Origin of the sequence: Phycisphaera sp., assembly GCA_025916675.1 — a bacterium.
GTDB lineage: Bacteria > Planctomycetota > Phycisphaerae > Phycisphaerales > UBA1924 > JAHCJI01.
The window spans coordinates 980,416-1,038,086 of record CP098402.1 but is presented as its reverse complement, the minus strand read 5'-3'; the positions used below and the strand labels follow the sequence as shown (position 1 = coordinate 1,038,086).

Annotated in this window: 50 protein-coding genes, 2 tRNA genes and 1 pseudogene (2 of these 53 only partly in view); 35 read left to right on the top strand and 18 right to left on the bottom strand. The window is 67.1% G+C overall.

What is annotated here, in order from left to right; all coding sequences use genetic code 11:
• The 5 genes from NCW75_04445 to NCW75_04425 form a co-directional block, all read right to left on the bottom strand.
• Positions 1 to 327, bottom strand: partial view of a PH domain-containing protein gene (locus NCW75_04445; GenBank protein UYV13536.1) — the 5' portion only. 306 nt of this gene lie to the left of the window's left edge; the window shows 327 of its 633 coding nt (coding positions 1-327); the start codon lies at positions 325 to 327; its stop codon lies beyond the left edge, outside the window.
• Between the two features lie 30 nt (positions 328 to 357).
• Positions 358 to 1,281 carry a hypothetical protein gene (locus tag NCW75_04440; GenBank protein UYV13535.1) on the bottom strand — a complete coding sequence of 308 codons (924 nt, stop codon included), beginning with the start codon at positions 1,279 to 1,281 and terminating at the stop codon, positions 358 to 360.
• Between the two features lie 100 nt (positions 1,282 to 1,381).
• The gene (locus NCW75_04435) at positions 1,382 to 2,998 is read right to left on the bottom strand and encodes a hypothetical protein (GenBank protein ID UYV13534.1); all 1,617 of its coding nucleotides are present in this window, start codon (positions 2,996 to 2,998) and stop codon (positions 1,382 to 1,384) included.
• Positions 2,999 to 3,227: 229 nt separating this feature from the next.
• Positions 3,228 to 4,274 (bottom strand): phenylalanine--tRNA ligase subunit alpha, encoded by a 1,047-nt coding sequence (gene pheS, locus NCW75_04430; GenBank protein ID UYV13533.1) that lies wholly within the window; start codon positions 4,272 to 4,274, stop codon positions 3,228 to 3,230.
• 203 nt (positions 4,275 to 4,477) lie between these two features.
• The gene (locus NCW75_04425; protein UYV13532.1) at positions 4,478 to 4,711 is read right to left on the bottom strand and encodes a hypothetical protein; all 234 of its coding nucleotides are present in this window, start codon (positions 4,709 to 4,711) and stop codon (positions 4,478 to 4,480) included.
• On the opposite strand from NCW75_04425, the gene NCW75_04420 reads away from it, so the two are divergent.
• Together NCW75_04420 and NCW75_04415 are read left to right on the top strand one after the other, a co-directional pair.
• Positions 4,710 to 5,237 (top strand): hypothetical protein, encoded by a 528-nt coding sequence (locus tag NCW75_04420; GenBank protein ID UYV13531.1) that lies wholly within the window; start codon positions 4,710 to 4,712, stop codon positions 5,235 to 5,237. The genes NCW75_04425 and NCW75_04420 overlap by 2 nt on opposite strands.
• Positions 5,238 to 5,713: 476 nt before the next feature.
• Positions 5,714 to 7,585, top strand: coding sequence for a hypothetical protein (locus tag NCW75_04415; protein ID UYV13530.1), 1,872 nt, complete (start codon positions 5,714 to 5,716; stop codon positions 7,583 to 7,585).
• Between the two features lie 11 nt (positions 7,586 to 7,596).
• On the opposite strand, the gene NCW75_04410 is transcribed toward NCW75_04415, so the two are convergent.
• A complete protein-coding gene (locus tag NCW75_04410; protein UYV13529.1) occupies positions 7,597 to 8,487 on the bottom strand; it encodes a class I SAM-dependent methyltransferase in 891 nt (296 codons plus the stop codon).
• Positions 8,488 to 8,644: 157 nt separating this feature from the next.
• Here NCW75_04410 and NCW75_04405 point away from each other — a divergent pair, with 157 nt between their 5' ends.
• From NCW75_04405 to NCW75_04385, 5 genes are all read left to right on the top strand, one after another.
• The gene (locus NCW75_04405) at positions 8,645 to 10,024 is read left to right on the top strand and encodes a UDP-glucose/GDP-mannose dehydrogenase family protein (GenBank protein ID UYV13528.1); all 1,380 of its coding nucleotides are present in this window, start codon (positions 8,645 to 8,647) and stop codon (positions 10,022 to 10,024) included.
• A 96-nt stretch (positions 10,025 to 10,120) separates the two neighbouring features.
• A complete protein-coding gene (secG, locus tag NCW75_04400; GenBank protein UYV13527.1) occupies positions 10,121 to 10,633 on the top strand; it encodes a preprotein translocase subunit SecG in 513 nt (170 codons plus the stop codon).
• A 25-nt stretch (positions 10,634 to 10,658) separates the two neighbouring features.
• On the top strand, positions 10,659 to 11,528 hold the full coding sequence (locus tag NCW75_04395; protein UYV13526.1) for a YicC family protein: 870 nt from the start codon (positions 10,659 to 10,661) through the stop codon (positions 11,526 to 11,528).
• A 4-nt stretch (positions 11,529 to 11,532) separates the two neighbouring features.
• Positions 11,533 to 12,651, top strand: a complete 1,119-nt coding sequence (locus tag NCW75_04390; GenBank protein ID UYV13525.1) for a phosphotransferase — start codon at positions 11,533 to 11,535, stop codon at positions 12,649 to 12,651.
• A 20-nt stretch (positions 12,652 to 12,671) separates the two neighbouring features.
• Complete coding sequence (locus NCW75_04385; protein ID UYV13524.1) at positions 12,672 to 13,805, top strand: PDZ domain-containing protein; 1,134 nt, start codon at positions 12,672 to 12,674, stop codon at positions 13,803 to 13,805.
• Positions 13,806 to 13,808: 3 nt separating this feature from the next.
• On the opposite strand, the gene NCW75_04380 is transcribed toward NCW75_04385, so the two are convergent.
• Genes NCW75_04380 through NCW75_04370 form a run of 3 tightly spaced genes read right to left on the bottom strand, consistent with a single transcriptional unit; the run spans position 13,809 to position 17,038 of the window.
• Positions 13,809 to 15,302 carry a glycosyltransferase gene (locus NCW75_04380; protein UYV13523.1) on the bottom strand — a complete coding sequence of 498 codons (1,494 nt, stop codon included), beginning with the start codon at positions 15,300 to 15,302 and terminating at the stop codon, positions 13,809 to 13,811.
• A gap of 11 nt (positions 15,303 to 15,313) precedes the next feature.
• Positions 15,314 to 16,273: a carbon-nitrogen hydrolase family protein gene (locus tag NCW75_04375; GenBank protein UYV13522.1), complete on the bottom strand. Its 960-nt coding sequence runs from the start codon at positions 16,271 to 16,273 to the stop codon at positions 15,314 to 15,316.
• A gap of 9 nt (positions 16,274 to 16,282) precedes the next feature.
• Positions 16,283 to 17,038, bottom strand: a complete 756-nt coding sequence (locus NCW75_04370) for a hypothetical protein (protein ID UYV13521.1) — start codon at positions 17,036 to 17,038, stop codon at positions 16,283 to 16,285.
• A 44-nt stretch (positions 17,039 to 17,082) separates the two neighbouring features.
• Here NCW75_04370 and NCW75_04365 point away from each other — a divergent pair, with 44 nt between their 5' ends.
• Both NCW75_04365 and nth read left to right on the top strand, forming a co-directional pair.
• Positions 17,083 to 17,736, top strand: coding sequence for a hypothetical protein (locus NCW75_04365; GenBank protein UYV13520.1), 654 nt, complete (start codon positions 17,083 to 17,085; stop codon positions 17,734 to 17,736).
• Positions 17,737 to 17,738: 2 nt separating this feature from the next.
• Positions 17,739 to 18,446: an endonuclease III gene (gene nth, locus NCW75_04360; protein UYV14224.1), complete on the top strand. Its 708-nt coding sequence runs from the start codon at positions 17,739 to 17,741 to the stop codon at positions 18,444 to 18,446.
• 23 nt (positions 18,447 to 18,469) lie between these two features.
• Here the strand turns inward: nth and NCW75_04355 are convergent.
• Positions 18,470 to 18,543 (bottom strand) — tRNA-Arg (locus NCW75_04355).
• 50 nt (positions 18,544 to 18,593) lie between these two features.
• Here NCW75_04355 and NCW75_04350 point away from each other — a divergent pair.
• From NCW75_04350 to NCW75_04290, 13 genes and pseudogenes are all read left to right on the top strand, one after another.
• On the top strand, positions 18,594 to 19,895 hold the full coding sequence (locus NCW75_04350) for a hypothetical protein (protein ID UYV13519.1): 1,302 nt from the start codon (positions 18,594 to 18,596) through the stop codon (positions 19,893 to 19,895).
• Positions 19,896 to 20,097: 202 nt separating this feature from the next.
• On the top strand, positions 20,098 to 22,440 hold the full coding sequence (locus NCW75_04345) for a S41 family peptidase (GenBank protein ID UYV13518.1): 2,343 nt from the start codon (positions 20,098 to 20,100) through the stop codon (positions 22,438 to 22,440).
• Positions 22,441 to 22,553: 113 nt separating this feature from the next.
• Positions 22,554 to 23,666 carry a pyruvate dehydrogenase (acetyl-transferring) E1 component subunit alpha gene (gene pdhA, locus NCW75_04340; protein UYV13517.1) on the top strand — a complete coding sequence of 371 codons (1,113 nt, stop codon included), beginning with the start codon at positions 22,554 to 22,556 and terminating at the stop codon, positions 23,664 to 23,666.
• A gap of 404 nt (positions 23,667 to 24,070) precedes the next feature.
• Positions 24,071 to 26,320 carry a hypothetical protein gene (locus NCW75_04335; GenBank protein ID UYV13516.1) on the top strand — a complete coding sequence of 750 codons (2,250 nt, stop codon included), beginning with the start codon at positions 24,071 to 24,073 and terminating at the stop codon, positions 26,318 to 26,320.
• 7 nt (positions 26,321 to 26,327) lie between these two features.
• Positions 26,328 to 27,896, top strand: a complete 1,569-nt coding sequence (locus NCW75_04330) for an asparagine synthase-related protein (protein ID UYV13515.1) — start codon at positions 26,328 to 26,330, stop codon at positions 27,894 to 27,896.
• A 436-nt stretch (positions 27,897 to 28,332) separates the two neighbouring features.
• Positions 28,333 to 28,530, top strand: a pseudogene (locus NCW75_04325) (hypothetical protein).
• Positions 28,527 to 29,852, top strand: coding sequence for a glycosyltransferase (locus tag NCW75_04320; protein UYV13514.1), 1,326 nt, complete (start codon positions 28,527 to 28,529; stop codon positions 29,850 to 29,852). Before NCW75_04325 ends, NCW75_04320 begins: the two are co-directional and overlap by 4 nt.
• Entirely contained in the window at positions 29,849 to 31,291 is a 1,443-nt protein-coding gene (locus tag NCW75_04315) for a hypothetical protein (protein ID UYV13513.1), read from the top strand. Before NCW75_04320 ends, NCW75_04315 begins: the two co-directional genes overlap by 4 nt.
• On the top strand, positions 31,182 to 32,153 hold the full coding sequence (locus tag NCW75_04310; protein UYV13512.1) for a glycosyltransferase family 2 protein: 972 nt from the start codon (positions 31,182 to 31,184) through the stop codon (positions 32,151 to 32,153). Before NCW75_04315 ends, NCW75_04310 begins: the two co-directional genes overlap by 110 nt.
• Positions 32,150 to 33,238, top strand: a complete 1,089-nt coding sequence (locus NCW75_04305) for a sulfotransferase (protein UYV13511.1) — start codon at positions 32,150 to 32,152, stop codon at positions 33,236 to 33,238. Before NCW75_04310 ends, NCW75_04305 begins: the two co-directional genes overlap by 4 nt.
• Positions 33,239 to 33,257: 19 nt before the next feature.
• Positions 33,258 to 34,118, top strand: coding sequence for a glycosyltransferase (locus tag NCW75_04300; GenBank protein UYV13510.1), 861 nt, complete (start codon positions 33,258 to 33,260; stop codon positions 34,116 to 34,118).
• Complete coding sequence (locus NCW75_04295; protein UYV13509.1) at positions 34,115 to 35,170, top strand: polysaccharide pyruvyl transferase family protein; 1,056 nt, start codon at positions 34,115 to 34,117, stop codon at positions 35,168 to 35,170. The genes NCW75_04300 and NCW75_04295 overlap by 4 nt, the downstream gene beginning before the upstream one ends.
• Positions 35,171 to 35,232: 62 nt before the next feature.
• A complete protein-coding gene (locus NCW75_04290) occupies positions 35,233 to 36,678 on the top strand; it encodes a lipopolysaccharide biosynthesis protein (GenBank protein UYV13508.1) in 1,446 nt (481 codons plus the stop codon).
• On the opposite strand, the gene NCW75_04285 is transcribed toward NCW75_04290, so the two are convergent.
• A complete protein-coding gene (locus NCW75_04285) occupies positions 36,675 to 38,045 on the bottom strand; it encodes a DUF1015 domain-containing protein (GenBank protein ID UYV13507.1) in 1,371 nt (456 codons plus the stop codon). The two genes, NCW75_04290 and NCW75_04285, sit on opposite strands and share 4 nt — an antisense overlap.
• Before the next feature lie 129 nt (positions 38,046 to 38,174).
• Between NCW75_04285 and NCW75_04280 the strand changes: the two genes are divergently transcribed.
• From NCW75_04280 to NCW75_04260, 5 genes are all read left to right on the top strand, one after another.
• Positions 38,175 to 39,005: a phosphoribosylformylglycinamidine synthase subunit PurQ gene (locus tag NCW75_04280; GenBank protein ID UYV13506.1), complete on the top strand. Its 831-nt coding sequence runs from the start codon at positions 38,175 to 38,177 to the stop codon at positions 39,003 to 39,005.
• A gap of 137 nt (positions 39,006 to 39,142) precedes the next feature.
• Complete coding sequence (locus NCW75_04275) at positions 39,143 to 39,745, top strand: hypothetical protein (protein UYV13505.1); 603 nt, start codon at positions 39,143 to 39,145, stop codon at positions 39,743 to 39,745.
• The gene (locus NCW75_04270) at positions 39,738 to 41,537 is read left to right on the top strand and encodes a hypothetical protein (GenBank protein UYV13504.1); all 1,800 of its coding nucleotides are present in this window, start codon (positions 39,738 to 39,740) and stop codon (positions 41,535 to 41,537) included. The genes NCW75_04275 and NCW75_04270 overlap by 8 nt, the downstream gene beginning before the upstream one ends.
• A gap of 144 nt (positions 41,538 to 41,681) precedes the next feature.
• Positions 41,682 to 43,442: an FG-GAP-like repeat-containing protein gene (locus tag NCW75_04265; GenBank protein ID UYV13503.1), complete on the top strand. Its 1,761-nt coding sequence runs from the start codon at positions 41,682 to 41,684 to the stop codon at positions 43,440 to 43,442.
• A gap of 539 nt (positions 43,443 to 43,981) precedes the next feature.
• Positions 43,982 to 44,689 carry a hypothetical protein gene (locus NCW75_04260; GenBank protein ID UYV13502.1) on the top strand — a complete coding sequence of 236 codons (708 nt, stop codon included), beginning with the start codon at positions 43,982 to 43,984 and terminating at the stop codon, positions 44,687 to 44,689.
• Between the two features lie 8 nt (positions 44,690 to 44,697).
• Here NCW75_04260 and hpt read toward each other — a convergent pair whose 3' ends face one another.
• Positions 44,698 to 45,267 (bottom strand): hypoxanthine phosphoribosyltransferase, encoded by a 570-nt coding sequence (gene hpt, locus NCW75_04255; protein UYV13501.1) that lies wholly within the window; start codon positions 45,265 to 45,267, stop codon positions 44,698 to 44,700.
• Between the two features lie 112 nt (positions 45,268 to 45,379).
• On the opposite strand from hpt, the gene NCW75_04250 reads away from it, so the two are divergent.
• Entirely contained in the window at positions 45,380 to 46,555 is a 1,176-nt protein-coding gene (locus NCW75_04250; GenBank protein UYV13500.1) for a DegT/DnrJ/EryC1/StrS family aminotransferase, read from the top strand.
• Here NCW75_04250 and NCW75_04245 read toward each other — a convergent pair.
• The 3 genes from NCW75_04245 to NCW75_04235 form a co-directional block, all read right to left on the bottom strand.
• Positions 46,552 to 47,826 (bottom strand): sigma-70 family RNA polymerase sigma factor, encoded by a 1,275-nt coding sequence (locus tag NCW75_04245; protein ID UYV13499.1) that lies wholly within the window; start codon positions 47,824 to 47,826, stop codon positions 46,552 to 46,554. The genes NCW75_04250 and NCW75_04245 overlap by 4 nt on opposite strands.
• Complete coding sequence (locus NCW75_04240) at positions 47,786 to 48,124, bottom strand: YciI family protein (GenBank protein UYV13498.1); 339 nt, start codon at positions 48,122 to 48,124, stop codon at positions 47,786 to 47,788. The genes NCW75_04245 and NCW75_04240 overlap by 41 nt, the downstream gene beginning before the upstream one ends.
• A gap of 101 nt (positions 48,125 to 48,225) precedes the next feature.
• Entirely contained in the window at positions 48,226 to 48,816 is a 591-nt protein-coding gene (locus tag NCW75_04235) for a biotin transporter BioY (GenBank protein UYV13497.1), read from the bottom strand.
• Between the two features lie 73 nt (positions 48,817 to 48,889).
• Between NCW75_04235 and NCW75_04230 the strand changes: the two genes are divergently transcribed.
• Positions 48,890 to 48,976: transfer RNA gene (locus NCW75_04230), tRNA-Ser, on the top strand.
• 138 nt (positions 48,977 to 49,114) lie between these two features.
• Here NCW75_04230 and NCW75_04225 read toward each other — a convergent pair.
• On the bottom strand, positions 49,115 to 51,445 hold the full coding sequence (locus tag NCW75_04225; protein ID UYV13496.1) for a helix-turn-helix domain-containing protein: 2,331 nt from the start codon (positions 51,443 to 51,445) through the stop codon (positions 49,115 to 49,117).
• A 278-nt stretch (positions 51,446 to 51,723) separates the two neighbouring features.
• On the opposite strand from NCW75_04225, the gene NCW75_04220 reads away from it, so the two are divergent.
• From NCW75_04220 to NCW75_04205, 4 genes are all read left to right on the top strand, one after another.
• Entirely contained in the window at positions 51,724 to 53,208 is a 1,485-nt protein-coding gene (locus tag NCW75_04220; protein UYV13495.1) for a TraM recognition domain-containing protein, read from the top strand.
• Positions 53,209 to 53,241: 33 nt separating this feature from the next.
• Positions 53,242 to 54,027, top strand: coding sequence for a hypothetical protein (locus NCW75_04215; protein ID UYV13494.1), 786 nt, complete (start codon positions 53,242 to 53,244; stop codon positions 54,025 to 54,027).
• A 2-nt stretch (positions 54,028 to 54,029) separates the two neighbouring features.
• A complete protein-coding gene (locus tag NCW75_04210; protein ID UYV13493.1) occupies positions 54,030 to 54,281 on the top strand; it encodes a helix-turn-helix domain-containing protein in 252 nt (83 codons plus the stop codon).
• 80 nt (positions 54,282 to 54,361) lie between these two features.
• A complete protein-coding gene (locus tag NCW75_04205) occupies positions 54,362 to 55,492 on the top strand; it encodes a site-specific integrase (GenBank protein UYV13492.1) in 1,131 nt (376 codons plus the stop codon).
• On the opposite strand, the gene NCW75_04200 is transcribed toward NCW75_04205, so the two are convergent.
• Positions 55,489 to 56,079 (bottom strand): hypothetical protein, encoded by a 591-nt coding sequence (locus NCW75_04200; GenBank protein UYV13491.1) that lies wholly within the window; start codon positions 56,077 to 56,079, stop codon positions 55,489 to 55,491. The genes NCW75_04205 and NCW75_04200 overlap by 4 nt on opposite strands.
• 40 nt (positions 56,080 to 56,119) lie before the next feature.
• A complete protein-coding gene (locus tag NCW75_04195) occupies positions 56,120 to 56,359 on the bottom strand; it encodes a helix-turn-helix transcriptional regulator (protein UYV13490.1) in 240 nt (79 codons plus the stop codon).
• 80 nt (positions 56,360 to 56,439) lie between these two features.
• Between NCW75_04195 and NCW75_04190 the strand changes: the two genes are divergently transcribed.
• Complete coding sequence (locus NCW75_04190; protein UYV13489.1) at positions 56,440 to 57,135, top strand: cupin domain-containing protein; 696 nt, start codon at positions 56,440 to 56,442, stop codon at positions 57,133 to 57,135.
• An 84-nt stretch (positions 57,136 to 57,219) separates the two neighbouring features.
• A protein-coding gene (locus NCW75_04185; GenBank protein UYV13488.1) for a hypothetical protein crosses the window boundary here: on the top strand, positions 57,220 to 57,671 show its 5' portion. Its footprint extends 502 nt past the window's final position; only the first 452 of its 954 coding nucleotides appear in the window; the start codon lies at positions 57,220 to 57,222; the stop codon falls past the right edge of the window.

The window sequence follows — 57,671 nt, the reverse complement described above, 5'->3', positions numbered from 1 at the left end:
GCACACGACGAGCCAGAAGCCGTCGGCCGGCCAGAGCGGTTCCTTCTTGATCGCCGCGACCAGGGCCAGCACGCCCGCCCCGGCCATGAGCGACGCGAGGCCGATGTAGGAGAACGGCCGGGCCCGGAACATGGTCGGGCGGAGCTTCAGCACGCGGACCTCGGGCCCGAACTCGCTAGGCAGGCCGGCGGCGGCGGCACGATCGGGCTTCTTGGGCTTGGTGGGCTCGGGGGTTGCCGGCTCTAGCTCGATCTGTTCGGGGTGGATGGGATCACCGCCCTGGGGCCCGGGTTTGTCGGTCTTCGGCGTGTCGGCGTGCTCGTCCATCGGGGCCCCTTTCGCTGAGAACGGGGCAGTTTAGGGACGCCCCCCGCCGTGTGCGCGCTCATCCGGTCGAGTATCCGCCGCCCGGCGTGCGACCCCGGGGTAATCGGAGAACAGTCCCGCGACGCCGTGCTCGTGATAGAACCGGGCCATCGCCTCGGGCTCGTCCTTGAATGTATATGGGTAGAGGGCCAGGCCCATTTCGTGGGCCCGCTGTAGCAGCGGCAGTGGCTGGCCGGTGTTCTCGTCTTCGAGCAGGTTGCGGTTGATGCCCAGGCCATGGCAGAACGCGGCGGCTCGCTCCAGGTCGGCGTCGTCGGGGTGCTCGCCGACGTTCCACACGAGGCGGAGCGTCGCGCCGGCATCGCGGAGGCCTTGCAATGCGTCGAGATCAAAGCACTGGATGATGGCCGGGTCGTCGGACGCACGATACCCGTGCTCCGACAACGCGAGCCAGACCACCCGCTCGACATTCCAGCCGTGCTGCTGGTGGAATGCCGGCTTCTTGGGCTCGGGGATGACGCCCACTCGAGCCCGCCCGTGCTCACCGCCGATGGCGTTCAGCCGATCGGCCAGCGTGAGGAACTCCTCGAACGTCGGCACCGCCCCACCCACGTCTTTGTACGTCACGCGCAGCGTGCGCACCTCATCGTTCGTAAAGTCGATCCAATACCACTTTCCATCATCGCGGGCCCGATCGGGAAACCGCTCGGCCACGTCCGTCACCCGCTCCATGTTCACATCGTGCGCGCAGATCGCCACGCCGTCCCTGGTGAGCACGACGTCGGGCTCGAGATAGTCGGCACCCATCGACCACGCCAGCGTGTACGCCGCCAGCGTGTGCTCGGGCAGGTGCCCCGAAGCGCCGCGGTGGGCGAGGACGAGGGGCGCATCGTCGGCCCGCGACGCGAGCAGAACGAGAACGATGGCAGTGGCGATGCGAAGAATAACTGGCACAGCGCGGCCTCCTCGGGCAGTGTTGCCGCGAGGATAGCCGACCTGCCGGCCCGCCCGGGGAGCGCCGGGTGATCTTCACCAAACTCTCACGCGCACTCGCCTAGGGGCAACCAGCGTCGAACTCATTCTGGAACGCAAGGAAATCGAACAGCGTGAGCACGCCATCGCCATCGAAGTCGGCACCGAGGTCGCCGGCGTCGAACAGGTTCTGGAATGCCAGGAAGTCGAACAGCGTCAGCGCACCATCGCCGTCGATGTCCGCCCGGCACGGCACGGCGACACCGATGCCGTTGACCTGGATCGCCCATGCCAACTCGGGTGAAAAACCCAGATCGACCACGTCGGTCGGGTCGGACACGCCGCAGTCTTCGGCGCTGATGTAACTGGTACCATCGTTGCCAAGCTCGTTTGCCCCAAGGAAGAATCGAGACAGCACGCCCGGGAAACGCTCCACCTGATCGCGGCTGGCCACCTCGACCACGAGCGTCTCGCCGGCCAGCATCTCCGCATTGGCGGGCACACTCAGGAGAGTCAGCGACATATCAGGGATCGGCACCATCGTGAAGTCGAGCAGTTCGAGGTCGGGGCCGACCGGATCACCACCATCCGTGTCCCTGTAGAGACGCACGGCGATGGTCTGCTCGCCCGTGGGCGACTCGGCCTCGTCGACACCGATGGAGATATCGGTGACGACGAAGTCGTCGGGGAGATCGAAACTGACCCAGGCGCTGGTGTCAAAGGTGCTGGGCGGCGGGTCATCGCTGACGCACGCGAGGCCCACGCCGGTCTCGATCGTGCCCGGCTCGGCCGCGTGCGAGAGCGAGGTGCGCGAGGGTGAGGCCAGGTCGATGCCGCTGCCGATGCTGCGGTAGCGCAGCGTGTAGTTCAGCGTGTCGATGCCGTCGGGGATCGGCATATCCAACGGCATCCCCACCCCGGCCAGCGTCAACTCGCCGGGTGCCATCGCGAACATGGCCTCGGGGATATCGCCCGAAACCATCGGCATCTCGCCCTGTCGAACCATCGCGTAGGACTCGAGCACCATGCCCAGTTCGGCGATCTCGAGGCTGAGCTCGTAGTGCGAGAAGCCCGTGGTGCCGGCCGTGTCGGTGGTGCCCAGCATGACGTCGCCCACGTCGAACATGCCGGCTTGGCTCGAGGGATCGAGCACGCCCGGCGGGCGCAGGAGCCGCCACTGGGTGACGCGATCCATCTCGTACCGCACGTAGTCCTCGATGTCCGGATGGCTCACGTCGGCATGGTGCAGGCTGTCGGTGTACATCACGATCGTCTCACCCGTGGGGGTGGAATCCATGAACGTGCGATCGCTGATCTCGTAGCTGGGTTCGAGGCTCGACTCCAGACCTGGAAACTCGTCGGGGTAGACGATCTCGGCCGGGCTCTGGGTGTACTTGGTCTGCTCCCATTCGCTCTTCAGCCGGCCGTTCCTGAAGTACTGCTTGTACTTTGTGGTGGTGCAGACCTTCGTATCTGGTTCACCGGTGAGCGAGTCGTAAATCCAGTTGGCGATCAGGCCGGCCACGACGCCCAGGCCGACGGTCACCACCACCGTCGTGGTAATCGGCTCGTCGGCGTGGGCGCGCTCGTAGTCGAACACGATGGGTGCCGAGAATACAGTGCCGGCGGCGAACGCGACGGCGACAACGCGGCCGCGTGAGGGCAACTCACGCCGCACGGGTGCGAGCAGGGTCTCCATGTTTCCTCTCCCGCCGCCCGGGCCGGGGTCGCTCCATCGCGGCTACTGCCCGACGGCCTCAGGGCGCCGACGGCCCTCCAAGGGTCGTGCGGCGCGCGTGCGATGGTTCATATGGCATTGCAACACACCCGGATGGGATATGCAAGATCGAATCTTCAAAGTCTCAAAAATCGAGTCGAATCCACGCCATCATTGAGTGAATACGCCCACGAAAGTCGAGAACTTGATATTAGAACTGCCGCAAGAAACGCAGGTCATTCTCGAACAGCATCCGGATATCCGGGATCCCATACTTCCCCATCGCCAGGCGCTCGATGCCGAAGCCCCAGGCGAAGCCGGTCCAGCGTTCGGGGTCGATGCCGCAGGCGCTCAGCACGTTGGGGTCGACCATGCCGCAGCCGCCAAGCTCGATCCACTTGGGCTCGTCGCCGGGGCGCAGGGCGATCATCATGTCGAACTCGGCGCTGGGCTCGGTGAAGGGGAAGAAGCTGGGGCGCAGGCGGATCTCGGCGCCCTTGCCGAAGTAGGCCTCGGCGAACTGCAAGAGCGTGGTCTTGAGGTCGACCAGCGACACGCCCTCGTCGATGTACAGCCCCTCGAGCTGGTGGAACATGAACGTGTGCGTCGCGTCGACGGTGTCGGGCCGGTACACGCGGCCGGGGCTGATGACCTTCAACGGAGGCCCCCAGCCTTCCTTGACCGCCTTCTCCATCGTGCGGATCTGCACAGTGGACGTCTGGCTGCGCAGCATGCGCGGGCGATCCGTCTTCGCCGGGTCGTCGACGTAGAAATTATCGATCGGGTCGCGGGCGGGGTGGTCGCTTGGGATGTTCAGCTTGGTGAAGTTGTGGTCCTCGTCCTCGAGCTCGGGCCCGCTGACGACGGCGAAGCCCAGCCGCGCGCACACCTCGACCAGCTCGGCCCGGACTTGCATGAGGATGTGCCGCCGGCCCAGGGCCCGAGCCTCGTGCAGCCCCGGCTCGGTGAGGTCGACGGTCGGCACCGCCCCACCGGCGCTGCCCAGGCTTGCCTGCTTGGCCTCGAACGCGCCTTCGAGGGCGGTCTTCACCGCGTTGGCCTTCTGGCCCGCCGCAGGCTTGTCCTCCTTGGGCACGTCCTTCATGCCGGCCATCGCGGCCTTCAGGCGGCCCTTGGAGCCCAGGTACGCCACGCGCCAGGCTTCGAGGGCGGCGGCGTCGGCAGCCCCCTCAAGCTCGGCCAGGCCATCGCGCTGGAGGGTCGAGAGGGTATCGAGGAAGGGAGAGTCGCTGGTCATGGCGGCAGGGTAGGACGGGGAGTGTGGAACGCTCCGATCGATGAGGCCGTATGGCAAGAGGGCGAGCGTGTTGGGAGATCGGCCGCCCGCAATGAGTGGGAGGCGCGAACATTCGAAGCCGATACGTTTTGGGAACACTCATCCTGGCGATTGCGGCGTTTACCACCCACGCCCAGCCCGACCAGAGGATCTTGTTCACGAGATCAAGTGGTTTTGAGAATCTGCCCATCAGCAGCGCGATCGCCGGCCTCGGCCTGAGTCCCGAGACCACCTCGATCATCGCCGACGCCCAGGACCTGCTCGACCTGCTCCGCGCCGCAGGAGTGGGAACTGGTCATCATCCGCTGGCGCTTCGCGTTCGGGCGCGGGTTCGAGGCCGACCTGGCCGCCGAGCTCGAGGCCCACGTGCAGCGCGGCGGCAAGATCATGTTCTCCATGGCCAAGATCGAGCAGAACCCGTTGCTCTGGGACCTGCTGGGGATTGCGGGGACGGAGAATCTCGAATTGCCGCTGCAAACGATCCGCGTGCCATTTGGCGGCTTTTCCGATCCGGAACTGCGGCATCCCGCCTTTTCGAGTGCGTTGGGCATGCCAGTCACTCCGGATATCTTCGGCCCCGACTACGGCGACCGCTTCGAGATCCTGCCAGGCGGATTCCCGATCGCCGTGTTCGAGGACGACCGCACGCCAGCGGTGTTCGTCGCGCGTGACGGCCGCGTGATCGTCAACGGCCAGGAATGGGACAATTGGGAGGGCGGACGAACCATCGCCGAGGACCAGATCCGCTGGCTGCTCTCGTGTCCGGTCGATCTCGATGGCGACGGCGAGGCGACGGTGTTTGACTTCCTCGAGTTCCAGAACCTGTTCGACGCCGAGGACCCACGCGCCGACTTCTTCTACGACGGGCGGCTGGACATTTTCGACTTCCTGGAGTTCATCAACGAGTTCGAGAACGCGTGCTGAGTCCGAGAAGCCCCCGCCCGGGCCATTCGGCCCGATCGGCGAGCCAGGGGGGCCGCAACGGCTCCGCGCGTGATCCGTGAGGTCCCGTCGCGGTCGCGCGATGCTCCATCGCATGTCCGCAACTCACTGTGGGGCATGGGCGATGCTCCATCACCGGCCCGCAACACTCCATCACCCATGCGTGATGCTCCATCGCGCTTGCGTGATGGAGCATCGCCGGGGTGTTCTCCGGACCTTGCGGCCCGGAACGACCCCGATCCCGAACCATCTGGCCCGATGCGGGCTGGTACGGGCCACCCCTGGCCGATCGCATGGCACCCGTGGCCATCGTCCGTGGCGGCCGCACCGTGCACGAGCCGCGACGGGGCCTGGCACGCGGATTGCCATACCGCTCCCACAACACCCCCACCCCCCACCCCCCACTCCCCACTCCCCACTCCCAAGCCGCCCCCGAGCGCTTCCCCAGGAGGATCCAGATGAACAGCAATCCGCGAACGGCCGCGCTGGCCGTGTGCCTCGCCGCCGCCACCGCCCACACCCAATCGCTGGTCACCGTCGACACGACCCAGGACGTGTCCGACAGCTTTGGCACCATCGCCGACCTGCCCGGCCCCGACGGCATGGTCTCGCTGCGCGAGGCCGTCAACGCCCTGAACGCCACGCCCGGAGTGCACACCATCGAGTTTGCCATCGATCGTGACCCGGCCGACCCGCTGGGCGACCTGCTGCGGCTCGAGGAATCGGCGTTCGTCGCCGTGACCCGGGCGGGCACGACCATCGACTTCCTCTCGCAGGCCCGGTACGAGGGCGCCCCCGACCCCACACGGCCCGCGCTGGGCATGATCCACCTCCATCCCGCGTTCGTCGGCGAGCCGGGCGTGGTGATCGGCGCTGCGGAGTGCACCGTCATCGGCCTGGGCTTTATGAGCAACACCGACGTATCGATCGAGGTGTGGAGCGGCGACGACAACCGCTTCTATGCCAACCGCACCAACGGCATCGCCGTCCGGCCCGGCTTCGGCACCGTGGTGACCGGCACGCAGATCGGCGGTACGGACGCGAACCAGGGCAACGACCTGGGCCTGGTCGAACTCGCCTGCGGCGCCAACGACTCGGTCGTCGTCGCCAACCGCATCACCCAGGTCTCCATCCACGGCTCGCCCTTCTGCGCCGATGGCACCCGATACCCCACGGGCAATCGCATCGGCGGCCCGACGCCCCAGGAGGGCAACCTCGTCAACGGCTTCGGCCGCACCAGCGGCGAGGGCCGGCCCACGGGCGCGGGCGTCGAGGTCTCCTTCGCCCAGGGCACGCTCATCCAGGGCAATACCATCGGCACCGACGAGGCCGGGACGCGGCGGGCCAACTCGGGCGTCCAGGGCGTGTTCGTGTGGGATTCCAACGACACGACCATCGCCGGCAACCTGATCTCGGGCATCCGGGCCCCGGGCGTCGCCGGCTCGGCGGGCTTGATCTTCGGCAAGGCCATCTGGGTGACCTCGATCAACGACACCGTCGACGGCGTGGTCATCGAGAACAACCGCATCGGGACCGACGCGACCGGCACCAACCCCGTGCCGACCTACGCCGGCATCGAGATCAGCCCCACCACCATCACGCGCTCGATCACCAACGTCCGCATCGGCGGCCCCACCGGCGACGCGGGCAACGTGATCGCCTTCACCGACCTGGATGGCATCACCATCGCGGGCGCGGTCGTTGACGGCGTGGACATCTCGGGCAATAGCATCTTCGCCAATGGGCTGCTGGGCATCGACCTTCGCGCCTTCCCGTCGGGTTCGGGCGGCGTGACCGAGAACGATGATGGCGACGCCGACGAGGGGCCCAACGGCCTGCAGAACTTCCCGGTGATCGACTCGGCCGCAGTAAGCGGTGGTTCGGTCCGGATCATCGGTGCGCTGAATTCTCTGCCCTCGCGTGACTATCGCATCGACCTCTACGCCTCACCCGAGGGCGACGGCTCGGGCCACGGCGAGGGCCAGCGTTGGCTTGGCAACCTTGAAGCCAGCACCGACACGACCGGCCAGGCCGGCTTCGACACCAGCTTCCCCGCTGTGGGGATCGATGAGTCCTGGATTGTCGCGGCGACCGCCACCGACATTGGCCGCCACGCCACAAGCGAGTTTTCTGCCTTCGTCGAGGTCTCGGGCGGCACAGCCTGCCCGGTCGACCTCGACGGCGACGGCGAGCTCACGCTGTTCGACTTCCTGGCGTTCCAGAACCTCTTCGACGCGAGCGACCCACGCGCCGACTTCGACGGCGATGGCGACTTCACCCTGTTCGATTTCCTGGCGTTCCAGAACGCGTTTGACGCCGGATGCGGCTAACGGAGCAGGACTCAGTCGATCTCGCTGACGATGTACGCGATCCACGATGCGTCGGCGTCGCCCTCGGTGGCGGGCTTAAACTCGCCGTCACCGCCGCCCTCGCCGTCGTCGCCCTCCCAGTAGGCGGTCGCCTTGGAGAAGCCTGCCTCGAGCAGCAGGTCGCGGAGCTCGGACATGCTCCACAGCCGCCAGTGGTAGGTGAACGCGTCGCGCATCTCCGAGCCGTCCTTGAACTCGAAGTGGATGGCCGTATCGAGCGACGCGTCGATGGGGTTGTACCGCACCTGCTCCCAGACGTAGGTGAAGCCCTCGCACTGGCGGCGTTCTTCCTGCTCCATCAGGCTCTCGTACCCGCCGTAGCAGTCCATGAAGAACAGCCCCCCGGGGGCCAGGCTCTTGCGGACGGCCTTGAAGTACTCGAGCAGGTCGGCCCGGACCATGAGCGCGTTGTAGCTGAAGTTCATCGCGAGGACGACGTCCATGTCCCGGCCCTTCTTGCCCGGGTCGCGCACGTCGCGGTTCTTGAGGGTCAGGCGTTCGAGTTGCTCGGCGCTGAGTTGGCTGAGCACGTGGTCGCGGCCCCACTGGAGGGTGGCCTCGTCCAGGTCGAGCCCGACGGCGGCGTTGGTTGGCCGGCGGCGGACCCACTCGGCGCTGGTCTGGGCGGTGCCGCAGAAATCCTCGCGCAGCCTGACGGCCTTCTTGCCCCGAAGGGTCTCGTAGGTCTCATCGATGAAGTCGATCTCGCCCTCGACGTTCTGGACGGCGGCGGTGTAGAGCTGGTGGCGATCGGCCGTCGAGGCCGTCAGCTTGGGGGCGGCGCTGGCCCGGCGTTTGGCGGTGCGCTTGGAGACGCCGCGTGGGGGCTTGGTACTGCTCTTCGTGGGTGTCTTATCGGCCATCGGCCAGTGTAGCGTCGGCTCAAGTCTGGGCCACCGGGTTTCGATGAAACGACGGGAGCCTAGAGTAGTTCCATACGCCGCGGAAGGTCCGATTCGGGCCGGTGAGGGGCCTCCCGATGGGGTTCCGTTCGTCCGGGCATCCAGGAGAGGAATCGGCATGAAGCTGACGATGGTGGGCACGGGGTATGTTGGGCTGGTAACCGGGGTGTGCTTTGCCAACACCGGCAACGACGTGGTCTGCCTCGACGTGGTCAAGGACAAGGTCGACCAGATTAACCGCGGCGAGTGCCCCATCTACGAGCCGGGCTTGACCGAACTCATGCAGCGCAACCTCAAGGCCGGCCGTCTGGTAGCCACGCTGGATAAAGACCTGGCCTACGAAGACGCCGAGATGATCTTCATCTGCGTGGGCACGCCCAGCGGGGCCGACGGCAAGGCCGACTTGAAGTACGTCATGCAGGCCGCCGACGACATCGCGGCCGTCATCAAGCGCCTGGGGCCGGGCCAGACCCCCAAGACCATCGTCGTCAAGAGCACCGTGCCCGTAGGCACCACCCTGGCCGTGCGGGATCGCATCCGCCAGACCGTGGGCGACTTGCCCTTCACCGTGGGCGACAACCCCGAGTTCTTGAAAGAGGGCGACGCGATCATCGACTTCAACAAGCCCGACCGCGTGGTCTGCGGCGTCGAGCATCCGGACGATCCCGAAGACCTGACCGCCAAGCGCTTCCACGAGGTCTACGAGCCCTTCACCCGCAACGGGCACCCGATCTTCATCATGGACATCCCCTCGGCCGAGATGGTCAAGTACGCCAGCAACAACTTCCTGGCCACCAAAATCAGCTTCATCAATGAGATGTCGATGCTCTGCGAGAAGTTCGGGGCCAACATCAACCGCGTGCGCGAGGGCATGTGCAGCGACAGCCGTATCGGCCACAAGTTCCTCTACCCGGGCCTGGGCTACGGCGGCAGTTGCTTCCCCAAGGACACGCTGGCGGTCATCGGCATGGGCGACCAGGCCGGCTTCGAAACCCAGCTCTCCAAGGCCGTGCACGACGTGAACCAGCGCCAGCGCACGCTGTTCTTCGACAAGATCCTGGCTCATTATGGTGGCAGCCTGGCGGGCAAGACGCTGGCCTTCTGGGGCATCGCCTTCAAGCCCAACACCGACGACGTCCGAGAGGCACCGGCCCTGACGCTCATGCAGATGGCCCACGAGCATGGCTCGACCATCCGGGCGTACGACTCGGTGGCCGACAAGACCGGCAAGCAGTCGCTCGACGAGATGGGCGTGCCCGCCGAGATCGTCGGTGAGATGTACGATTGCCTCGAGGGGTGCGACGGCGTCGTGGTCTCGACCGACTGGGACGAGTTCAAGACGCCCGACTTTGATCGCATGGGCCAGAGGCTGGCCGAGAAGACCATCTTCGACGGCCGTAACCTGTACAAGCGCGACCAGATGGCCGAACTCGGGTTCAGCCACCACAGCGTGGGCCGCCCCAGCGTAACCCAGGCCGGCGAGCCCCAGCGGGCCTGATCGACCGCCTAAGCCCCACCCCATCGCCCAGATCGGGCCCTACAGTCTTGGCTCCCCATCGGTGATCTGTGGTGGGGCTGTCCTTTGGAGGTCTGAATGCCCCTGACGCTCGCGTTGAATCCGGTTCTTTCCAACCTGCTCATGCTGGCGTTCATCGCCGTGGCCGTCATCATGATCCTGATCATCCTGATCCAGCGCCCCTCGGGCGGCGGGCTGAGCGGAGCGTTCGGGGCCTCGAGCGGCGGGTCGGGCCAGACGGCCTTCGGTGCCAAGACCGGGGACGCCCTGACGCTGATGACCATCGGCACCTTCGTGCTGTTCATCCTGACGGCCATCATGCTGGTGTACACCAGCCGCCCACCGGCGGCCGTCCCCGGGCAGCCGGTCGCCACGCCCACGGGGGAGCAGGTACCCGCCGAGACACCCGAGGGCGACCCGGCCGCGACCACGCCCGCCGAGGGCGAGACCGCCGACCCCGAAACCACCGAACCCGAGACCACCGGCGAAACCACACCACCCCCGGCTGAGACACCCACAGGTGATCCGGGCGAAACGCCCGCCGATCAACCCGGCGACACGCCCGCCGATGACCCGGAGCCGGGCCCGTGATCCCGGGTGTCTCGCGAGAGCGCCCATGATCCGCAGCATGACCGGATTCGGCGACGCCCGCGTGGAGCGTGGCGGGGTGACGTACAGCCTCGAGGTGCGTGCGGTGAACCACCGGTACCTCAAGGCCCAGGTGCGACTGCCCGATGAGTTCGCGCCGCTCGAAGGCGGGCTCGAAGAAACCCTCCGCGGGCTTCTCCAGCGCGGCAGCGTCACCGTGCGTTGCTCGGCCGAGGGTTCGCCGGCCAGCCAGGCCGGGGCGATCAACGAGAACGTGCTCGAGGCGTATTTGAAGACGATCGAAGCGGCTTCGCAGAAACTGGGATCGGGCACGACCGTGGACATGGCCGGCCTGCTCGCACTGCCAGGCGTACTCCGGGCCGAGCCGCTCGATGCCCGGCTTGCCGCCGCGCGTGAGGCGTTCAAGGAACTGCTCCCAAGGGCCTGCGAGAAGTTGGTCGAAATGCGCGCCAGAGAGGGCAAGGCCTTGCACGCCGAACTCGCCGAACTCTGCGGCGTGGTTTCGGCGAGCCTCGAGGTCGTGCAGTCCAAGGCCCCCGAGGTCAGCAAACTCTACGAAACCCGGCTGAAGGCTCGCATCGAACAACTCCTACCCGAAGCCGAGCCGGTGGACATCGTGCGCGAGGTGGCGGCATACGCCGAACGGTGCGACGTCAACGAAGAAATCTCCAGATTGAGCGGGCACGTCGAGCAGTTCCTGCTGGCGATCGAAGAAGATGGACCGGTTGGCCGCAAGCTCGACTTCATCGCCCAGGAGATGCTCCGCGAGGCCAACACCATCGCCAGCAAGAGCCCCGACGCTGATCTCTCTCGGGCGGCCATCGACGCGAAGGCCGCCATCGACCGGATCAAAGAGCAGGTCCAGAACGTCGAGTAACGCCGTGGACCGAGGCGCACCAAGCAAGACTCCACCGGGGCCGGTCGACCCCGAGACGCTCGCCTCGGCCGAAGCCCAGGCGGGGTTCGCGGTCGGCGAGGTCCATCATGTTCGGATCCACTACCCGATCGGCCAGGTGCTCAAGGCCGCACCGCTCAACGCCGGATCGACCCAGGCACCTAAGATCATCCTGCTTGGTTCGTTGTGCGGGCCGGTCGTGCTCAAGCGGCTGGCGCCCGGACGTGACGGGCCCGAGTTCGTGCACGTCATCCATTCGATCCACCGCCGATTGGCCGCACACGGATTCCCGGTTGCCCCCCTCCTGCCCGCACGCGGCGGCGCGAGCGCGCTCCGGCTCGAAGGCCGCGTGTACGAGGTGTGCGGGTTCAAACGCGGCGGCAAGTGCGACCGCTCATCAGGCCAGACGCGGCTGGCTGGTGAGGCACTGGGTCGATACCACGCGTTGCTGGCCAACGCCCACGACCACCTGGGAGCAATGGGCCGGTCCATCGGCGAGCCGCTGACGGGTGTGTACCACGACGACCAGCGAATCCGTCGAGCCCTGGCACGCCTCCCACAGGCGCTCGACGCCTCGAGCGGGAGCGACCTGGCCGCCCGGCTCGGGGCCCTCTACGAGCAATCGGCGGCACGCGCCGCCGCCGCCCTCGAGGGCGGCGAGGTCCAGATCGTTCACGGCGACTGGCACCCGGGCAATCTGATCTTTGACGGCGGCAAGCTGGCCGCCGTGCTCGATCACGAGTCGGCCGGGATGGCCCCGGCGATGCTCGACATCGCCAATGGGGCGCTGCAATTCTCGCTCCAGGGTTCGGGCACCGATTTCCGCCAGTGGCCAACTCCACCCGATGGCGATCGTCTCGGGGCGTTCCTTGGCGGCGTCCATGGAGGTCGGGCGATGATCGGGGTGCCGGGCGTAGCCCAGCAGGCCCTCGAAGCCCTGCCCTGGCTGATGGCCGAGGCTCTCATTGCCGAGGCCGCGGTGCCCATCGCGGCGACCGGGGCGTTCGACGGGCGGGATCCGTCGCCCTTCCTGCGGATGGTGGCACGCAAGGCCCAGTGGCTCGCCGACCACCCCGCCAAGGTTCTCCAGCACGCCCGGCCGTAGCCGGCCTTACAATGGTCACCATGATCAGCCGGCGTCAAAGACAGCTTGCCGCAGCGTGCGCCATCTCCCTGGCGACGACCTGGGGCTTCGCGCAGCAAGATTCCGGTCCTGCTACGCCCGCCACAGATCTGGAAGCCGCACGCGCCGCGGTGGCCGATCTCGCCAGCGAGAGCTGGCTGGACCGCAAGGCTGCCAGCGACGTGCTGGAGCAACTGGCCCGGGCCCTGCGTCCCGAGACGGCGCTCCACACGCTCGAAACGGCGCTGGCCGAGTGGCTCGCCGACCGCGGCGCGAGTGCGGAAGGCGAGGGCGACCGCGCCGAGGTGCTCGCGCGATTCGAGCTCGAGGCGAAGCAGGCATTCTTCAACGCCCCCCGCGCCGGCCTCGGCATCACCTACGACCGCACACCCGCCGATCGCGGCGTGCGCCTGGGTGACACCGTCGCAAACTTCGACGCCCATGGCAAGCTGCGCGCGGGTGACATTGTGCTGGCCCTCTCGGGCGCACCGATCAAGTCGGGGTCGATGGACCTCCCGGTATCGATCGCCTCGCACCTGCCAGGAGAAGAGACCGTCATCTCACTCTTGCGTAACGGCGAGCCAATGGAAGTCACCGTGACCCTCGGCCGACGAAAAGACCTCAGGTCGGTAGCCGCCCTCGATGAACGCGTGCTCCGGCGCGCCTGGGCTCTGCGGATGGACCGCCTTCGCGGCCAGAAGAGCTTCGGACGGCTTGATACCGACCTCGCACGATCGGTTGTGACGGCACCGCCCTCGGCTTCGACGGCCCGCCTGCGTGCTGCTGAGGCCGATGTTGCCCTGGGCGGCCAACCCGGGCAGTACGCCGCTCGCCGGGCCGGCGTCGTAGCGCAGACCATCCCCGGGAACGACCCGCTCGCAGGCATCCGGGCCGAACTGAGCCGGCTCAACGGCGACCTCGAAGGCGTCGTTCGGCGTGCGATCGAGATCGAACAATCGGTGCGAAAGCTGGAACTCGAAGTCCACGCGACCGCGGATACAGCCGATGGTCGCGCAACCGCAGAGAGACTGCGCGGCCGCATCACCGAACTCCGCAACGAACTCGGCCCGCTGCAAAGAGAGCAAACCCGGTTGATGCAAGAGCGTGTGCGGCTGATCGAGGCGCTGAGCCAGTAAGTTCTATCGCTTCCGCCACACCCCGCACGCCCACGCGTCGCTGTCGCGCCCGGGGACACCCTCGATCGCGGCGAACGGCGTGAGCGGGTGCCACGACATGCCGCCGTAGGTCATGGATGACACGTGTTCCAGACCCGCCCGGTCCATCAGGTCCCCCAGGTCGATACCGAAGGGGTGAGGATGGCTCGCCAACCAACGGGCATCATCGTCGTGCCTTGCTCCGGCGAGAGATTCGACCCAAGGCATAGCCGCGGGGTCGATCAGCCAGTCGTGGTCCTGGCTCAGTTGCTGGTCGATGAGGCCGGCCAGGCCCTCCGTGTAGGTATTGAGGCCGTGCTCGCATGGCGCGATCTCTGCCATGGCGACAAGCACGCCCCCAGCGCGGAGCCCGGCAACGGCGTTCGTGAGCTCAGCTGCAGGATCTCGTGAGCGGCTGAACGCCTGCCAACACAACACCATGTCATACGACGGATCGGTCGTCGGCGTGAACCGCACCGGCAGCTCGGCAATCGGGGCATCGCCCAGCACGCGGGACCGATACCGGCGGCGCAACAGGCCGGGGCTCTTCGGCACGGCGCTCAACACGGCACGCAAGGGAGCCAGGTGGAACTCCCCGGGCACGACATCCGCGGCTCCATCAACCCGCTCAGTGTGTTCGACGTTCGCCCACGGTACGCGGAGCCGTCGCAGCACCGGCTCGCTGAGCGTGAGCTTGCGTTCGAGCCCGACCAACTCGCTCCGAGCAATCCGGCCGGGCTCGCCCAGCATCTCGGCGTGGCGGTCAAGGAAGGGCCGGCCGAAGCGGATCAGCGACTCGACGATCCGGCGGTTGTCGGCCGTCTTCTGGGCCTCGTGGACACGCATGCACGCGACGGGATGGTCGATCGATCTGAAGCTGGCCCCGGCTTCGAGCAGCTTGAGCCAGAGTTCGTGGTCCATCGTGAAGTGGTTCGCCTCATTCAAACCGCCAACACGCTCGAACAACGCGCTGCTGAAGAACGCTTCCGGCTGGACGATCAGCTCGCCGGCGAACCACTTCGTGCGCAGACGTAACAGATTTGCGATGTCGATTGGTTCGGGCGGTCGCGGCTCGAAGATCGTGCGATCGCCCTCCACGAACCGGCATCGCCCGACCAGCACGTCCGGCGCATCAGCACTGGCCAGTTCCTCCAGCATCGGCCCCAGAGCGCCCGGCTCGAACCAATCGTCGGCGTTGATCCAGGTTGCGTAGCGGCCGCGGGCATGGTCGAGCAAGCCCCGATTGATCGCCGCGCTCTGCCCGCCGTCGGGGGCGCTCTGCCAGTGGGCCAGGTGGGTGGCTCGTTCGAGCAGCCCGACCGTTTCGTCGGTGCTGCCACCGTCCATCACAATGTGCTCGACGCCGTGGGCTTGCGCGGCGGGCAACGCCATCTCGGCCGCGACCGATTCCAGGCATTGGCCGATGTACCGTCCCTGATCGAGCGACGGCGTAACGATGGACAGCAGCGGCTGGGGCACGGGAGGCGAGTCTATGGGTTGGCCGGCCCGTCGTCGCTGAATCGCACGCCCTGGCGCGAGCGAGCGACCGTGAGCGCGAGCACATCAGGCCGGGCGTAGTGGCCGCTGGGGTCGAAGTTCTGCCGCTCAGCCCGCACGACGGCAGGATCGAGGTCGGCGTAGACCAATTCTTCCCGTCCGACGACCGGGGACGTAAGCCACGAGCCATCGGGGCCGGCCACGCACGAACCGCCGTCGTAGTAGGCCCCATTCTCCACGCCTGCGTCCGCCCACGAATTACGGTGCGGGACCGTGCCGGGCACGTCCTGAGGCCGGATGATGGAGCTAGCCGAGGCGACGTAGCAGCGGCCCTCGAGGGCGACGAACCGTGTGATGTCCCTGGTCAGCCGCTCGCAGCCCGGCCAGATCGCGACGTGCAGGTCGACCCCCTGGGCGTAGAGGGCCGCGCGAGCCAGGGGCATCCAGTTCTCCCAGCAGTTGAGCACGCTCACCGTGAACGGCCCGACGCGGTGGATGCGCAGGCCATGCCCATCGCCGACGCCCCACGCCAGCCGCTCCTCGTAGGTGGGCATGAGCTTTCGGTGCACGCTGGCGATCTCTCCCTTGTCATCAATGACCACGGCACTGCAGTAGATCGTGTTCCCGCCGCGATCCCTGGGCCGCTCGGCCACACCGACGATGGCATGGACGCCCGCGGTCCGCGCCGCGTCGCGGATCGGGCCCAGGTGGCCATCCTCGATGCGCACCGCCTGTTCGAGATAGGCCGCGTGGACTTCTTTGACGGCGGGCTCGTTGAACCGGGCGGCATTCTGCCGGCACAGCCATAGGGGGTAAGCGGGGATGAACGTTTCACCGAAGGCGACCAGCCTGGCACCGTTCTTGGCCGCCTCGTGGATGGCTGCGACAGCGCGTTCGATCGTCCGATCTCGGTCGAGCAAAACGGGCGCGATCTGGGCAATAGCGATTCGCATGGGCGGGTCTCACATGTGCATAGGGGCGCGGCCTTCGTCCCAGGCTTCCCGCGCAGCAAGGGCGGCCGCGCGTGTGTCGGCCAGCATTCGAACGTCGGCGACCACGGGCGCTTCCGGGGCCGAGATCGTCAGCGCGGCGACGAAGGATGGCACGTCAAGGCGGCCCCCGGGCGAATCCACGGGCACCCGTCCCGCCACGCCCGCGTCGGACAGTCGCACGCTCGTGAGCCGTGACCCGAGCGTCGTCACGGCCTTCGCCGGGCTGGCCCCGGCCATGATCGCCAATGCGGGGTCGAGGCCGATCTCGCCGGCCTCTGGAGCCGGCCACGCATGGTTGGCCAGCGACACGCCATCGCGCTCGGCCGCTGCAGAGATGGCCTCCATGACGTGCGGGTCGGGCTCATCGGGCAGGGTCAGGCTGAGTACAGGGCTCGTTCGCACGAGGCCGGCCAGCTCACGCACAAGGCCTATGGCCCCCACCACCGCGTCACCCGCGCGCTCGACGTTAGCGCCAGAGGCGAGGTGCTCGGGGGGCAGCCAGAGGTCCAGGCCGGTCAGTTCCAATTCGCTGCGTTTCAGGAGGGCGGCCAGGTCCCGACGGGCCGATCGGTCGAGCGACCGCGGGCGGACCTCGGGGTGGGTCGCGTCGAGTTGGGCGGCCCGGTAGCCAAGCGAGGCCACGAGCGCCACCGCCTCGCGCACGGGCGCGTCTCGCCAGGGGCACAGGGCGAGGCCCAGGGGCGTGCTTGAGGCTTGCTGGAACACCCCGAGTTGTAGCAGGCCCGTCCTTCGGGCGGCTAGGCTCAGCGATGCCCGAAACCCCGCCCAAGCCGCCGCCCTACCGCCTCGAAGCGATACAGGTGGCCGCGTGGGCGACGTGGTCCGGGGCGTTGCTGGTCACCGGGTTGACGGCATACTTCGTATTCACGCTGCTCAAGGGGCTCGACCCGAGCCTGCCCGAGTTCTCGGCCTACGACGGCGAGCACTGGCGGCTGCTGGGCGGGTACGTGGCCGAGCGGCTGTTCATCGGGGCCGACGTGGTGGGCTTCCTGGCCATCTGCCTGGGCGGCGGGGCGTTCGCGTTGGCGTGCTGGAAGGGCCACCCGCACCCGCGGTCCTGGATCGCCGCCCTCCGCGCCCTGCTCATCATGGCGATGATGGGCATCATGACGTTCCGCTTCGCGTCGCTCGATCCTGCGATGCAGACTGACTTGGCCGCCTACCGCCAGGCCGCCGCGCTCGGAGACACCGCGAACGCGCTGGCCATGCAGGCCGAGTACGACAAGCACCACAAGACCGCCAGCAACGTGATGGTCGCCAGCTTGCTGGTGTCGCTGGGTGCCCTCGGTTTCACGCTGGCGACAACGAGGCGCGTGATGACCGGCGGCGCGGTCGACACCACCAGACCCGCGAGTACCCCTTCGCTTCAAGAGCCCGATCTTGCCCGGGGCCCCCGGCGTTGACAGTGCGGACACCCGACAATCCCAGGGGCCTGCGCGATCTTCCATTCCGCGTTCCCGAAGCAACCAAAGCCGAGAAGGCCCGGGCCCGGCGGATCGCCAAGGCGCTGGCCGAGCGGTACCCCGATGCTGTCTGCGCATTGGATTACACCACGCCGCACGAGTTACTCGTCGCGACCATCCTCTCGGCCCAGTCCACCGATGTGGGCGTGAATAAGGCGACACCAGCGCTGTTCAAGGCCTTCCCAGCTCCCCAGGACTACGCCGACGCCACGCCCGCGAAGATCGAGAAGCACATCAAGTCCATCGGCCTGTACCGCAACAAGGCCAAGGCCATCCACTCGGCCATGACCAGCTTGGTCAACGACTTCGGCGGCGAGGTACCCCAGACCATGGACAAGTTGCTCACCCTGCGCGGCGTCGCTCGAAAGACCGCCAGCGTGGTACTGGGCAACGCCTTTGGCATCAACCAGGGCTTCGTCGTCGACACCCACATCGAACGGCTGAGCAAACGCTTCGGGCTGGCACCACACGACGCCTCGGTGGCCATGGTCGAGCGGCACCTGATCTCGCTCTTCCCTCGCGACCAATGGGCCGACCTGAGCCACCGCATCATCTTCCACGGCCGGCAGGTGTGCAAGGCCCGCGGCTGGCTGTGCGAGCAGGACAGCATCTGTCAACGCTTCTGTGAGAACGCGCGAGGCAAGAAGTAATCATCGATGTGAGGCAGGAAAAACGAGCCCGCCGCGATTCGAACGCGGAACCTCTGGCTTCGGAGGCCAGCGCTCTATCCAATTGAGCTACGGGCTCGGATGGCCGACGCGGTGTCGGCCTGCGGGCTCATGGTAAGGACACCCGTGGTGGCAAGCAAGGCCCGCACACCCGCCGACACGAACCAGCCGGCGATGTTGCCCGCCCCACTGTGGGCCGTGCTGTCGTTTACCTTTGCCGGCAGCGTCGGCACGGCCATCGCCACGGCGGGTGTCCCGTTCCTGGCCCAGAGCGCCTACGGCTACGGCGAGACCCAGGTGCTCCTACTGGCCCTGCTCTACGGGTCGGTCTACATCCCCGGTGCTCTGGGCGCTGGCCCCGCCCTGCGACGCCTGGCCGCCCGGTACGCCTGGCTCACCAGCGGCCGCCTGCTGGCGGGCATCAGCATCGTGCTGGGGCTGCTCGCAGCGCTGCCCCTGGCCACCCGGCCCGCTGCCGAGAGCGGAGCCATGGGCGCGTGGGCCATCTGGCTGATGATGGCCGCCCAGGGGCTGCTCAGCGGGGCGACGTGGCCGATCGTCGAGAGCTATTTAAGCGGCGGGCGGCGAGGCGAGCGTCTGCGGAACGCGGCGGGCTTATTCAACATCACCTGGGGCGGCTGCGTCGTCGTATCGATCGCGGCGCTCGGGCCATTCGTGAAGCACCACCCCCTCGAAGCCCTGGCCGCCATGCTGCCAATCTACGGCCTGTGCGCGTTGCTGACGATCTGGATGGGCTCCGAGCCCGCGCGCAGCCTGCCTGACGCCCACCCCACCAGACCCGCCCACTACAAGAAGCTGCTGTCGGTCTTCCGCGTGCAGTTGCCCATGAGCTTCCTGCTGGTCGCGATCCTCGAACCGGTATCACCGTTCCTGATCGCCAGCGTGGCCATCGAGGATCCCTGGCGCGCGCCCGCCGCTGCGGTGTGGCTGGCCACGCGCGTGGCGACGTTCGTGCTGCTGGCACGGTGGCACGGCTGGCACGGGCGGTGGTCCATGCCCGTCGTCGCCGCGACGCTGCTGCTCGTTGGGTTCGCGGGCATCACCATTGGGCCGAACGCCGGCACCGCGCTCACCGCGCGCGTGATGGTGCTGGCCGGCCTCGCAGTCGTCGGCCTCGGTGTGGGCATGATTTATACCGGAGCGTTCTATTACGCGATGGAAGTCGGCGACGCTGAGATCGACGCCGGTGGGAAGCACGAGGCGTTCATCGGGCTGGGCTATCTCGGCGGCCCCCTGGTGGGGCTCATCGCGTATAGCTCGGCCCAACCACACGGCCCGCTGTCCATCAGCCCGAGCCTGCTCTTGCTCGTGCTCGCCGGCGGCGTGATCGTCGTGCTCGGCCTCGGCTCGGTCGCGCGGGCGCTGGCCTCGGGCCGGCGAGATCGTAACCAGGAATACCCTTACAATTGATAGCGTATCCCCTAGGCAATGAACGACACGGCCGATAGTTGCGAATAACACGGGAAGGCTGACGGTACAACCATGCCGAACGATCCTTGTTGTTGGCCACTCCGCAGGCCAGAAGGGTCGTTTGAGCCGATGCGTTGGCAATAGGCCCGGATTCGGGGCATGGTCTTTGGATGGACCCGAGCCCAGAACGCCAGGAGGCACCATGCGACAGACCGGAACGAGCACTCGCGTCTTGGGTACTACAGCGGCTCTGCTAGCCGCCCTGGGCACGACATTGGCACCTGCCGCCCTGGGCTTCCAAAATTCCAGCCAGACTACCGAAGCCAAGCCAATCCAAGCGACCACGGTCCAAGACTCGAAGGCTTGGGCGGGCGACCTGTGGGCCGCCGTAGCACGTGGTGATCGGACCGAGTTCGTCAAACTCCTGAACCACGCCCCAGACCGCCTGCGCGATCCGATGCTGGCCGACGCCGCCCTGGCTCTGGGTGAGTCGCTCGACGAGCACTCCGTGGCGCGATACGAGAAGGTGGCCGAGCATGCCGGGAAGGTGGCTGAGTCGCTGGCCACCCTGGCCGACGCGCCCGAGCCGGCCGAGCGTGAGACCGCACTGCTCGAAGGCATGAGCGCCGCGATCGCGCTGCACATGCTTTCGGACGATAAAGAAGCGGTCCTGTTCGATGCCGACGTGAAGAAGCTGGTCGCCGCCGCCAACGCCGAGGCCCGCATCGCCGAAGCCGACGGCCGCTGGTACGCCGCCGCCGAAATGTTCGAGCGGCTGCACGCGTTGTACGAGGACGAGGGCACTTACCTGCCCGATCGCAAGCGGCAGCTCAAGCGCCTTTCCCTGATCGCGCTCTACGCCCCCGAGCGCAACCACGAGCTGCGTAGCCAACGCCTGGTCGAGAGCGGCGAAGAAGCCCTGCCGCCCTTCAACCCGGCCGGCGAGTCGGTCGACGAGCGGCTCGAAGACATCGAGCCGCTCATGCTGCTCTACGCCATGGTCAACGCCGATCGGCACCATGTTTCGGGCTCGAAGATGAAGGATCTGCTGGTCTCGGGCCTGAACGGCTTGCGCCTGATGGCCGAGACCGACGACCTGTACGACGCCTACCCGCAGCTGGCCGACAAGCAAACACGCTCTCGCTTCATCGAGTCGCTCGCCTCGAAGGCCGCCGACGTTGAACGCGCTCCGATCGCCACCGACCGCACCCTGCAAGAGGTCGTCCGAGACGTCCAATCCTGGAATCGCCAGACCGTCCGGCTGCCCGACGCCTTGGTGTTGCGTGTCTTCGGTGACGGCGCCATGCGGGCCCTGGATGACTATACCGAGGTTATCTGGCCCTACGACGTGCGGCAGTTCGAGCGCAGCACGCGGGGCAACTTCAGCGGCATCGGCGTCTCGATCCAGATGAACCCCAAGCGGCAGATCCAAGTCGTGACGCCGCTGGACGGCACCCCGGCCCAACGCGCGGGCGTGCGAGCCGAGGACATCATCACCAAGGTCAACGGCGAGGCGATCATGGGCATCTCGCTCAACCAGGCGGTCGACAAGATCACCGGGCCCAAGGGCACGCCCGTGGACGTCACCGTGACGCGCGGTGAGGACGAGGAAAAGGAGGAGGTCACCTTCACCATCGTCCGCGACACCGTCGAGCTCAAGACCGTCAAGGGCTGGGAGCGCATCGACGCCACCGACGACCACTGGGACTGGATGATCGATCCGATCTATGGCATCGGCTACGTCCGGCTCACGGGCTTCACCGAGAACACCACCGAGGACTTCGACAAGGCCCTGGCCGAGATGAAGAAGGAGGGCGTCCAAGGACTCATCCTGGACCTGCGGTTCAACCGTGGCGGCCTGCTCGATCAGGCGGTCGAGATCACCAGCCGCTTCGTTGATTACACCAAGAGCCGCGGCTCGTTCGGCAGGGTTGTCGTGTCGACGCGCAACGAGCGTACCGACGGCACGGGCATGTCGCCCGAACGCCTGCAACGCCGCAACTCGCCGTTGCCCGACATCCCCGTCGTAGTGCTCATCAACGAAGGCAGCGCCTCGGCCAGCGAGATCGTGGCTGGCGCGATCCAGGACTATTCCAAGGCCTCGGCCGCGAAGGCCGTCGTGCTGGGCAAGACCAGCTTCGGCAAGGGCAGCGTGCAGAACGTGCTGCCCATTGACCCCGAGCGACGCTCGTCGCCCCGGGCCCTGATGAAGCTGACCACCCAGTACTACGTGCTGCCCGGCGGGCGGATGATCCACCGCGTGCCCGGCAAGATCGAGCACGGCGTGGTGCCCGACATGTCGGTCTCGATGCTGCCCGAGCAGGTGGCCGAGAGCCTCATGCTCCGCCAGGAGGCCGACGTGCTGGTGCTCGACGAGGACGGCAACCCCCCGGCCCTCGAGGATCGTCCAGACCCATCGCGTCTGATCTCAGAAGGCATGGACCTGCAGTTGAACGCGGCCCTGGTGCTGCTCCAGTCCCAGACCCGTCCCTCGTCCGACGCTGCGGCCATGCTTCCCGAGGACAAGGAACGGCGGACCCCCTGATCGGATCAACAAAACGGGCGACTTGGCGTGACCGTCGCATAGACTTCACGCATCGGCCACGCGTGCGCGCGGCCCTGACCATTGCCTGACAGCCACGCGGAGCGTTCTCAACCATGGCCCAAGCCACCACGACCTCGGGGAGCGCCAGCGCTTCTTCGGCAAGCAACCGGGCGGCTGACGCCCTGAGCAATGACACGCTGCTGGGCTGGCTTCGCTCGATGCAGCTCATTCGTGAGTTCGAGACGCGCACGCAGCAGGCCTACCAACAGGCCAAGATCGGCGGCTTCTGCCACATCTATTCGGGCCAGGAGGCCTGCGCGGTCGGCACCATCGGCTGCACCAACGCCGACGACCCGGTTATCACCGCCTACCGCGACCACGGCCACGCATTGGCCCGGAACATGACGCCCCGCTCGTGCATGGCCGAGATGTACGGAAAAGCCCCAGGCTGCGCTAAGGGCAAGGGCGGCTCGATGCACATGTTCGATAAGCCCAACCACCTCTACGGGGGGCACGGCATCGTCGGGGCCCAGACTCCGCTGGGCGCGGGCTTGGCCTTTGCCACGCGCTACGAGTGGGAAGTTCTCGGAACGGGGTCGAAGAAGGTTTGTCTCTGCTATCTGGGCGATGGCGCGATCGATCAGGGTGCCTTTCACGAGGCTCTGAACCTGTCATCCCTCTTCGGCCTCCCGGTCATCTACATCATCGAGAACAATGGGTACTCGATGGGCACCTCCATCGATCGCCACACCGCCAACCACGAGAACCTGATCTCGCGCGGCAAGAGCTATGGCATCCACTCGGTGCAGATCGACGGGCTCGACATCCGCGACGTGTACGATCAGTTCAAGCCTGTGGTTGATCTTTGCCGCGAGGAGCAGAAGCCCGCGTTCGTCGACCTGCTGACCTATCGGTACCAGGGCCACTCCATGAGCGACCCGCAGAAGTACCGGACCAAGGAAGAGGTCGAACAGTACAAGGGCAAGGACTCCATCGCCGCCCTGCTCGACCATCTGATGAACGATCGTGGCGCGATCGACGAGGACGGCTGGAAGGCCATGCGCAGCGAGATCCGCGACGAAGTGAAGGACGCGGTCGAGTTTGCCGAGTCGGCCGAGGTTCCCGACGTGGACGCGGAGTTGTATTCGGACGTGTTCGTGTATCCACAGCCGAATCTCAGCCCCACGCGTGAATACGTGCATGGCGCGAAGAATCCGGTGCTCTGACTAAAATACCCGAACAGCACGCTTGCATCTGTGCTCTACCTAGCGTAATTCTTCCCAATTTTACAGGGAAACTCCTGGGTTGACGATGATGCTCTCTTCATCGTGATTGGGTTACTGTTGCCCTTCGCGTCAAGCAGCCCGCCGACAGCAACGGGCAATGACGCATGGTCCCGGTACGGAAGCCGGGACTTGTACACGCCCCGGGCTACGGAGCATCGAGCCGGGGCTGGTCAGAACCCATACCAAACAGGCAGGCACCAGCACATCGGTTCGTAGAGGTTCGTCGCATTGCACGGTTTGGAGAAGGTCGATAAGGCCACTAAGCCGGGTAAGAAGCCGAGACTCGTGGGCGATCGGAATCGATGATGATGGTGCGTTCCGGGTGTGGGGCGCTGGAGGACACGATGCCTGATCGCCGCCGCTCTGCTATGGCCCTTTTGATGGCCGCTTCAATCTTCGCACTTCCGACCAGCCTCCTGGCTGCCCAGGACGAGAAGGAACCAAAGCCCGAGAATCGCAATACGAGTCTGCGCGAAGCCCACGAACGGCGGGTGAACGCGGCACCAGACAGTCGTCCCCAATACTTCCTTCCCGGTCAGATCCGGTATGCGTTCACCTCCGGGTTTCGTCCGGTGAGTAACGCCGCCAATGCGAGGCGGTACACCGAGGAAGAACTCCGCGAGATCCGGGCCGCCCAGATCCGACTTATTCGGGACATGGGGGCCGGCCCTGGCTCCACGCCTGGCGGGACCGCCGTCCTCAGCCACCCGACGCTCGGTCGTATTACGATCCGCAGTGGCGGCCCGATCGTTCCAAACCCAGGCGGTGGAACCGTTGTCAAGCCAACCCCCGGTCTTCTGGCAGGCCCCAGCCCCACGGGGGGGACGCTCTCGAAAGATCCCAAGGGCGGCTCGGGCGGAGGCGGCGAGCCGGGTGACTTCCCCGTGCTCCGCGGCGGCTCGGGCTTTGGCAGTGCCACGCCCCAGCCCCCGGCCGTGGGCGACCCCAGCCTTCCCGGCTACGACGCCCAGGCCATCGCCCGCTGGGACGTGGTGCCCTACCAGGACTTCGACGGGGTCTTCCACATCGGTGTCGTGGCATTCCACATGAATGGCATCGATCGTGTTGAGTTCAGCGCCAACGGCGGTCCGTGGACGCCCGTGCACGAGATGAAGCTTAACCCTCGCACCAACGTGTGGGAGTTCACCGCCACGCTCGACGCCGCGGCGTTCGAGGACGGGCTCGTCGAGGTTCGGGCCCGTGTCTTCCCCAAATACGCGGGTGAGACCCGGGTTCTTGGCGGCGAGATCGATGGCTACAACGGCGGCTCGGTCCACTTCCGCAACGGTGTCCATTCGATGTTCCTCAACGCGAACTCGGGCGACAGCCTGCCCAAGCACGAGGTGTACGCCGACGCCGAGAACGGCAGCGATAGCGAGGGCGATGGCTCGCGCGACAACCCCTTCCGCAGCGCCACTCGCGCCCTGGCCCAAGTCACCGCCGATCACGGCAGCTCCGATGGTGCGGTGTGCTACTTGATGCCGGGCGAGTATGTGTGGGAGGGTGCTTCCCACCCCCACAACGTGGCAACGAGTGAGCGTTGGGCCACGGTCACGGCCGCGCCGGGCGTCGACCGTGATCAGGTCGTCTTCATCGACAACGAGCCGGCCGGCATGCGGACGCGTCTTCTTCGCGGTGACAACATCACTCTCAGCGGCGGCGGCGGCCCACGCACCTTCCGCACGATGGACACGTACTTCTGGCTGAGCAACTCGGCCATCGCGGGCAGCAGTCGATTCGAGGGTGGTGGCATCGCCTCGGGCAGCAGCGATTGGGCGGGCATCTATGGCACCGACCTTGTTGCTACCGACATCAGCTCGCCTTTCCGCTCTTCGACTTTCGTTCGCAATGTTCAGGCTACCGGCTTCTCCGACACGCCCTTCGGCTCGGACACGATGGTGCTCAACGCCGATATCCGTGACTTCACACGCCACCCAGACGGCACCCACGCCGACATCTTCCACTGGTTCTGGCGCGACGATTTGGACCGCGAGAACCGCATGATCTACGGCCTTCGCGTGCACCAGTTCCCGCTCCTTGGCTTCCTGATGAACCCCATCCGCGGCGGCGAGCAGGAACTCGAGGACATCGCGATCGTCAACGTCCACATCTCCAAGGACGAAGCCAGCGTCGCTTCGAGCATGTGGAACCTCGATGTCAACCACCTGGTCCTCTCGGGCCTCCAGCTTCCCGATCAGACCTTCCGCTTCGACGCCCACCGCCAGGACACGGATGGCAAGCTCACCCTCAAGAACATCTCGGTCACCAACAGCATCTTCTGGAAGCTCTCGGGCGACGACATGCCCGAAAACGGCAGGTTCCGCAACCTCCACATCATCGATGGCGACTCCTTTGGGGCCAAGATCCCTGCCGGTGTCAATATCACCGTCGGACACATCCATGGTGGCGACTCTCGCGAGCAGGTGTTCGTGAGCCCCGGCCGGATGAACTACCAGCCGCGTCCTTCCAGCATCGTCTGGGCCCGGTTCCCCGCGTCCGATCTGCTCGCCCCCGCCGACGTGATGGGGCGCCCCGCGCAGGAAGACATGGTGCCGCTTGGGGCATACTTTGGAAGTGCCGGCCCACGCGATTGATCCCCCTATGATCGAAACCCCACAGACCGAGACCCCACGGCGGACCCAGCGTTCGCCGTGGCTTCTTTTGCCAACCAGCGAGTTCCACGGCAACACGATGGCAACCGGCGTTCACTCGCAAACATCTGGCGATTGGACGGTCGTTTCTGCGATCGACCGGGTTCCTCCTGGGCTCAGACTCTCACCCGAGGGCTGGACCTACACCACCGGTTCGTTCACCCATGCCGCGGCGTGGTACGCCACAGACACGGATGGCACCCTCCGGGCGCTTGGTAGCGACCCGGCCACCATTGCTGAAGCCACCGGAGCCGAGCTCGATCGCTCAGCCCTGGTCGACGACCTGCTCCTCGGCTTCCGGCCCGATGGGCGTTCGCCGTATACCGGCATCCTGCCCTGCGGGGCGTCAAACCCAATGGTCTACGCACCAACCGGCGTCACGCCGGCCCCGATCGAGGCCGGCGGGATCGACTTGGATTCACTCGGGCATCGGATCGCCGAGGCGATGAACGATGGAGCGTGCATCGAGCTGACCGGCGGTGTTGACAGCCGGTTGTTGCTGGCCCTTGGGCTGAGGGCGGGCGGCAAGCCTACCAAGTCGTTCACGATCGGCTTGGAGTCAGATCCAGACGTGCGTGTGGCGCGTGAGATCGCAGAATTGCTTGGCATGGAGCACCGCGCCATCCGGGTCGAGCAAGATGAACACCGATTGGTCGAGGACACCACGGCCTTTGTTGCCGAGAGCGGTTACGTGTGCAACGCCGCGGCCTATGGCTGGCTGCCAACGATCTTCCGCACGCTCGGGCCCTGGCGCGATGCCCAGCTCTCGGGCGTTGGCGGCGAGATCGGCGAGGGATTCTACTACACAGGATTCGATCCGGTGTTCCAGGTGCTCAACTCTCCGAGGCTCTGGCTGCGCGCGCGTGCGGTCGTCGATGGTGGCCGGTGGTCGGCCTTGTTCGAGGGTGGATTCGGCGATCGGCTGGCCAAAGTCGCGCGCGATCGCCCCGAGCTCAACGAATCCAAGCCCTGGCGGCTGCGAACCGACGATTTTTACACCCACGCCCGAATCCACGGCTGGGCCATCCCGGTCATCCGCGCCTCCGCCGCGTGGTACCAGCCCATCACCCCATTCCTTTCGAACGAGTATCTGGCGTGGTCACGATCGCTCTCGGCCGAGCAACGCCACAACCGGGCCGCCCAGCACGAGCTCATCGGCCGCACGAGCCCCGAGCTGGCCGGCATCGCCTACGCCAAGCAACTCGAAGCCCCCGCCGGCGGCAAGCTCGCCCGCAAGCTGGGCAAGGCCAAGCGGCTGGCGTCTCGGGTGCTGCCCCGCCCCACCGCCCAGCCAGAGCAGTGGGCCTCGACCGCCCGTTCGCTCATGCGTTCGCTCGATGGTGCCGATAGTGTGGTCGATCGCCTGCGTACGCTCGGGGGTGTCAGGGTTGATCGCGTGGCGGAGGTGCTCCGATCTGACCCCTCCACGGCCGCGCACGCCATCGGGGCGCTGCTGACCATGGCCCACGCGATCGAGCGGCACTCGGGAACTCATCCCAACGGATTGTGGCAGGACTAGGGACCACCCCATGAGCGCACAGCAAGCCATGCCCGTGCCTCAGGAGTACCCCAAGCGAACCCTCCGCACGCGGCTCTTTGGCCGGATCTACAGCACCGCCATGTCGTTGCGATGGCGTTCTCGGCTCCACAGCTTGGGTGCCAGCACGTATTTGCATCACACCAGCGACTTCGTCCGCCCCTCGCGCATCGCCATCGGGCCCAAGGTCATGCTGTTCCGCGGCGCACGCATCGAGGCCGTCGGTGCCGGGCCGGCGCCCCAGGTCGTGCTGGGCGAGAAGGTCTCGATCCAGCGCGACGTCCACATCGGCGCGTGCCAGAGCGTCGAGATCCTTGAGGGTACGGTCTTCGGCTCGGGCGTGTACGTGACCGACCACGACCACGATTATCGCGATCCGAAGCGCGGGTACTTCGGCACGGGCGAGTTGCTGGCCGCCCCGGTACGCATCGGGCCAAAGGCCTGGATCGGTGAGCGCGCCATCATCCTCAAGGGCGTGACGATCGGCGAGGGAGCCATCGTCGGCGCCGGCGCGCTGGTCAATCGTGACGTACCGGCGTACTGCATCGCCGTGGGCGTGCCGGCCAAGGTCATCCGGCGGTTTGATTTCGAGCGGGGCGAGTGGGTGGCGGCGTGAGCGGCGTGCGCGTGGCGATCGTGGCGTATTACTTCCCGCCCATCGGCGGCGCGGGCACGCAGCGGGCGGCCAAACTCTGCCGGTACCTGCACGAGTTCGGGTGGACCCCCACCGTCGTGTGCGGTGCGCCATCGCGCGACAGTACCAAGCATCGCCTCTCGGCCCGTCACCTCGACAAACGGATGGTGTCGCGCGACCTGCCTGCGGACCTGGCCGTGCACCGCATCGAGGTTTCCGATGTTGGTGCTTGGGTGGACGAGACGGTCCGGCACCTGGAATCCCTCATCAAGGATGAAGCGATCGACGCGATCCTGGTCACGATGTCGCCCTTCTGGCTCGCCCCGCTTGTCGAGCGATTCGGATCAAGGCTGCCGGTTGTCGCCGACCTGCGTGATCCCTGGGCCCTCGACGGCGTGCCGAAGTACCGGCATTGGTTCCAGTGGAAGCAGGACCTCCGCGCTATGGGCCGAACACTCGGCGCCGCCCGGCACGTCGTGATGAACACGCCCGAGGCACGGGCGGCAACGCTGCGAGCGTTCGACTATCTCGATGCCAGCCGCGTCCACGCGATCCCGAACGGATTTGATCGGGCCGACTTCGAGCAAGCCGAGCCCGCTCCCCGGCCCGAGGGAGCCCGTTTCACGCTCGTCCACACCGGCACCTTCCTCACGTACCAGGCCATGCCCCCGGCCGGGCTCAAGGCAAGGCTGAAGCAACACGTCAACTACAGGCCCGAGCCCATCCGTCCGATAGGACGCTCGGTTGGCCCGCTGCTCGAGGCGATCGATCTGGTGCGTCGCGAGAAGCCGGCCCTGATGGAGGGCTTCCGCTTCGTACACGTGGGCAACCTCGACGACGCAACCAAGGCTTGGATCGACGCCAGCCCATCGCGGGACCTGGTCGACTCGATCGGCTATCTCTCCCACAACGAATCGGTGGGTCAGCTCTTGAGTGCCGACGCGCTGTTCCTGCACCTGCACGGGCTACCGCCCGGGCATCGAGCCCGGATCGTGCCGGGCAAGACCTACGAGTATCTTGCCAGCGGGCGGCCCATCCTTGGTGCTCTGCCCGAGGGCGATGCGCGAGACCTGCTGGCGGAGCGCGATCGCTGTCTGCTGGCCGATCCGTGCGATCCGGCGAGCATCGCCCGGGCCCTGGAGACACTCATCGAGCGGGGCTCCGAACTGGCACAGCCGGTATTGGCCGATCCCGACCTGGAGCCATACGACCGCCGCCAGATCGCGCAACGCATGGCGGGCGTGCTCGACGCGTGCGTCGGGCGAACGAACAAATCCGAAGCGGTCGAAGTAGGCCAACCGTGAGCACGCTGCTCGCCCAGATCGCCGGTCAGAGCCTCGACTACACCGGCCAGACCTCGGTCCACCCGGTAGGCCTCGCCGTGCTTGGCGTGCTGGGGATCCTGGTGTTCGTGCTGCCGCGTCGCTGGTCGTTGGCGCCGCTGCTGGTGCTGGCGTGCTTCGTGCCCGCTGGCCAGCGCATCGCGGTGATGGGCCTGGACTTTACGTTCCTGCGCATCCTCGTGATCGCATACTGGGTCCGCATCCTCGCGTTCAAGGATTATCAGGGCCTCCGGCTGATCGCGCTCGACTACACGGTCGTCGCGTGGATCCTGATGGTCTCTCTGGTCTACATCCTGCAATGGGGCGACAAGAGCGCGATCACCAACCGCGCGGGACACATCTACGAATCGCTTGGCATCTACGTCACCTTCCGGTGCCTGCTGCGCTCGTGGGCCGATGTCGAACGCACGATCCTGACGCTTGCCATGATCTCCATCGCGGCGGCCGTCTTCTTCATGATCGAGAAGCAGACCGGCCGTAACATGTTCTCGGTGATGGGCGGCGTCAAGAGCATGACCCAGGTGCGCGAGGGGCGCCTGCGCGCCCAGGGCGCATTCAGCCACCCCATCATGGCGGGGTGCTTCTTTGCGATCGTCCTGGTCCTCTCGTCTGGGCTCTTCATGGCCAGGCGCAAGCTGTCGCTCACGATGGCCGGGTGCATCGCCGCGGGCACGATCGTGATCATGACCGCGTCGAGCACGCCGCTGCTGGCGGTGCTCTCTGGCGGCATCGCCATGGCCTTCGCGTGGTCGCGCGAGTTGCTGCGGCCGTTCCGCTACGCCATCGTGTTCTTGCTCATCCTGCTGCACTTCGTGATGGAGGGCCCGGTCTGGGCGCTCATCGCCCGGGTGAGCGCCGTGGGCGGCTCGACCGCCTGGCATCGCAAGCACCTGATCGACAAGACCATCGAGCGCTTCGGCGAGTGGGCCCTCCTGGGCACCAAGACCACCGAGCACTGGGGCATCGGCCTGTCGGACGTCACCAACCAGTACGTGCTCGAGGGCGTGCGTGGCGGCATCTGGGGCATGGCGCTCTTCGTTGCCGTCATCGTGCTGGGCTTCCGCGCCGTGGGCCGGGCCCTGAAGAGCGAGCCCAACCGCCAGGGCCTGTTCTGGCTCAAGTGGGCCGTTGGCGCGTCGTTGTTCACGCACTGCATGAGCTTCATCGGCGTGTCCTACTTCGGGCAGACCAGGGTGTCGTGGTTTCTCACCATCGCGCTAGCCGCCACCATCTCACAGTTGCCCGCCCTCAAGCCCCGACCTGCCAAACGCCCCGGGAGGCCCCCCACCAATGACCAGCGACTCGCGCGTGGCCGTCCTCGTCGTCAGCTTCAACACCAGGGAGATGACCCTCGATTGCTTGCGCACGATCCGCGAGGGGGCCAGCAACACAAGCCATGAGGTGATCGTCGTCGATAACGCATCGAGCGACGGATCGGCCGAAGCCATCGCGCAGGAGTTCCCAGAATTCCGCTTGATCGACTCGAAGGACAACCTCGGGTTTGCGCGCGCGAACAACCTGGCCGCCACCCATGCGACCGCCGAGCGGCTGCTGTTGCTCAATCCCGACACCCTGGTCGACCCCGGTGCGATCGATGAGCTCGTTGCCTTTGCCGACCGCAACCCGAAGGCCGGCATCTGGGGCGGGCGCACACGCTTCGGCGATGGCTCGCCCAACCCCACGAGCTGCTGGCGCAAGCCCACGCCCTGGAGTGTCTTTTGTTCGGCCACAACGCTGGCCGGCGTGTTCAAGAACTCACGCCTGTTCAACCCCGAGTCTGTCGGTGTGCTGCCCGACGGGGTCGAGTGTCCCGTCGACGTGGTGACCGGCTGCTGGCTGATGGTCGATCGAGGGCTTTGGGAGAAGCTCGACGGGTTCGACCCGGCGTTCTTCATGTACGGCGAGGACGCCGACCTGTGCCTGCGGGCACGCGCCCTGGGTGCCCGCCCCATGGTGACGGCCCGCGCCGACATCGTCCATTACGGCGGGCAATCCGATCGAGTACGGCCCGATAAGATTGTTCGGCTCTACATGGCCCGCCGCCAGCTCTACGCACGCCACTGGGGCAAAGCGTGGCAATGGTGGGCGGATGTTGGGCCGATGATGAACGTGCTGCGGCGGCGTGCCGTAGCACGGCTCCGCGGCCTGCTGGGCAAGGGCAAGCCGGGCAAGGAGCCGGGCACGTTCGACCAGGTCTGGGCCCGTCGGAAGGAATGGACCGGCCGAGGGGCGGCTGGAAGCACTGGAGACGCCGGATCGTGAACGAACAAGCGGGCAATTCGGAGGCCCAGGGCCCCATCTTCATCTGCGGGCCCTCTCGGTCGGGCACGGCCATGGTGCGCGCGGCCCTGAACCTGCACCCGCTGGTGCACCTGAGTGGCGAGACCCACTACTTCGACGACCTCCGCGTGGCCCTGGGCACCGGCGGCGACGGCCCGCTCTCGCACGCCCAGGTCGCCCAGTGCGAGGAGTATCTGCTCGCCCTCGGGCACCGGCCGTACAGCCACGGCGGGGACCCTGATAAGGGCCGCATCTCTCGGCAGGACTTCCGCGACCTCGTTACAAAACTAGCCGGCGACAAGCCCCCAACCGCCGACCTGTGCCTGCGGGCCTACTGCGAGCTCGAAGCGCGGCACCACGGCAAGACCGTCTGGGGCGAGAAGACCCCGCGGCACATCTTCCGCGTCGACGACATCCTGACCGCTTTCCCCGATGCTCGGGTGATCTGCATGATCCGCGACGTGCGCGCCGTCGTGGCGTCGTACCGTGATTGGAAGAACCAGGGCGGCTTCGACTTCGACAAGGATCCGGGCCATAAGGAGACGCTCGAGGCCGACCACCAGCGGGCCAATCGTTCGTACCACCCGATCATCATCGCCTCGCTCTGGAACGGTGCGATGAAGTCGGCGCTGTCGGCTGAGGATCGCTTCGGCAAGGGCCGCGTCCGCTTGCAACGCTTCGAGGACGTCGTAGGCGACCCTGACACAATGATGCGTGAGCTGCTCGATTGGCTGCATCTGCCCTTTGACGAGGCCGTGCTCGAGATGCCGATGTCCAACAGCAGCTACGAGAAGTTTACCGAGGGTCGCGGCGTCTCGAAGCAGCCGGTCGACCGCTGGAAGAGCAAGCTCACCGGCGGCGAGGTCGCGGTCATCCAGGGCGTGAGCGGCAGGCTGATCGACCGCTTGGGCTACGAACGGATGAAGGGCGCGTCGGCCATAAGCGCCATTAAGCACTACGCCTCCTTTCCGGTGGCCGTGGTGCGTGCGTTCCAGGCCAACCGCGCCCGCATGGGCAACCCGATGAAGTTCCTCTGGCGTCGGCTGCGGCCGATGCTGGGCGGTTGAGCGAGGCCCGGAGGCGATCGTGAGCGCACGCCCGGATATCTCGGTCATCCTGGCCACCTACAACGGTGCTGACCAGCTCGAGTGCTGCACACGATCGCTCATGGCGACCGGCGATACCAACGTTGAGGTCCTGATCGCCGACGACGGCTCGAGCAACCAGAGAACGTTTGAGATCATTGAAGGCTTCAAGAAGGCTGCTCCATTCCCAGTGTTGCATGCCTGGCAAGAGGACATCGGCTTCCGCCTGGCTCGTTCTCGCAACAATGCTGTGAAGCACGCGAGCGGCGAGTTCCTGCTGTTTCTTGATCACGACTTATTACTGCCGCGCACTTTCTTCAAGACTTTGCGTGGGACCATCAGGACCGGCTGGTTTGTCGGCGGCCGGCGCGTCAAGCTCGACACGGAACGATCGAAGCGGCTGCTCGAAGGTTCGATGGAGCCCCGATCGTTATTTTCCTGGAAGTTCGCGCTCCAGGCACGACGAGAGCGGCTTGGAGGATGGCGATACTTGTTCCCCTTGCGAGACCGCACCCCAGGCACAACGCCCCAGCCCTTCCGAGGCATGTCCGGCTTCTGCATTGGTGCGTGGCGGAAGGACTTCGACGCGATCGACGGCTTCGACGACCGCTACCGCGGCTACGGCGTCGAGGATTGGGACTTCATGGCCCGCCTGAACAACGCGGGCGTGCACGCGGGCTACCTGCCGCGCGCCGCGACGGTGATGCACCTGTGGCACAAGGAAACGCCCCATGACTTGGAAGGCCCGGGCTACCAGATGCTCGCCGAGATCGAGAACAAGGGCGTGACCAGGGCCCAGATCGGCTACAGCTCGTTGAACGAAGAACCCGCCACGCCAGCCCCACAAGAGGCCACGCCATGAGTACCACCACGATGCCCGAGGCCGCCCCGCCCAAGACGCTCGCCGACCTCCGCAAGACGCTGGAATCCGCATACTCCAGGCTGCCGCTCGATGGCCGCCCCGTGGCACTGGTCGACCTGCCGAGCTATCTCAACATCGGCGACAGCCTCATCACGCTGGGCGAGTTCGAGTTGCTCAAGGCCACGCACCCGAACATGAAGGGTGTGTATTTCGGCAGCGACCCGTCGAGTGACGTGCTCGCGCAGCTCAACAACGCCGGCGGCGTGCTGCTCATCCACGGCGGCGGCAACTTCGGATCGATCTGGCCACGCCACCAGGAATTCCGTGAACACGCCGCCCGCACGATGTCCAACACGACCATTGTCCAGTTGCCCCAGTCGGTCCACTTCGACTCGCCCGACCGTTTGCAGCTATCCCTCGACGTGCTGGCCGACCACCCCGACTTCCACATCATGGTGCGAGACCAGGCCAGTTACGACCAGCTCGCGCCATTCCCACTCGCATCGCTCCAGCTCATGCCCGATTCGGCGTTCGCGCTGCAACTCGACACCCCGCCGCCCGCAACGACCGACGTGCTCGTCCTTCGTCGGCAGGATTCCGAGTCCCAGCACGCCGGTGCGATCGACGAGGTGATGCGAAACCTCTCCGACTTCTCATCGCTCTCGGGAGACTGGGCCAGCGACGCCGACCTGCCCGTGCCCTGGCCCAAGGCTCACCAGACCATGACGCGGATGTGGAGTCGTCTGGCGCGGCGATCCAAGAGCCCGGGCCTGCAACGACTGGGATGGCACAAGCTCAGCCGGGCTCGCATGGAACTCGGCCGGCGCATCATTTCCCATGGTCGCGTCGTTCTGACGGACCGCTTGCACGTGCATGTCCAGTGCGTGCTGCTGGGCAAGCCCCACGTGTTCTTCGACAACAGCTATGGCAAGATTCGCGGGCTGGCCGAAGCGTGCGGCACGCTGGGGCCCAATGCCGTGGCTGCGGCCGACGCCGCTGACGCGACCGAGCACCTAAGGCGGCTGCTGGGCGAGGCGGGGGCGACGCCCTGAGCCAGCGCTTTGACAAGGTTTCATCGGTTGGCCATCTCCAGAAAGGCCTGCGAACCAGCGCCGTGCGCGGGGGCGCGTTCACGCTTGGTGCCCAGTTCTCGTCGCTCGGGTTGCACATCCTCTCGACGGCCATCCTCAGCCGCCTGCTGATCGACGACGATTTCGGGCTCGTGGCTCTGGTCGCCTCGTTCATTGGCGTCATCCTGATCGTCAAGGACGCGGGCTTCGCCCAGGCCGTCGTGCAGCGCGAGGAGATCACCCACGAGCAGGTCAGCACGCTGTTCTGGCTGAATATCGGCATGTCGCTGGCGGCCGCCGCCGGCTGCGCCGCGCTCGCGCCACTCATGGTGCTGCTGTTCGATCGGCCCGAGCTATTCAACATCACGCTGGCCATGGCCGTTGCGGCGTTCTTAGGCAGCTTCGGGGGCATCCACCGCGCACTGATGCAGCGGCAGATGCGCTTGGGCTCGCTCTCGATGGCCCAGGTGACCTCGCAAGCCGGCTCGATCGGCATCGCCATCGCCATGGCCTCAACGGGCTTCGGCTATTGGTCGCTCGTGGGCATGCAGGTCTCGCGCGTGGCCATCGATTCGATCTGGGTTCTGGTTGCGTGCCACTGGATCCCGGGCCTCCCCCGTCGCGGCACTGGTGCGGGTAGCATGGCCCGCTTCGGTGCGTACATGATCGGCCACAGCCTGATCTCGTACGGCGGTCGCAACCTCGACAACATGCTCGTGGGTGGCTGGCTCGGCACGGCCATGCTGGGGCAATACACACGCGCGTACGGCCTGCTGCTCTTCCCCGTGCAGCAGGTCACCGCGCCCATAGGCCGGGTGGCGATTCCCACGCTCAGCCGGCTCGTCTCGTCCGATCCGCAGCGGTACCGCCGCATCTACACGCGCCTGATCTCGCTGATGGCGATGGTCGCCATGCCGGGCGTGGCCACGCTCATGGCCTCGGCCGATCCGCTCATCCTGACCCTGCTTGGCCCCGGCTGGGGTATGGTGCCCGACACGTTCCGCTGGCTCGGGCTGGCCGCCATCGCGCAACCGCTCACGGGCACGCTGAGCTGGCTCATGATCGCCGAGGGGCGGGCCAAGGAGCAGTTCAAGTACTCGTGCATCTACTTCGCGTTGCTGCTGGCGTGCTTCCTGATCGCCACGCCGTTCGGCATCGTGATCCTGGCGATGGCGTATGGATTGAGTGGCCTGCTCATGCGCAGCCCGCTGGCGGTGTACCTCGTGCTGCGCCGCAGCCCGGTGGCGATCAAGGACTTTTATCACGCCATCGCGCCCGGCGCGACGGCCGCCGCGCTCGCGTATGCCGCCGGCGCACTGGCCGTGTGGGCCGCAGCGGGCGCGCCGACACTGCTCGTGCTGGCCTGCGGCCTTGGCGCGAGCGGCATCGCCGCGGGGTCGTGCTACATGTTGGTGCCCGCCTGGCGCACGCGCCTGCTCGGCGCGCGTGCCTGGCTGCGTGAGCTCAAGCCCAAGCCCACACCCGCTTAGGCGTTCGCCCCCACCGGCAGCTCGCTCGTCAGCGGGTTCACGAACAGCCCCGTCGCCAGCTTGGGATAGAAGAACGTCGACTTCTGGGGCATCAGCTCGCCCGCGGCGCCGATGTCCTTGACGGCGCCCAGCGGCGTCGGCCGCACGATGACGGCCACCTGCGCGAAGCCCGCGCCGCCGCCGGCGCCGGTCTCCTGGCCGCTGGCGATCTCCATGACTTCCTCGACCGTGTGGGGGAAGGCCCACTTGACCGCCTCACCGCCGTTGAACTTGGGCTCGCACACCTTCTCGACGATCAGGTGCTGGACGAGCGCGACGTCGAGCTTGCGCCAGGCCTCGGGCTTGCTGGCGAACTTGTCGGCCAGCGGGTCGCCGTCCTTCAGCGTGGCGACCACGCACTCGTTGGTCGCCAAGTCGATCAGGCCCAGTACGTTCTTGCCCGGGGCGAATCGCTTGTCCATGTGCGCCTCGATCTGGCTGGGGTCGTTGCCCACGCGGTCGAGGGTGAAGTACTGATCGAGCTCGTTGGCGAGCTTGCCGAAGTCGTAGTCCTTCATGCCGCCCAGCACGCGGTGGGTGGCGCCGATGGCCAGGCCCGGGTCGCTCATGCCCACCAGCACGATCATGGTGCGGCGGGCGGGGTGGTCCTGGCCGATGTCCTTGCCGGCCTCTTCGAGCTTGGCCAGGTAGTTGATGGCGGTGGTGTAGCGGTGGTGCCCGTCGGCGATGAACACGTCCTCGCCCGCGAGCGCCTTCTCATACGCCGCGATGGTCTCCGCGTCGTCGATAGTCCAGACCTCGTGGGTCACGCCATCGCCCATGTCGGCGGTCATATCGGCGGGGCGACCGTCCATCACGCTCTTGGTGAGCGCCGTGGCCGCGCCGTCGTCGTCGGCGTGCAGGCCAAAGATCGGGCTGAACTGGGTCGCGCTGGCCTCCATCAGGGCGAAGCGGTCCTGCTTCGGGCCGCTAAAAGTCTGCTCATGCGGCAGCACGCCGCCGCCCTCGCGAGGGCCGAAGGGGCGCGTCTCGACGGCGCAGGCCATGCCTGCTCGCTCGTAGTGCTGGCCCATGAAGTCGAACGTCTGGCGGTAGGCGAAGATGGCCGGCTTGTCGGTCGCCGCCAGCGTGCCGTCCTCGAGCCAGCCCTTGTACAGGTCGGCCGCCTTGGTGTACGCCTCGGGCGGGCCCAGTTCCTTGGCCGGGGTGTGCGGCAGGTCGACGGCCACGATGTTGGCCGGGCCCTTGGCCAACAGCTTCTCTTTCCCGCGCGCGTCGAGCACGTCGTAGGGCGGGGCGATGCAGGCGCTCACGTCGCCCTTGCCATTCTTGAACTGGACGGCCCTGAAGGGAAAAACGGCGGGCATAGCGAAGCCTCCTGATCACGAGTCGCGCGTTGGAACACTCGGGGCGGCCCCACCAAGGCGGCCCCGCCGCGGCAACGATATGCCCCACGCCGGCCGAAATCGTTGTGGCCGGAGGCCATACACTCGCCCATGACGCGAGCCCCCACGAGAGCATTGGTCATCCGGGCGGCGGGCATCAATTGCGATGAGGAGATGGCCCTCGGCTTCCGCCTGGCCGGGGCCGATGTCGACCTCCTGCACGTCCGGACCCTGGCCAACAACCCCAGCACGCTCGACCGCTACGGGCTCATCGGCTTCCCCGGCGGCTTCAGCTACGGCGACGACGTGGCCTCGGGCCGCGTGCTGGCCCTGCTGGTCCGCGAGAAGCTCTACCCCGCCCTGCGCGAGGCGGCCGCTCGGGGCGTGGCGATGATCGGCATCTGCAACGGTTTTCAGGTGCTGACGCAGGCCGGGCTGCTGCCGGGGCCGCCGGCCAAGGCCGGTTCCTCTAGCCCCCACGCCATCGATTGGCCCGAAGATCCCAGCGCTCCCGAGCTCGCGCTGTGCGACAACCAGTTCGGCCGCTACGCCGACCGCTGGGTGCGGCTCGGCGTCAACGCCGATAGCCCCTGCGTCTGGACGCGCGATCTCGCGCACGATCCGACGGGGTCGTTTATGCTGCCCGTCGGCCACGGCGAGGGCCGCTTCGTGGCACCTCAGGCCACCGTCGACGCCCTCATCACCAGCGGCCGCGCCCCGCTGACCTACCTCGACAATTTCAACGGCTCGGCCGGCGCCATCGCCGGCGTGTGCGACGCGACGGGCCGCATCTTCGGGCTCATGCCCCACCCCGACCGCTTCCTCGATTGGACGCGGCACCCGCACTACACGCGGCTCGATCGCGCCATCCTCCAGGGCGAGCCGGCGCCGGGCCTGCGCATGTTCATCAACGCGGTGGAGGCGGCGGCGGTGGCGGTGTAAGCAAATACACCCCGAACACCCCCTTGGGAACCGTGCAAGAAGATTGCGAGCTTCGCTGGTCGAATGCCGGATCGGCGGTAAGGTCCTAGAAGCAAGCGGCGTAGATCGCCAGCGTGTTGCGAGGGAGGCCGATGCTCATGCTCGTGCAATCAACTGCGGCCCTGGTGTTGGCCACGGCTGTCGCTGCGGCCCAGGCCCAACTCGACCCGAGCGGGCTACGCATTACCGTGGACAACGAGACCCTCCTGCCCGGCGAGTCGACCACCATCCGCTTGGAAGCCTACTTCGATTCGGCCCGTGACTACTGCGTCGGTGGCATCGGAACATGGCTGGATTCATCTACCGGGGGTGCGGGGCTGTCCGATGTGCGGCTCATTGGCCCGTTGCTGGGCCCGGGCACCACTGCGGGCAGCCCAGGCGAACATGGGGTTCGGGGCATCCTGGCAGGCCAGATCAACGGGTTGGGCGATATCTACGGCGACCCGAGCAACCCCATCGCGTTCTGGGAAGCCACGTACACCGCCCCGGTGGACGTGGCCGCGCCGTTCGATGTCATGCTCGAGACACGCACGTCGCTCTTCTACGTCTATCCCTATATGTACTCTCCAAGCACCGAGAGCCGGCTCGACGGGTTCCAGGACGACACGGCCATGATTCGCGTGATCCCGGCACCCGCCGGCGCGGCACTGCTCCTAGGCATCGCGATGGCTTGCCGTTGCAGGAGGATTGAACATGCGTAAGCCGGTCGTGTTCTTCACCGCGCTGCTCGCCGTCGCCGCCACGCACGCCGATGCGCAAACGCCCGTGGGCGGGACCATCGACAGCGACGCCACCTGGGCGCTGGCCGACAGCCCCTTTAGCGTGACCGAGACCGTGCGCATCACCAACAACGCCACGCTCACGATCGTGCCGGGCGTCGAGGTCGAGTTCGAGCCAGGGACGTTCCTGTCGGTCGATCGCGGCACGCTGGTGGCGCGGGGGACGGCCGACGATCGCATCGAGTTCCTTCGAGGCCGGGGGCTGATGCTGCCCACCGGCGCGTCAGACGCGGTGCTCGACCCCGACACGGGTGAGTACGTCTCGGGCACGGTGCTCGAGCATGTGCGCCTCCAGTACATCGACGCGGGCTTCGGCGCGGCACTGGAGGTCACCCTCAGCGAGCCGCTGCTGCGCCACGTGCGCGTGCAGGACGTCACGGGCATGGGCGTGGAGATCAACGCGGCCGAGAGCGTCGACCTCAGGCTCGAGGACATGACCGTCTTTACGACGACCGAGACCGGCCTGACGGTCAACGGCGGGCGCTCGGCTACGCTCGAGCGCGTCCGGGTGGGCAACGTCGCCATCGCCGACCGCCAGGGCGCCGGCATGCGGCTGGAGATCAACGAGCGCCGCGACCCCACGCCCGCCGAGCCGGACATCGTGCTGATCGACTGCGAGGTCTTCGACGTGTCGGCCCGCTGGGGCCTGTTCACCGAGGGCGGCTGGATCGAGACCAGGAACCTGGTGGTCGAGGATTGCGACGGCGAGGGGCTGCTCGCCAGCACGCGGCGATTCGATTTTTCTGGGTGCCGCTACGACGGCAACGCGACGCACATCTCTATCAGGTCGGGCTCGGGCACGCTGCGGTCCGGCGTGTTCCGGCGCGGCGGACGCGTGCTCGTGGCCGGGGCCGAGGTCACCGGCTGCCGCTTCGAGGAGAACACCACCGGCCCCGCCCTCTCGGGCGCCACGGTCGTGCGAGACAACCTGTTCCTGAACAACCGCTCCGCCGGCGACGGGGGAGCGCTCGCGCTGGGTGGGTTCGTCGACCTCTACGACAACCGCTTCGAGGGCAACAGCGCCGTGCGTGGCGGGGCGATCTACGCTAACGGTAGCATCCTGTCGGCCGGCAACACCTTTGTGCGCAACACCGCCCAGTACGGCGGCGCAGCGTGGCTGGGCGCGGGCGTGCGCCGCTCGATCCTGGGCGAGCCCGGCCGGCCGGACGTCTACCTCGACAACACGGCATCCGAGGCCGGCGGCGCCTTGTACGTCGTCGCCGACGAGGTCGACTTCGCCGCCAACGAGTTCGAGGGCAATCAGGCGGTCTTCGGCGGGGCCATCGCGGTCGATCCGCTCGGCTCGGCGCTGGACCTGAACGCCCCCGAGGGCGGCGTGGGCAACCGCCTGGCGGGCAACTCGGCGCTCTTCGGCAGCGACATCTACCTCGCTCGGCCCGACCCGGCCACCACCCCCGCCGACACCGACGCACGCTGCGTCGACTGGGGCACGACCGACCCGGCCGCGATCGCGGCCCGCATCTACGACGTGGCCGACGAGCCGGGCTTGCCCGAGGTGCTTTACCTGCCCGTTGGGCCGTGCGTCGCGTGCCCGGCCGATTTCGACGGCGATGGTGCCCTGACCATCTTCGACTATCTCGTGTTCGCCAACCTGTTCGACGCCGGCGACCCGCGTGCCGACATTGACGGCGACGGCGAGTTGACCCTGTTCGACTTCCTCGCGTTCCAGACGGCCTTCGACGCCGGCTGTTAGTTCGTTTTGTCGCCTCGGCGGCGGGCCCATGCGCGGGCTGCGCCCGGCGCGGGTCTTCTTGGTCGCTTGTTGCCCAGCCTTCGGGCCTGGGAGAGAACCTTGTCGCCCCACTGCCACCCCAACACCCCTCCAGAGGATCGCACCATGCCACGACTCGCGATCCTGCTCGGCCCCCTCCTGGCCCTCACCACCACCGGCGTCGCGCTCGCGCAAGCCCCGTGCGCCGATCCCGACGCCATCTGCCTGCGCGACCTCGACGGAACCGACGGTGTCCGCTTCGACGGGACCGACCCGCTGGGCCAGGCCGGCGAATCGGTTGCCTTCGCCGGCGACCTCAACGGTGACGGCATCGACGACCTGGCCGTGGGCGAGCCCGACGCCGGCGGCGGCGACGGCGGGCCCGGCGCGGTCTATTTCGTCTACGGCCGGGCCACGCCCTTCGCCGCACAAGAGTCGCTCGAGGCGTTGCCCGGGGGCGTCGGCACACGGGTGACACCGCCGGCCGGCGTCGTGGGCTTGGGCTTCTACCTCGCCCGCATCGGCGACCTGGACGGCGACGGCTACGACGATCTGGCCATCGGCTGCTTCGATCGCACCGAGAGCATCGGCCGGGCCTACGTGCTCTTCGGCCGCGAGGGCGGCTTCCCGGCGAGCATAAGCCTGGACGACCCGGGCGTGCGCACGTTGGCGCTCGCGTCGGGCAGCCCGCTGTCCGTCGCGGCGGTCACCGTGGCGTCTGCGGGAGATTTCAACGCCGACGGCCGGCCCGACCTGGCATTGGGTGCCGCCAACGCGGGCGCGGGCGGCGAGGCCTACGTCATCTGGGGCCGCGACGTGCCGGGCGGCGATGACCCGTTCCCCGACGCGCTCACGCTGGGATCGTGGCCCGCGTCGGTGGGCATGACACTGCGCGGCGGTCCCGGGCAATCGGCGGGCGCCTCCATCGCCGGCGCCCCCGTCGGCATGACCGGCGACGCCAACGGCGACGGCGTGGACGACCTGCTCGTTGGTGCCCCACGGACATCGCCCGCCGGCCGCGATGGCGCGGGCCGGGTGTACCTGGTCTTCGGCTCGCCGGACCACGGACGTGGCGGCTCCTCGATCGACCTTCCCAGCATGCCCTTGAGCGCCGGCGTGCGGTTCGACGCGCTGGAGGAACGCACGAGCATGTCTCCCGCGTTCCTGGGCGACCTCAACGGCGATGGTCGCGACGACTTCGGGTTCTTCTCGCCCTCCTACGGCCCCAGCGGCTCGGTCGACGGCCGGGCCTGGATCCGCTTCGGCCGCGCGCCCGGCGACGGCTTCCTGCCCATCGAGCCGCTGTGGGTCCTGGACGCCTCACGCGGCGTCGAGTTGAGCGCCAACTTCGAGGGCACCCGCTATTTCGGCTCCAGCGCCGCGGCCATCGGCGACTTCGACGGCGACGGCCTGGACGACGCCCTCATTGGCGCCGCCCTCACCGGGTTCAGCCCGTTCATCTCGAGCGCCGGCCGGGGGCTAGTGCTCCGCGGCGCGCGCACCTGGCCCGGCCGGCTCGAGCTTGGGACCAGCCGGGACCGGTTCGTCTCCATCGACGGATACATGCAGCAGCACTACGTCGCCACCTCCGTCGCCGGCCTGGGCGACCTCAACGGCGACGGCCTGGACGACCTCGTGCTCGGCGGGCCCGGAAGACCGGGCAGCGGCGGAAATCCGGGCGCGGCCTTCGTGGTCTTCGGCGGTGCCGCGGGCGGACCGCCGTGCGCCGCCGACATCGACCGCGACGGCGCGCTGACCGTCTTCGACTTCCTCGCGTTCCAGAACCTCTTCGACGACGGCGACCCGCGGGCCGACCTGGACGGCGACGGCGAGCTCACGCTGTTCGATTTCCTGGCGTTCCAGACGGCCTTCGACGCGGGGTGCTAGTTTGTCACCTCGCCGGCGGGGCCGGGTTCGTCTTGTGCTTCGCCAGCGAGGCCACGCCCTTCGGGCTTGGGATAGAAGCTTGTCGCCTCGCCGGCGGGGCCGTGCGTGGGCGGCACCCGACGCGGCATCCCCGTAGGCGCAGGCCGAGCCCGAGGCATCGCGCGGCCGGGGTGCCTTCCATCAGCCCGCCCCCATCACACCCCCGCCCGCCGAACCAGCCCCGGCGGCCGCCGTTTTCGCCCGGCCGCCGCCCCCGCTTGGGCGGACCGTGCCCCCGCAGCGCGGGCACGCGGATCGGCAATGGGAGCGTCCGCCGGAGGGCCCGGAAGCGGCGCCGGGGGCCCAGAGCCGTCCGCCATCGGCGAATCGGGCGCAGCTCTTGCGCCCGGGGCGGCGTTCTTTCGCGTGTTTGCGGCTTGGGCTCAAGCGTCGCATCCTTCATGACGATGCCAGGGGGGCACGAACGCACCGGGATCGCGACGCGGCGGCCGTTCGCCGTGCCACGGGACCCGTGGCACGAAGACGGGGTAGCAACCACGATGGCACGCCGAGCACCAAAGGACGACGCGAAGTTCCTGGACACCTGCCGGAGCCTGGCGACGCGCTGGCAGCAGGGCGCGCCCGGCGACATCGGCCTGTCGCCCCAGCAGGTGGGCACGCTGGTCGAGCTGCTCGAAGAGACCACCGAGCGCACCCGCGAGTACGTGTCGCTTCGGAGCAGGGCCCGGGCCTCCAACAACGCCCGGCGCGAGGCGATGGCGCGGCTGCGGCGCGCGTTCGGCGCGCTGGTGCGCACCATCGACGGGTACGCCCGGTACACGGGCGACGCCGAGGTCTACGCGCTGGCGGCCATCGCGCCGCCCGCCCGGGGCGCCCCGCGCGGCGAGCCGCCCCGGCCGATCCCCATCGACGCGCGTCTGCTCAACGGCGGGGCCATCGAGGTGAGATTCGAGGCCAGCGGCGACGGCGCGGTCTATGAGGTCCAGCGGCAGGTCGTGCCCGTCGAGGGGACGGCCGGCGAGTGGGCGACGATCGCCAGCGGCACCAGCAAGCGGTGGATCGACGACTGCCCGCCCCGCGGCGCGGCGGCGATCTTCTACCGCGCCCGCGGCGTGCGGCCCAGCCGCCGCGGCACCACCGCCAGCGAATGGAGCGAGCCGGCCACGGCGACGTTCGGCCGCGAGAAGGCCGCGGCCAGCACGGAGCCCGCCGAGAAGGCCGGGCCCTCGAGCGATCGCGCGGCGTAACCGCCGCGTTATCCGCCCGGCTGCCGCAGCACCGCGATATTCGGCAGGTTCCGATACCACCCGTCGTAGTCCAGCCCATACCCCACCACGAACTCGTCGGGCACATCAAAACCGATGTAGTCGGGTTCGATGTGAACGGCGCGCTCGACTTCTTTGCGGAGCAGCACGGCCGTCCGCACACTCGCCGGGCCGATGGCCTCGACCAGGCCGCGCACAGCCGCCAGAGTGCGGCCGCTATCGAAGATGTCGTCGAGGATCAGGACGTGCGCGCCGGCCAGCTCTTCGGTTGGCCCCGAGCCGAGCGTCACGCCCTGGCTGGTGGTCGATTGGCCGGGATAGCTCGACGCCTGGATGAGTTCCAGCCGCAGCCGCATGGGCATGGTGCGGACCAGGTCGGCGGCGAAGACGAGGGCCCCGGTCATGACCGGCACAACGACGAGGCGATCGGCCCCGGTGGAGAGCTCGAGGTCGCTGGCGATCTGGGCGCCCATCTCGGCCACCCGCGTCGCGATGGCGGAGCGGTCGATGAGGATGCGGTCGACTTCGGCGTGCTTCTTGGAGGGATGGTCGGGGGGCATAGGCGACCACTGTAGGGAAACCTTGAGAGAGGGCCCACCCGCACGCCGGGCACCTAGCATTCCCTTTGGCACCATCGCCACGCCCTCGCCGCGTGGGTTTACGGAGAGACAGATGACCCAGGCCACGGCCCGCAAGCTCGCCCTCGACGGTGGCAACCCCGTCTTCGACTCGCCCGTCGCGTTCATGAAGCCGGGCCTGAAGCCCCAGGACGTCGAGGCCGCCCACGAGGTCCTCAAGAGCGGGATGCTCCGGGCCTCCAAGAAGTGCGCCGAGCTCGAGGAACGCTTCGCCAAGGCATCGGGCGCCAAGCACGGCCTGACCTGCGCCAACGGCACCTGCGCCCTCCAACTCGCCTACGGCGTCTTGTTCGAGCGCGGCGACGAGGTGCTCGTGCCCGCGTGGACCTACGTCGCCACGGCCAGCATGATCGTGGCCGCCGGGCTCAAGCCCGTGTGGGTCGACGCCCTCGAGGACACGATGCAGATCGACGTCGCCGACGCGGCGCGGAAGGTCACCCCCAAGACCAAGGGCATCGCCGCGACCCATATGTACGGCATGCCCGTGGACATCAAGGCCCTGCAGGAACTGGCCAAGGCGAGTAACCTCAAGGTTGTCTACGACTGCGCCCAGAGCCACCTGGCGACGTACAAGGGCGACGGCATCGGCGAGTTTGGCGATGCCTGCACCTACTCGTTCTACGCCACCAAGAATCTGGGCACCGGCGAGGGCGGCATGATCACCGTCAACGACGACGAGCTCGCCCACGACATCGCCCTCATGCGCAGCCACGGCGAAACCGAGAAGTACACGCACGAGCGCATCGGCTTCAACTACCGGATGAACGACATCACCGGCGCTATCGGCTGCTCGCGCCTCGACCGCCTGCTGGAAGAGACCTGCGCCCGTCGAGAGGCCGCCGACCAGTACGACAACATGATCGTGGACTACGAGGGCGGCATCAAGGGCATCAGCGCCCCCGGCCGCACCGAGGGAGCCGACGCCGCTTGGCACCTGTACACCGCCAAGATGGACCCCGAGCAGTTCGCTTGCGACCGCGACACGTTCGTCAAAGCCCTGAACGCCGAGGGCGTGCCGACGGCCATCCACTACCCGCGCTCGCTCACGCGCCAGCCCGCGTTCAAGGACCACGTGACGGACCATCCGCCGGTCGCCGACGCGTTGGCCACCAAAGTGTTCAGCCTGCCCATGCACCACGAATTGGATGGCCCGACGGTGACCAAGATCGGCGAGGCGATCGCGAAGGTTGCGGGTCACTACCGCCGTTAGGACTCACCGAGCGCAGCGATCTTGCGTTCCACGAAGGCTCGCTGCGGCTCGGAGCATGGCATCGCGAGAGCCCGTGCTAGCTGCTCGCGGGCCTCACTGGTGCGCTCGGCCCGGCGCAATAGCTCGCCCCGCACGATCGCGTGGTGCGGGTAGCCGCCCATGGGGCCGATGGCATCAAGCTCGGCCAACCCAGCGGTCGCTCCGTGCGCCATCGCGATCGCCACAGCGCGATTGAGCCCCACCACCGGCCCGGGCTTCTGCTCGAGCAGCAGATCATACAACGCGACGATCTCATCCCAGTTCGTCTCGTCGAAGCCAATCGCCCGCGCGTGGATCGCCGCGATGCCCGCCTCGAGGTGGTACGCCGTAAGCTCGTCGCCACCGGCCGCGCGTTGCAGGTGGTGGAAACCGCGTGCGATGAGCCCCTGGTCCCAGTCTTGACGTGGCTGATCTTCCAGCAGAAGCAGCGCCCCATCGGCATCGCTACGCGTATCAAGCCGCGAGGCGTGGAACAGCATGAGCGCCAGCAATGCGTGGGCCGAGGGGCTAGCCGTGCGCTCGTCCTGAACGAGCATTGCCCCCAGCCGGCACGCCTCCTCCAGCCTGTCTCGCCTCACGACCTGATCCCCTTCGCCCGCGGCGTACCCCTCGTTGAACAGCAGGTACACCGTCTCCAGGACGCTGCGCAGCCGCGGGCGAAGCTCGCCAGCCTCGGGCATGTCCATCGAGATGCCGTTTTCGCGGATCACCTTCTTCGCGCGCACCAGCCGTTGGGCCGCGGCCGACTCGGTGATCAGGAATGCCCGCGCGATCTCGCCCGTGCCCAGGCCGGCCACCAGTTTGAGCGTGAGCGCCACCCGTTGCTCTCGGGGCAGCCCGGGGTGGCAGCACATCAGCATCAACCGGAGCTGCTCATCGAGCTCGCCTTGCACTCGCGTGTACGCGTTGCGCTCCGCCCAAGCGCGCAACTTGGGCTCGTGCCGGCGCAGCGTGGCATCGCGCCGGAGCGCATCAAGAGCCCGCCGCCTGGCAACCTGTGTCAGCCAAGCGGCGGGATTCTCGGGCACACCATTGAATCGCCAATGCCGAAGGGCCTCGACGAGCGCCTCCTGCACCACGTCTTCGATCAGGTCGAGCTTGCTCGGACCAAAGACCGCGACGAGCGACGCCGACAGCCTGCCCGACTCGTACCGGAACAGGTGGTCAACGAGCTCATGCAGTCCGGCCCGGTTAGTGGGCGTCGATCTGCCGGACGTGGGTGCTGGCGCCATACTTCACGTGGGGGCTGCTGCTGGCCAGTTCGACCGCCTCGTCGTACGAGGACGCGTTGATGGTGAAGTACCCGCCCAGCACTTCTTTGCTCTCGGCGAACGGACCATCGGTCACGCCGCTTTGCGTAATGACCTTGCCGCCCTCGTCGGCCAGCTTCTCGCCGCCTTCGAGCTTGCCGGCCTTGCCCATCTTCTGGGCCCACGCACCGTATTCCTTCACCACCTGCTGCATCTGCTCGGGCGTCAGGTCGGCGTAATCGGACGGGTTATCGAACAACAAGAGCATGAATTTGGGCATGATTCGGCTCCGGGGAGGTCTGCCAGTGTCGGCGAGCCGCGCTCGCGCTCACCTGTAGACGAACGAGCGGCCTGCGATTCGACAAGGCAATCGAAAATTTCTTACCACACCCGCCGCACGCACCAGGGGGCCGCAGCCAGACCGATGAGTACCGCAATCACGCTCTTGATGACCATGCCCGGAAGGAATGGCACCATGCCCCAACGGATCGCCTCACCGATCGAAATCTCGCGCACCATGGCCAGCCACGGCACACCAAAGGCGAACACGACCGCATGGGCGGCCAGAACGCCGGCCACGATCGCGAGCCAGCCTCGCGGCAGCCCGTCCGCCCGCCTGACGATCACGCCCACGATGGGCTGGCAGGCCAGGAATCCGGCGATGTATCCTCCGGATTGGCCAAGGATGACTCCCAAGCCGACCTCGCCCTCGGCAAACAGGGGAACCCCTACCACGCCTGCCACGATGTACAGCAGCATGCTCAGGGCCCCAGCTCTCGGTCCCAAGCACAAGGCCGCCAGAACAACAAACAAGGTCTGAAGTGTCATTGGCAAGCCGTAGGGCTCCATCGGGATGCTCACGTGGGCACCGGCCGCCGTCAGCAGAGCGAAGCCCGGCACGCCGATGCCCCAGAGGTGGGCCCGAGTCAATGGCTGTTCGTTGGAGCGGCTGAGTTCGGGAGATTGTGCCATAAGGTGCGATTGTTGGCACGTCGCCGGCTCGCCAATCACCCCTGGCGAGCCTACAGATTGCCTTCCCCATCCCGGAGAGGTGGCGGAGCGGCTGAACGCGCCGGATTCGAAATCCGGTATGGCCTTCGGGTCATCGGGGGTTCGAATCCCCCCCTCTCCGCTTGTACAAGAAAAGCCTGCTTGAGAGTCTCTCAGAGCCGTTTTGCAAGGACAAAACACCCCTGGGTTCCAAGTGGGTACCAAAATCGGCGTTTTTCGCGCCTCGCGCTGGGTTCCTAGAGATTCTCCGCAACGGCGCTCACGCCTGCGTTTTCAGCACACGACGAGCCAAGCCGGACACGTCGCCCGCGTCTTGCAACTCGGTGATCGCACGCGGCGTGACCGTGGATTCCACCCACGCCCAATCGATGCGGTCGAGCAGGCCTGGGTCGATCCCTTCGAGCATCGCGATGAGCTTGGACCGGGCCAGGGCCTCGGCAGCCAGCGAATAGTCCGCAGACCCAGACCCCTGCCGCCCGTCGAGACGCGACCGGGGAAGGGTGACGCCCTCGCGTGCAAGTACGGCAAACGCGAGCAGCGTGACGAACGCGATCGACGCCATCGGATTCGCGAGGGCGTCATCGTCTTTGATCGCCGTGATGATCTCGATCGCTTCGTCCGTCCGTCCAACTCGCAACAACACGCGAGCCCTCGTGATCGCCAGTTGGACATGGAGGATACCTCCGATCTGGGACCAATTGCTCGTTGATTCGAGGGACGCGTCCAGATCCCCGACCGACTCGTAGACAATCGCGATATTTGCATCCATGGTCAGGACGCTCATCGTGTCGTCGACCTCGTCGTACAGGCGGCGAGCCTCGATCCAGTCGGCCAGCGAGTCGTCGAGGTCGGATCGCGACAGGTCCTTCCCACTCAGGCGACACGCCGCGAGCACGTTCAGTCCGGCCGCCCGCTCGACGTTCTTCGTGGCTCGCTCGACGCACCGCCCGGCCCAGTACCTCGCGGCATCGAGGTCGCCCGTCACCAATGCCCCGGTGCCCGCCCATCGTGCGATGGGCACCGTTGAGATGCCCTCGATATCCGCCAGGCGGCGCTCAAGATCGACGGCCATCGCCGTGACCTCGCTCCATCGCGTCGGCCTCATGCACGCGGGGATCAGCAACGCGATGATCCGCTTGGCCAGGTCCGGCATCTGCCCCTCACTGGCCCCGATGGCAGCCAGGTGCAGCGCCGCCATGTGGCCATGCACATCGAAGGCGGCGAGTTCCTGCGGCGGCGCGTCGTGGGCCGGGAGCCTGGCCAGCAGTCCGTCGATCGCGCGCTGGTGTGCGGAGCCGCCCAGCCTCGCGCACGCTTGCTGTGCCGCGCGTGGGATGATGAACCGATCGCCGTTCTTCTCGATGAGCCAGTGGTCCTGCGCGATCCCGAGGATCCGCTCGATCTCCGATGTGCCCAGGCCGGCGAGGCCCCGGATGTCTTCGAGCACGAACGACCGTGGCAGGATGGCCAGCACCGAGAGCTGATCGATCGAGATCGACTCGCTCGCCCGCCGGACGCGCTGGTCCCACGTGCGATCGGCACCCGATGAGAACGACAACTCGCGCGTGGCGATGCGCCGCGCGATGTCCCCCGGCTCGTGCTCACGGAGCTCTCGTCCCACCGCGACGAACCACCCTGGCGTGCCGTCGCCCAAGCCGAGCAATGAGACGAGCTCTGGGAACCGGACCCCATCGAGCAGATTCGATGCGCGATCGCGTGGTAACTCCGCGACGACGAGCTGCCACGCGTCGCTCTCGCCGAGATCGTCCGCGCTCGACACCATCTTCGGGTCGAAACGGACCGGCTCGATCGGTTCCACGCGTTCACCCGGGAGATCCAATGCACGCTCCGCTGCCACGACGATATTGAGGCCATCGCAGAACCGCGTGATCGTCTCGATCTGCTCGATGGTCGAGGGGCAGGGCGTGCCATCGACGTCGAGGATTAGGACGGCCGTGTCGTCGCGGAGCGCATCGATGACCTCGACGCGGGTCCGGCCCGAGTCGGCATCACGGCCGATGCTCTGGACGCCCAGGGATCGCCAGAGCTCCCAGGGCTGGCATTGGTCGAGCAGCGAAGCGAATCGAGCACGAGTGTCCAGGCGCCTCTGCGTTTCTGTAATGAGATGCATGGCGACGGTCGACTTGCCCACGCCTCGTGGTCCGGTCAGCGTCTGGATGCGCACGTCCTGGTCAAGCCCTTCGATCACACGCTCAACGTTGTGGGCCTGGCCGCTGGTCATCACCGGTAGAGATACTGCGGATTCGGCCCGACCGGGCAACATGGTGCGATCCGGATGGTCCATCGACAGCAGCGCCGTCGGCGGCACGCCCAGCTTGCCGGCGATGGCACACAGATCGGACCCGACGACGGTCCTGGTCTTGCCCGATTCGATCTTGCGGTACTTGTCACTCGAGAAGCCGGCGATGCCGGCCACCAGCTCGACCATGGTGCGCGTGCCCCGCAGCCGCTTGAGCCGCTGGGGATCGACCGTGTAACCCACCTGCGGCTCGATGACGGCCGCGCTTACCACCGGGTTGGCCGGCGTCGGTGTCCGCTTGGCCGCTCGATTGTCCGCTTCTTGTCCCATTTCTGTCCGCTCGCTGGGTCGTTCTTCCGGCAGAATGCTCATCGGTATCGCGGGAACGAGAGCTTCAGATCAAGGAAGCGGGTTGGTCATGGCGAGTCGCACGCGAGAACAGGGCACGCCCCCCCGCTTCCGGGGATGCGACGCCGCGCGAGCGGTGGTCTTCGTGCGGATTCCCAAACTCCCAGCCCTTCAGATCCCCTCCACCGGCTCGGCCGGGTGTGCCCCCACCCGGCCGGGCCATCTTCGTCTGGCAATCGAGGTCGAAGGAGGATCCGGGCATGCGCTGGCGTCGTCGCAAGATAAGCCCGATTGCAAGCCCCGGATTCGACCTGGACCAACTCCTGCTCAACTTCAACCGCCGCGAGGACGGCCTCAGCGTGCGCGACATCCTGGGCGGGGGCGTGCTGGTCCTGGGCGACAGCGGCTCGGGCAAGACCTCGGGCGTGCTCGCCCACCTCGTCGGCGGGGCCCACGCCCTGGGCTGCTCGCTGGTCCACGTCTCGGTCAAGCCCAGCGATCCCGACTACTGGACGCACCTCGCCGCCAGCTGGGGCAGGCCGGTGCGTCGCGTGGCCATCGGCGTCGACCGGTTCAACCCGCTGGCCTTCGAGCAGTTCCGCGAGGATGCCGGCGGCGGCCTGGTCGAGGACCTGACGCGGCTGATCACCCTGCCACTGCGTCGCCAGGGCGGTGCCGGTGGATCCGGAGTCGACGGCTTCTGGCGGTCGGACGCCGAGCGATACACGAGGAATGTCGCGACGATCTTCGTCATCGCCGGGGTGCCGCTGAGCTACCGGCTGATCTACGAGACGCTGCAGGCCCTGCCAGCAAGCCTGGAAGAGGTCCACGATCCCGCTTGGCAGAACCGGTGCCCGGCGTTCGCGGCATTGCGAGTGGCCAGCCGGAAGAAGCTCGGGCCGGCCGAGGCGGCGGACCTGGAGACCGCCGGCCGCTTCCTGCTCGTGACCGCCCCCACCACGCCCGAACGCACGAGGGCATCCACCGTTGCCACGATCTCGTCGGCCCTCGACCCGCTGATCCGTGGCCCCATCGGCGAGGCGCTGTGCGGCACGCCGGATACGTGGACCCCCGCGGATTGCTTCGCTCGCTCGCCGGTGCTCGTCCTCGATGCGCCGCTCCAGTTGTACGGGGCCGTCGGGGCCACCATCCAACGCATCTGGCTGACGGCGATCCAGCGAGCGATCCTGCGCCGGCCCATGAGCGATGCGTCGCGGCCCGTCGTGCTGGTCGCCGACGAGTTCCAGGAGTTCCTCGATCCCGAGGACGATCCGGCCTTCATGCGGACGGCCCGGGACCGGCTCGGCTGCATGGTCCTGGCCACCCAGTGCGTGGGAAACATCCGCGCCGCGTGCTCGGGCGGGCCCGATCCCCGCGCCGCCGCCGATGCGATCCTCGGCCTGCCTGCGGTCAAGTTCTTCGGGGCTACCTCGGACCCCGAAACCCTGCGGTACGCCAGCGAGGTCTTCGCCAAGTCGTGGCAGGCCCGCGTCAGCCACGGCATGTCCGAACGCGAGGGCAGCGCGGGGTCGTCTGGTGCGAGTGGTGGCTCGGGTGGCCGCAATGCCAACTTCTCGCTGGACCTGCACGACGACGTACCGGCCATCGAGCTGCTCAAGCTGGCCCGCGGCGGTCCGGCTTGCAACTGGCAGACCGAGGCGTTCTGCTCGGTCTCGGGCCGGACGTGGCGGGCCACCGGCCGCCCCTCGATCAAGGTCGCGTTCAACCAGTATCGGCCGGAGTAGGCCGCACGCATTCCACAACGCAGGAGATACTCGATGCAGGATCAGGAATTCAGTATGATGGGCTCGCTCAAGGAGATCCAGGGCAACACGCAAGCTGTCAAGGCCGTGGGCAAGGGCGTCTTCGCCCTGGGCCAGGGGATTATCTCGCTGTTCCGGCTGATCACCGCGTCCGCAGGGGCGTGGGTGCTCTGCCTCATGCGATGGCGCGTTGGGACCGCGGTCGCGCTCTGGCGGTACCCGCTGGCGTATTTCATCCTCAGCACCGCCTGCGGCGCCTACCAGGACACCCGCTGGCAAGCCCCGCTGTTCATCTTCCAGAACATCGTGTTCCTATCGGTGGCGTGCCAGGCGATCATCGCGATCGTCCGGTTCTTCCGAGGCTCGAAGCGGCCGATCCACTCCCAGGACCTCGGGTCCGCCCACGCCCTGCTCGCCCCCCTCTGGCTCACGGTGTTCGGCAGGACGAAGAGCCCGGCCTTGTGGATGAACCTCGTCGGGGAGCCGGCGGTCATCCTCCTGCTCGCGGTGGTCGTCTTCGCAATCGAGCAGACCGTGCTGCCGGCACCGCGAGATCTGTGGGCGATCAGCGGCGTGCTGGTGCTCGTCGCCCTGTGCATGGTGTGCGATGCCGCCCTGATCCTGGCCAAGACGCGGCTCCAGATCATGCAGATCACCGATCGCGAGCTGGAGCAGCAGTCGATGGCCGACACGATGGCCGGCGAGCGATCGGCGTCGCAGGAGCGCGAGGCCGAAGGCCTGGCGCAGATCCCCGCCAATGAGGCGAGGGACACGGTTTCGACGCAAGTCCTCAGGTGGTGATCATGCCCGAGGAACGGCACGACAAAGGTCCCTTGCGGCGGCGGGCGATCGGCCGGGACGAGATTGACTCGGCGATCGACCCCGACCGCTTCCCGCCGATCCTGACGCCCGACGAGGCCGCGAGGCTGCTTCGGGTCAGCAAGTCCACCGTCTACCACATGGTCAGCCGGGGGCAGCTCACCAGTTCGGTCAAGCGCGGCAAGCCGCTGCGCTTCTGGCGGGACCGGCTCATCCGCGAGTACTTCAGGAACTGAGGGTCCGATCGGCAACGGCCCCTTCACATCAGACACGAAGGACGGCACGCTCGCCGTCCTTCCAACAACACGGACGCACCATGAAGCTTGTCGATCGCGAGGTCGTCGATGGCACCAGTGTGACCATCGGCCGCAAGGTCCACTACAGGAACACCGCCGACGGGCCGGTACGCCGCGTGGCCAGGGCGTACTCGGCGGTCTACGCCGAGGCGGGGAGCCGGCGGTTCCAGGGCCTGGGCACGACGAACAAACGCGAGGCCCGGCGCCGGGCCATCGAGATCCAGAAGCGTCTGGACGCGGGCGAGCGGCGCACGCCGCCGTCACGCACCACGATCGTCCAGCTCATCGACCGCTACGAGGCGTACAACCGAGATCGCGATCTCGCGCCCAAGACCCGGGCCAAGTACACGGCCGAGTTCGACAAGCTGCGGCGGTTCTGCCGCGAATCGGGCATCACCAGGGCGGACCGGTTCGACGCGGAGGCGTACGCCAAGTTCGGGGCCTGGCTCCGCCAGCAGACCCACAAGCAGGGGACGAGCTACGCGTCCAAGTCCAACTACACCACGCTCACCGTGTGCAAGCAGATGTTCAAGTGGGCGTGGCTCCAGCGGCTGGCTCCCGCGACCTCGCTCGCGAGCGCCCGGCTGCCCACCGCGCGGCCAAAGCCCCAGCCGTGCTTCACGACCCAGCAGGTCGAGGGCATGCTGGGTCGCTGCGAGGGCGTCACGCACGCGGCGATCGCGATCCTGGCGTACACCGGGCTCCGCGTGGGAGAACTGGAACAGCTCCACTGGTCCGATGTGCATCTTGAGATGGGCGAGCTCGGCATGCTGCACGTCCATCGTGGTGGATCATCGGGGTCGACCAAGGACCGGGAGGCGAGGTTCGTCCCGATCGATCCGAAGATCCGGCCGGTGCTCGACGCCTTACCCAGAGATGACGATCTGGTTCTGCCGGAGTTGAGGGCCCGGACCCTGCTCGCCCAGATCAAGCGGCTGTGCATCAAGCTCGGCTACGGCCGCTCGTACAAGACCCACTCGCTCCGGCACCACTTCGCCAGTTCGTGTGCGAACTCATCGATCCCCTACCGCATGGCCCTGGCCTGGATGGGCCACAGCTCCAGCAGCATCCTGGACCTCTACTACCACCTGCACGACGCCGAGAGCGAGGCGGCCATGATCCGGATGGCCGAGGATCGACGGGGTCGCTAGGCCTCTTCGGCGGACCGGGCTTCTCGTGTCCGATACGTGTACCGCTCCAGTTGCCGCAACTCGTGTGCGAGCATCACGGACGTGCCCACCGGCACAAGGAGGTAGAGAAGACGCCACGGAGTATCTTCGTGGTGCAGCGATGCCACCAGAGCGAGGCACGCGACCAGCGATCCGGTCGACGCCAGGACCACCGCCAACACCGACTCTCGCCCCGTCCGGCCCCCCACCGCCTCGCCCCGGCTTGGGTGCGAGGACTGGAAGGCGAGCAGTGGCTCTCCCGCGATCTGGTTAACATGCCGCTCGATCTGCTCGATGCGTCGAAGTGCATCTTCGAAGGAGCGAGCGTGGTTGATCGTGGTGCGGACCAGCCACGCCACGGCGATTGGGAGCACGACCAGCACCACGATCTGGACGGACAAGGGCGAGACGAACGCCCCGCCGAGTGATAGGGCCAGGGCCGTGCCCGCGAGCGGTACACGACGGTCGAGCGCGGCCATGCGGAACTGGGCAAGGCCATAGAGCGCCCGGTACTCCTCCAAGAGCACGTCGATACGGAAGCAAAAATCGAGGTTGGACTGAGCGGTCATTCCAGCCGGTGTACCACACCCAGCCAGGGCTCGTAAAGGGCTAGCGGCGACCCCGGCGTAATTCGATGTCCGGGATGAGCTCAGACGGCTGGATCTGGAGGGCTAGGGCCAGCTTCTCGATGGTCTCGAGCGTAGACGATCGCTTGGCCCGCTCGATCATCGTTATCGCGGTTCTGTGCAACCCGGCACGGCTCGCCAGTTCCTCTTGGGACAGCTCCAGAGCTTCCCGGCGCTGCCGCACCATCTCTCCAAACCGGATGACAAAACCGCCCTTGGCCACGGCGAACAGCGTCTGGCCAAGGTGACTAGAAGTCTACCGACTATTCGTTACCATACTATTCGTGACATGGAGGAATAGCAATGCGGCACGCCATCGAACTCGACCCGATCCAACTCAACCCAGAGCGTCCGGGCCAACCACGGGGCATCGGTATTCTCGAAGCCCTTCTGGACGCGGCACAAGAAGTCCTGGAAGATCTTGGGGCACACTCCGACGGACCTTGCGCCGCCCTCGGCCGCGTTCGAGGCACCGGCCGGGGCGTCTCATTTTCTCGCCTCGTAGCCCAACTGGAGGCTGACCACCCCATCGAGCTCCGGTTCCCGTTCGAGGGCAGCGACCACGTCGGCGGGGCCGTCTGGCGTGGCAATGAGCTCGTCCATCCCGACCGACGCGACGCCCTCGCCAAGCTGCACTGGAAGGCCAACGCCCGCGATCTGCCCATGCATGCCCACGAGCACTCGGACCGGTTCATCATCGTGCTGGAGGGCCGTGGCTACTTCCATGTGACCGATGAGCCACTACATGCTTTTACGGGAAACCACGTCCGCACTATCCCCGCCCGCGAACGCGATGTGTTCGCGTTCACCCGCAGCGTCGTCCACACGTTCAGCACCGCCGACCATGGCATGACGCTGCTGTCGTGCCAGTTGCCGTTCCTGCCGTTCGACGATCCGGGGCAGTACACGCTGCCGGAAGTCCGATGGACAGCAGCAAAGTACACCACCGATGCCGACGCCAGAGTCGCCTTTGATCCCAACTGGAGATTGCTCTGCTGACAGTTCGCGAGCGGCGTTCGGCTAACATCACAGGGTAGGGTGGTTGACGCACGCAAAGATTGCTTGTTCGGCCTACACTCGGCAATGGCAAAAAGGCCGAATCCAACCGAAGATTCCCAACTTGTTGACGAGACCGGCAATCTGGCCTGGCTCCAAGACGCGCCGCTGTTCATCGATCGCAAAGCTATCGACCGGCTCTACGAGGCCATCGTGCGACCGGCGAACACGGAAGTTGGGCGCAAGGTCACGATCGAGCGAGGTTTGGAAGGCAGCGCGACCGGTGGTCTTGAGGGCCGCGTCAAGTTAGGGTTCGGGAGTTTGCTGAAACTCCTTCGCATCGGGGAAGGTGAAGGCGAAGTCAAGGCCCATGCGGACGCGACAGCCAAAGTTACCCGTGCAAAGGCGCAGACCATCGAGTTGCAGCCGATCTCGACTCCCGAACGCAAGCTGGCTCAGATCGCGTTGGTCTACTTTGCAGAGCACAACCACCGATTGCTCGCGCCGCAGTCACCACACTCGATCGCGACCCACGAATC

Excerpts from the sequence above, each read along its gene's own strand:
- NCW75_04240 (UYV13498.1), bottom strand. The coding sequence starts at position 48,124 with ATGCCCAAATTCATGCTCTTGTTGTTCGATAACCCGTCCGATTACGCC.
- NCW75_04310 (UYV13512.1), top strand. The coding sequence starts at position 31,182 with ATGACCAGCGACTCGCGCGTGGCCGTCCTCGTCGTCAGCTTCAACACC.
- NCW75_04425 (UYV13532.1), bottom strand. The coding sequence starts at position 4,711 with ATGGAGAACATGATCTTGCCGCCGCGCTGCACGTGGGCCTCGAGCTCG.
- NCW75_04375 (UYV13522.1), bottom strand. The coding sequence starts at position 16,273 with ATGCGAATCGCTATTGCCCAGATCGCGCCCGTTTTGCTCGACCGAGAT.
- NCW75_04415 (UYV13530.1), top strand. The coding sequence starts at position 5,714 with ATGAACAGCAATCCGCGAACGGCCGCGCTGGCCGTGTGCCTCGCCGCC.
- NCW75_04245 (UYV13499.1), bottom strand. The coding sequence starts at position 47,826 with ATGGCGCCAGCACCCACGTCCGGCAGATCGACGCCCACTAACCGGGCC.
- NCW75_04210 (UYV13493.1), top strand. The coding sequence starts at position 54,030 with ATGCCCGAGGAACGGCACGACAAAGGTCCCTTGCGGCGGCGGGCGATC.
- NCW75_04250 (UYV13500.1), top strand. The coding sequence starts at position 45,380 with ATGACCCAGGCCACGGCCCGCAAGCTCGCCCTCGACGGTGGCAACCCC.
- NCW75_04215 (UYV13494.1), top strand. The coding sequence starts at position 53,242 with ATGCAGGATCAGGAATTCAGTATGATGGGCTCGCTCAAGGAGATCCAG.
- NCW75_04345 (UYV13518.1), top strand. The coding sequence starts at position 20,098 with ATGCGACAGACCGGAACGAGCACTCGCGTCTTGGGTACTACAGCGGCT.
- NCW75_04295 (UYV13509.1), top strand. The coding sequence starts at position 34,115 with ATGAGTACCACCACGATGCCCGAGGCCGCCCCGCCCAAGACGCTCGCC.
- NCW75_04385 (UYV13524.1), top strand. The coding sequence starts at position 12,672 with ATGATCAGCCGGCGTCAAAGACAGCTTGCCGCAGCGTGCGCCATCTCC.
- NCW75_04280 (UYV13506.1), top strand. The coding sequence starts at position 38,175 with ATGACGCGAGCCCCCACGAGAGCATTGGTCATCCGGGCGGCGGGCATC.
- NCW75_04395 (UYV13526.1), top strand. The coding sequence starts at position 10,659 with ATGATCCGCAGCATGACCGGATTCGGCGACGCCCGCGTGGAGCGTGGC.
- NCW75_04405 (UYV13528.1), top strand. The coding sequence starts at position 8,645 with ATGAAGCTGACGATGGTGGGCACGGGGTATGTTGGGCTGGTAACCGGG.
- NCW75_04200 (UYV13491.1), bottom strand. The coding sequence starts at position 56,079 with ATGACCGCTCAGTCCAACCTCGATTTTTGCTTCCGTATCGACGTGCTC.
- NCW75_04435 (UYV13534.1), bottom strand. The coding sequence starts at position 2,998 with ATGGAGACCCTGCTCGCACCCGTGCGGCGTGAGTTGCCCTCACGCGGC.
- NCW75_04235 (UYV13497.1), bottom strand. The coding sequence starts at position 48,816 with ATGGCACAATCTCCCGAACTCAGCCGCTCCAACGAACAGCCATTGACT.
- NCW75_04365 (UYV13520.1), top strand. The coding sequence starts at position 17,083 with ATGCCCGAAACCCCGCCCAAGCCGCCGCCCTACCGCCTCGAAGCGATA.
- pdhA (UYV13517.1), top strand. The coding sequence starts at position 22,554 with ATGGCCCAAGCCACCACGACCTCGGGGAGCGCCAGCGCTTCTTCGGCA.
- NCW75_04285 (UYV13507.1), bottom strand. The coding sequence starts at position 38,045 with ATGCCCGCCGTTTTTCCCTTCAGGGCCGTCCAGTTCAAGAATGGCAAG.
- NCW75_04190 (UYV13489.1), top strand. The coding sequence starts at position 56,440 with ATGCGGCACGCCATCGAACTCGACCCGATCCAACTCAACCCAGAGCGT.
- hpt (UYV13501.1), bottom strand. The coding sequence starts at position 45,267 with ATGCCCCCCGACCATCCCTCCAAGAAGCACGCCGAAGTCGACCGCATC.
- NCW75_04275 (UYV13505.1), top strand. The coding sequence starts at position 39,143 with ATGCTCGTGCAATCAACTGCGGCCCTGGTGTTGGCCACGGCTGTCGCT.
- NCW75_04220 (UYV13495.1), top strand. The coding sequence starts at position 51,724 with ATGCGCTGGCGTCGTCGCAAGATAAGCCCGATTGCAAGCCCCGGATTC.
- NCW75_04330 (UYV13515.1), top strand. The coding sequence starts at position 26,328 with ATGATCGAAACCCCACAGACCGAGACCCCACGGCGGACCCAGCGTTCG.
- NCW75_04420 (UYV13531.1), top strand. The coding sequence starts at position 4,710 with ATGGCCAAGATCGAGCAGAACCCGTTGCTCTGGGACCTGCTGGGGATT.
- secG (UYV13527.1), top strand. The coding sequence starts at position 10,121 with ATGCCCCTGACGCTCGCGTTGAATCCGGTTCTTTCCAACCTGCTCATG.
- NCW75_04270 (UYV13504.1), top strand. The coding sequence starts at position 39,738 with ATGCGTAAGCCGGTCGTGTTCTTCACCGCGCTGCTCGCCGTCGCCGCC.
- NCW75_04410 (UYV13529.1), bottom strand. The coding sequence starts at position 8,487 with ATGGCCGATAAGACACCCACGAAGAGCAGTACCAAGCCCCCACGCGGC.
- NCW75_04260 (UYV13502.1), top strand. The coding sequence starts at position 43,982 with ATGGCACGCCGAGCACCAAAGGACGACGCGAAGTTCCTGGACACCTGC.
- NCW75_04335 (UYV13516.1), top strand. The coding sequence starts at position 24,071 with ATGCCTGATCGCCGCCGCTCTGCTATGGCCCTTTTGATGGCCGCTTCA.
- NCW75_04225 (UYV13496.1), bottom strand. The coding sequence starts at position 51,445 with ATGGGACAAGAAGCGGACAATCGAGCGGCCAAGCGGACACCGACGCCG.
- pheS (UYV13533.1), bottom strand. The coding sequence starts at position 4,274 with ATGACCAGCGACTCTCCCTTCCTCGATACCCTCTCGACCCTCCAGCGC.
- NCW75_04265 (UYV13503.1), top strand. The coding sequence starts at position 41,682 with ATGCCACGACTCGCGATCCTGCTCGGCCCCCTCCTGGCCCTCACCACC.
- NCW75_04205 (UYV13492.1), top strand. The coding sequence starts at position 54,362 with ATGAAGCTTGTCGATCGCGAGGTCGTCGATGGCACCAGTGTGACCATC.